This is a genomic window from Streptomyces sp. NPDC050619 (assembly GCF_040654815.1).
Lineage (GTDB): Bacteria > Actinomycetota > Actinomycetes > Streptomycetales > Streptomycetaceae > Streptomyces.
Window position 1 is genome coordinate 55,995 of the sequence record NZ_JBFAIR010000006.1, and the last position, 56,662, is coordinate 112,656.

Sequence of the window (56,662 nt, forward strand, 5' to 3'; positions counted from 1 at the left end):
AGTTGTCGCACGTGGCACACAAGGACGTCGCGGTGATCACCATCGCGTCCTTCCTCGGGGTGATCGCGGGCCTGATCGTGCGGTTCGCCTTCTACAGCCAGTTGTTCGGCGGCGGGCGCAGGGACCAGAACACCGCCGTCGTCTTCGCCGCCGTGATGGGCGTGTCGGCGGCCGTGTACGCGATCAGCTTCCTGCTGATCCGGGCCCTGTCCCGGTACCGGGAGCTGGCGGCGGACCGGGCGGCGGCGCTGCTCACGGGCCGGCCCTCGGCACTGGCGTCCGCGCTCACCAAGGTCTCCGGCGACATCGCCCGGATCCCGACCAAGGACCTGCGTACGGCGCAGGCCTTCAACGCCTTCTACTTCACCCCGGCGCTGGGTTCCGAGCCGGGCATCGCGCGGATCTTCTCGACCCACCCGAGTCTGGACCAGCGGCTGGAGCAGCTGGGGCGGATCTCCGGTGAACTGGGCGAGGCTGCCACCCCGGGGAGGGCCGGCTGAGGATGGGGCTGCTGGACATCCTGCTGGGCCGTACGAAGGCGGTCGTACCCGATCTCGACCAGCTCTTCGCACTGCCGTCGGCCGCGGTGACGCTGGAGGCGGCGGCGTCCTTCACGCCGACCGGGCGGGGCGCGGTGTGCTTCGCCACGGTGGAGGGCGCGGCCTTCGAGCAGACACACCGCGAGGTCCAGGCCCTGCTCGACGCGGACACGGACCGTGACGGACCTCCGGTGGAGCTGCGGCGGGACGGCTACGGGTATTCCTGGCTGGTGTCGCAACGCGCTCCCGACCAACTGCCGCTCCTGGTCAACGACCTGCACGCGGTGAACAGCTCGATGGAGGTCAACGGCTTCGGGCCGCAGCTGCTGTGCTCGCTCGCCGGGTTCCAGGACCCGGAAGGCCGGTCGCTGGCGCTGGTCTACCTCTACAAGCGGGGCACCTTCTACCCCTTCGCGCCGCTGCCCGGCGAGGGACAGCGGCGCGACAACGCGCTGGAACTACGGGTCAAGGCGACCCTCGCGAACGACCTGCGGGTCGAGCAGGACCTGAACCGCTGGTTCCCGGTGTGGGGTGCGCCCGGTCTGTGACCGGCACCCCCAGCACCCCCAGCACACCCAGGCGCTACCACCACAGGTCCCGCTCGCTGTCTCAGTTGCTCTTCTCGCGCGACTGCCGACGCGACTCGATGGGGCGTTCGCGGCGGTAGCGGCGCTCCCACCTGGCCTGCCGGTCACGGCGGGCGCGGTAGGCGCGGTAGCTGCCGGGCACGGATCCCGGGCCTGTCTGGGGGGTGGCTCCTCCGGACGGGCTGCCTCCCGACGAGGACGTCGAGGAGGTGCCGCGCCCGTACTGCACGTACAGGAAGAGCACGGCGACGGCGGCGAGCCACCAGACGTGGTTCCCGAATCCCAGAACGACCAGGACGACGGTCCCGGACAGGACGATTGTGGTCATGACGGGCCTCCCTCCGTGGCGTGGGTGACTGAGCGGTGGTGACTGAGCGGTGGTGACTGAGCGGTGACGAAATCTCCGGACGGGCGCTGGAGTGGGCGTCCGGCCGTCCCGTCGGTGCGTAGCAGAGTAGCCCCGAGTCCGCCGGGTGATACCTGTCCTGCGGCAAGCGGTGGTGGACAGCTCCGTAACGCTTGTCCAGCGTAGGGAAGCGATCACTCCGCGTGCATCTCCTTTTCCGCGGCCTGGGGACTGTGGGACCTGAGTGGCGTGAGTGAATGGAGGGCATGAGCGAGCTCCTTCTTTTCCCGCACGAGTACGACGGTGAGCGACTCAGCTGCGTGTACGGCGACGGCGGTGGTCCAGGAGCGGCCACCGCCGTTGTCCTGCACGGCGCGGGCAACGGCAGCAAGGAGCGGTTGCTGCCGCTGCTCGACGAGTTCATGGCGCACGGCTGCCACGCCCTCGCCCTTGATTTCTCCGGGCACGGGGAAAGTACGGGCGCGCTGCGGGAGTTGAGCCTGCGCCGCCGCTTCGAGCAGGCCGTCGCGGTCATCGATGCCCATGCGCCCGCGGACGGTCCGCTGGTGCTGGTCGGGTTCAGCATGAGCGGGCAGACGGTGGCGGATCTCGCCGGGCATTACGGCAAGCGCGTGGCGGCGCTGGGGCTGTGCGCGCCCGCGGTGTACGCGGCCGAGGCGTGGGAGGTGCCGTTCGGCGCGGGCGACAGCCTCTTCAGCGAGATCATCCGCAGGCCGGACAGCTGGCGGGCGGCGCCCGCGCTCGACGTGCTGCGGGCGTACGAGGGGCGGGCGGTACTCGCGGTACCGGGCACGGACGCGGTCATTCCGCCCGCCGTGACCGAGGCGGTCCAGGCGGCGCTGGCCGTCCGGGCCCGTTGCACCCGCCTCGAACTCCCGGACGCGGACCACATGCTGGGCCTGTGGTTCCGGGACCACGCGGACGACCGGCGGGAGTTCGTGGCGACGGTGCTGAACGGACTCGACGGCCGGGGGCGGACGGCGAGCGGCGCCTGTCTGGTGGAGTGAGGGAGGGGCCGGGGGCAGGCCCTCGGCCGGGCGCGGGCCGGGGGGGAAGGCCCGGTGCCGGCCCAGCACGGGTCGGACGCGGGCCGGGGGCAGGCCTGGTGCGGGCCGGGGCAGGTCAGACGCAGGGCCGGGCACCGGGCCGGGGGCAAGCCGGGCACGGGGCAAGCCGGGCACGGGTCGGACGCGGGTCGGACGCGGGCCGGGCACGGGGCAGGCTCAGAACGGTCGAACGCGGGCCGGGGGCAGGCCTGGTGCGGGCCGGGGCAGGTCAGACGCAGGGCCGGGCACGCGGGCCAGACCCAGGGCCGGGCACACGGGCCGGACGCAGGCCGGGCACGCGGGCCGGACGCAGGCCCGCCACGCAGCCCAGACGCAGGGCCGGGCACGCGGGCCGGGGGCAAGCCGGGCACGCGGGCCGGGCGCGGGCCCGTCAGGTGTCCGGCGTCGCCGTCACTACCCCCGCCGCCACGGCCGCGAGCAGGATCGCGTGGTCGTGGGCGGTCTGGTCGGCGTAGCTCAGCGCGAAGTCCGCTACGGCCCGTTCGAAGGTGTCGGCGCCGCCCAGGTAGCCGGCGATGGCGATGCGGTCGCCGGAGCGGGCGTGTGCGCGGGCCAGGGCGGCGCCGCACAGCCGGGCGTACGCGCCGAGGTCGGCCGGGGTCATGCCGGCGACGTCGGCGGCGACCTTCATGTCGCGCAGTTGCCGCCAGTAGTAGGCGCGCCCCTGCGGCCCGCTCATCCACCCCAGGAAGATGTCACTGGCGGCCTGCATCAGCCGCTGTCCGGCGACGACCCGGTGCCCGGGATGGACGTACGGCCCACTCGGCAGATGCTCCTCCAGTACGGACTTCCCCGCCTCCTTGACCTGGAGGAACAGCGGGTCGTCCGCGTCCCGGCCGGCCAGCAGCACGATGAAGCAGCGCATGCCGACGCTGCCCACGCCGACGACCTTGCGGGCGGCGTCGACGAAGCGGTAGCGGTCCAGGAGCAGGCGGCGCTCCTCGGAAAGGGTGGAGCGGTAGTCGCTGAAGATCTTGCGCAGGGTGGCCGCGTCGGAGGCACCGGCGGGTTCGAGGAACGGCGGGTCGTGGATGATGCGCCGGCGTCCGTCGACGATCTCCGTCAGCTTGCCGAGGGCGTGCAGGCTGGTGCGGCGGCGGGCGCGGGTGAGGCTGGACTCGATGCGGCGGCGCTGACGGGCGGAGCGGACGTAAGGCAGCAGGCTGCCGGCGTCGATGCGCTCATACCAGACGTCGAGTTCGCCGCTCCGGGCGAGGCGGCGCATGGCGACGCGGTAGGCGGCGGTCGCTTCCAGGGCCGCGCGGCGGGTCTTGGCCTCGCTGTGCCCGTTCTCGCGGGCGGCGACGGCGATGCTGGCGGCCAGGCGTTTGACGTCCCATTCGAAGGGGCCGGAAAACGTCTCGTCGAAGTCGCTGAGGTCGAAGAGCAGGGCGCGCTCCGGGGAGGCGTACAGGCCGAAGTTGAGCAGATGGGCGTCGCCGCACAGTTGCACGGTGAGGCCCGTGTGGGGCTGGGCGGCGAGGTCGGCGGCCATCACGGCGGCCGCGCCGCGCAGAAAGGCGAGGGGCGAGGCGGCCATGCGCCCGTACCGGATGGGCAGCAGCTCCGTCAGCCGGTCGCGGCCCTGGCGTTCCAGTACGCCGACGGGATCGGGCCGGTCGACGGACGGGATCCAGCCGGCGTGCCCGGAGCGGGGGACGCGTTTGCGGGCGGCTCGGCCGCGCTCGGCGCGGTCGGCGGACGTCGTCATGGGCTGTGCCTTCGCATGCCAACCTCCTCGGTTCCGCCACCTCCTGATCGCAGTGAAGGCCAGTGCGGGGGCACCCGCACGCCCAATACGGCAATCGGGTGACGTACTCCGTTTGTTCAGCGCGCCCGGTTGTCAGTGGTGTCCGGGAGGATGTCCTCACGGCGGACGTGTCGGATTGCGGGTGGAGGTCGGGATGGGTGACGAGGAGCGGTACATCGGCGTGGCGGAGCGGCGGGCGCGGCTCGCGCTGCGGCACCGGCTGGCCGGGGCGGCGCGGGCGGCGAGCCCCGAGGAGATCGCCGCCTCCCTGGTCGCCCTGCACGGCACGGACCCGGCGACGGTGTACCTGGCCGTGGGTGCCCGGCTCGCGGACCCGGCGAAGACCGTGCCGGAGACCGGCCGGGCGCTGTACGAGGAGCGCGCGCTGGTCCGTATGCACGGCATGCGGCACACGGTCTTCGTGTTCCCGACGGACCTGACGGCGGTCGTGCACGCCTCCACCGGCCTGACGGTCGCGGGCCGGGAGCGGGCCGCCCTGCTGAAGCACATGGCGGCGGCCGGGGCACCGGACGCGGCCTGGCTGAAAGAGGTCGAGGAGTCGGCGCTGGCCGCTCTGGCGCGGCGCGGGCAGGCGACGGCGGCCGAACTCGCCGAGGACGAGCCGCGCCTGCGGGAGCGGTTCGCGTACGCGGCCGGGAAGAGCTACGAGGGCGTCCACACCGTCTCGACCCGGCTGCTGAAGGTGCTGGGCGTCGAGGGCAAGGTCGTCCGCGGCCGGCCGCTCGGTTCCTGGACGTCCAGCCAGTTCCGCTGGGCGGTGGCTCCCGCCCACCCCGAGCTGAACCCGGCCGAGGCCCAGGCGTCACTGCTCGGCCGCTGGCTCGCCGCGTGCGGCCCGGCCACGGAGGCCGACCTGAAGTGGTGGACGGGGTGGCGGGTGACGGAGGTGCGCCGGGCACTGGCGGCGATCGGGGCGCGGTCGGTGTCCCTGGACGAGGGCGTGGGGTACGTCGTCGACGGCGACGTGGGCCCGGTGGCGGGCCCGGCCGAGCCGTGGGCCGCGCTGTTGCCGGGGCTCGATCCGACGGCGATGGGGTGGCAGCAGCGGGACTGGTATCTCGCGCCGGAGCTGCGGCCCGCGTTGTTCGACGGCAGCGGCAATGTGGGGCCGACGGTGTGGTGGAACGGGCGGGTGGTGGGGGGCTGGGCGCAGCGGGCGGACGGGGAGATCGTGTGGCGGGTGCTGGACGGGGACGGGGTGGGGCGGGATGCGGAGGCGGCGATCGCGGGGGAGGCGGAGCGGTTGCGGGGGTGGGTGGGGGCTACGCGGGTGACGCCGCGGTTTCGGACGCCATTGGAGAAGGAGTTGGGGGTGTAGGGGGGTCCGCTTTCCCACCGGTCGAGTCTGGTGGTGGGTGGGCATAGGACGGGGGTCTGGGGGCGGGCCCAGCAGCGCCCGCACCAGCGCCGGGCACCCCGAAACACAGGGCACCCGGCACCATGGCTCACCGCGAGTAACGCATCAGCGCCCGCACCATGTGACACGTCGTGTCCGACGGCGGGTGGACGCCGATCATCTGGGCAGCGCTCCGTATCGTCTCGTTGCGGGCCTGGTTGGGCATGTATACGCCCGAGTCGAGCAGGGCGATCGCGAGGCGCATCGCCTTGAGGCGGCGGTTGTGGCTGACGTACCACTCGCGCGGACGCCCCGGCGGCAACGGCCGCTTCTCCACGGGCTCGTACGGCAGGTCGAGCAGGACGGGGCGCTTCGCGGTGGACTGGGTGGGCAACGGCTTCGGCTTCAGTGCGGCAGCGGGCACAGGCATCCTCCTGTCGCGGTCAGGGCGCCGGCCCGGGGACTTCGGCGACCCCGGCGACACCCTCGAACACTGCTTCTATTCTACTGCCCGGCACTGACAATAGCCCCTGGCCACAAGGGCTTTCGGGGTGTCTGTGACGCAAGTGGAGGACGGGTTTTCGAAGCTGATGCAGCGTCCGATCAGCGCGTAGCGCCCGCGGGTGCGTTGTGGGTCGGGGCCGTGTCGGGGGGTGTCCGTCCTCGGAACGTCGCGGAATCGGTTTCTTGAAGAGGGGCCAGGGTTGACGCGACAACCGCTGCGGGCGGACACCCCCCGACACGGCCCCTTCCCGCCGCGGGCGGCCGCGGGTGCATGGGGGCGGGCCTCGCAACTGCCCAATCCCATCGCATACGAGTCGCCGGAGTCCCGCCTCTTCGGGGCCGCGCAGGATCTTTCTCAGGCGATATTCGTGCCGCGCGGCGGCCTCACAGCGTGAGTCTCGCCACAGCACTGCCAGGTAACACGGGGTTCACACTTGAGCAATGATCGGGAAATCGCATATTGACAGGCTGCCGGGCATCAAGCGCGGCGTTTCAGTGCCGCAGTGCCGCAGCACCCGCAAGTGCGTCTGACCCACCCCCGAAGGAAGTGGCCCGTGACCTTCAAGGCTGAGTACATCTGGATCGACGGCACCCAGCCGACGGCCAAGCTCCGTTCCAAGACGAAGATAATGGCGGATTCAGCCAAGGGTGCCGAGCTGCCGATCTGGGGCTTCGACGGGTCCTCCACGAACCAGGCCGAAGGCCACGCCTCGGACCGTGTCCTCAAGCCGGTCTTCTCGTGCCCCGACCCGATCCGTGGCGGCGACGACATCCTCGTCATGTGCGAGGTCCTGAACATCGACATGACGCCGCACGAGTCCAACACGCGGGCCGCGCTGGTCGAGGTCTCCGAGAAGTTCGCCTCGCAGGAGCCGATCTTCGGCATCGAGCAGGAGTACACGTTCTTCAAGGACGGCTACCCGCTCGGCTTCCCCAAGGGCGGCTTCCCGGCCCCCCAGGGCGGCTACTACTGCGGTGTCGGCGCCGACGAGATCTTCGGCCGTGACATCGTCGAGGCCCACCTGGAGAACTGCCTCAAGGCGGGTCTCGCCATCTCCGGCATCAACGCCGAGGTCATGCCCGGCCAGTGGGAATTCCAGGTCGGCCCGGTCTCCCCGCTGGAGGTCTCCGACCACCTGTGGGTGGCCCGCTGGCTGCTCTACCGCACCGCCGAGGACTTCGACGTCGCCGCGACGCTCGACCCGAAGCCGGTGAAGGGCGACTGGAACGGCGCCGGTGCGCACACCAACTTCTCCACGAAGGCGATGCGCGAGGGCTACGAGGCGATCATCACCGCGTGCGAGTCGCTGGGCGAGGGCTCGAAGCCGCTCGACCACGTCAAGCACTACGGCGCCGGCATCGACGACCGCCTGACCGGTCTGCACGAGACCGCCCCGTGGAACGAGTACTCCTACGGTGTCTCCAACCGTGGTGCCTCGGTCCGTATCCCGTGGCAGGTCGAGAAGGACGGCAAGGGCTACATCGAGGACCGCCGCCCGAACGCCAACGTCGACCCGTACCTGGTGACGCGGCTGATCGTCGACACCTGCTGCACCGCGCTGGACAAGGCCGGCCAGGTCTGATCCCGCCCATCGGCTCCGCGAGGGGGCGTCCACCATTGCGGTGGGCGCCCCCTCGCGTGCTTCAATGGGGCCATGGCCAGCCTCCAGAAGCACACCGCGACGGGTCGCCATGACCTCGAGCCCTTCTGGCCTTCCCGTCAGCACCACGACTTCGACCGGGTGTGTTGCCGCGCGACGAACGCGCCGGCCCTCTAAAGCCGTACACCCCGGCCTTCGGCCAGCGCGCACGACGTACCTTCCCGTCGGACCTCTCGCGCGAAAGAGCTGACCTCTCATGGCGACCACTCGTTCCCTGCCCACCGCCGTTCCCTCCTCCCCCAACGGTTCGCGTCATCGACTGCGGGCCGTCGACCGGGACGAGGTGATCGACGTCGCGGAGTTCCTGCCGCCGGGCGCCACCTGGCTGCCCGCTCCCCCGCACACCCTCCCCACCCTGCCGGGGCAGCCGCCGATGATCGGCTATCTGGTGCTCGTCCCGGCCGACCAGCAGCCGCCGTTCCCGCCCGTGGCGGTGCCCGACGGCCAGACCGACGATGCCGACGGCTCTCTCGTCCGCATCGACACCCTGCGGCGCACCGCCGCGGTGGCCGGGCGCGAACTCGACCTCACCTACCTGGAGTTCGAGCTGCTCGCCCACCTCGTCACGCATCCGCACCGGGTGCACACCCGCGACCAGCTGGTCTCCACGGTGTGGGGCTACGGACATGTGGGCGACGGCCGTACCGTCGACGTCCACATCGCCCGGCTGCGCCGCAAGCTGGGCGCCGAGCACCGCCGGGCGATCCAGACGGTACGGCGGGTCGGCTACAAGTACGCGCCGCCGACGGGGCGTTGATCCCCTGAGTCTTTGCTGACGAGCCTCTGCTGACGGCAGACCGCCGTTCCGTCCGGCCGCCCGGGCGGGCAGAGTCTTCGGTATGAGACTTCTGCTGCTGGGTGGTACCGAGTTCGCGGGACGGGCCGTCGCGGAGGCGGCCCTCGGGCGCGGCTGGGAGGTGACCGTCTTCCACCGCGGACACCACGAGCCCCCGGCCGGGGTGCGGTCGCTGCACGGCGACCGCACCGCGCCCGACGGGCTCGCCGCCCTCGCCGGGGCGGAGGGCGCGTGGGACGCGGTCGTCGACACCTGGTCGGCGGCGCCGTACGCGGTGCGGGACGCGGCGCGGCTGCTGCGGGACCGCGTCCGGCGGTACGTGTATGTGTCGAGCATCTCGGTGTACACCTGGCCCCGGCCCGCCGGATACGCCGAGGACGTGCCTGTGGTGGACGGTGCCTCCGCCGACGCCGGGCAGAGCGACTACGCCCGGGACAAGCGGGGCGGCGAGCTGGCCGCCGTCGAGGCGTTCGGTGCGGACCGTTCCGTGCTGGTGCGGTCCGGGCTGATCCTCGGGCCGTACGAGAACGTCGGGCGGCTGCCGTGGTGGCTGGGCAGGATCGCGCGGGGCGGCCCGGTCCTCGCGCCCGGGCCGCGTGACCTGCCCCTCCAGTACGTCGACGTCCGTGACCTCGCCGAGTGGGTCCTCGGGGCGGTGGAGCGGGAGTCGAGCGGGCCGTACAACCTGATCGGGCCGCAGGGCCACGCCACCATGGGCACCCTGCTCGACGCCTGCGTGCGGGCCACCGGCAACGCGGCCGAGCTGCGGTGGACCGACCCGGAGGTGATCCTCGAAGCGGGCATCGAGCCGTGGGTCCAGCTGCCGGTGTGGGTGCCGCCGGGCAGCGACATGCACGACGCCCTGCACTCCGCGGACGTCTCCCGGGCGCTGGCGACGGGACTGGAGTGCCGGCCGGTCGCCGACACCGTGACCGACACCTGGAGGTGGCTCCAGGACGGACGGAACCGTCCGTTGCGGCCGGACCGGACGGGCCACGGCCTCGACCCCGAGGTGGAGGCAAAGGTGCTCGCGGCGAGCGGGGGCGCGAGCGCCGGCGGAGGCGCGGGCCGAGGCGGGGGCGCGAGCTGAGGCGCGGGCGCGGGCCGAGGCACACGCGCAGGCGCAGGCGCAGGCGCAGGCCGAGGCGCAGGCGCGGGCCGAGGCGCAGGCGCGGGCGCGGGCCGAGGCGCAGGCGCGGGCCGAGGCGCAGGCGCGGGCCGAGGCACACGCGCGGGCGCACGCCGAGGCGCGGCCCGAGGCACACGCGCAGGCACAGGCACAGGCGCGAGCCGAGGCACAGCCGCGGCCCGAGGCACAGGCGCGAGCGCCGACGGAGGCCAAGGCGCGGGCGCCGAGGAGGCCAAGGCGCGGGCGCCCGCGGTGGCCGACGCGCGGGCGTCGGCGGTGGCGAGGGCGCGGGCCGAGGTGTATCTGGCACCACCCCTGACCGGGCACCCAACCCCAGTGACCCCGGCCTCCCCCTCGGCCAGACTGACGTCATGACCATCGAGACGAAGAGCGGCAGCGGCCGTACCGGGGTGCGGGGCGTCGGACTGGCGGCGGTGCGGGGGCTCGGGCTGGCGCTGGTGACGCTGCCGGGGGCGGTGCTGTGTTTCACGCTCACTGTGGTGTCCATCGCGCTGATACCGATCGGCGTCGGCATCGTCACCACGCCGTGGGTGCTCACCGGGGTGCGGGCGTTCGCCGACTGGCGGCGGGTCCTCGCCGCCCAGTGGTGCGGGGTGCGGATCCCGTCGGCGTACCGGCCGATCCCGAAGGACGCCAATCCCTGGGGGCGCACCTTCGGGATGCTGGGCGACCCGGCGACCTGGCGGGATCTGCGGTGGCTGCCGGTGGACATGACGGCCGGCTTCGTCAGCGCGCTGCTGGCGGGCGCGCTGCTGCTCTATCCGCTGGAGGGGTTCGCCATCGCGGCCGGGCTGTGGCGGGTCCTCCCCGACGGATACTGGTACGGCTTCGTGTCGGTGACCGGGCAGGCCTCCGCGCTCGGCGCCGGCGCCCTGGGTCTCGTCCTCCTCTTCTTCGCGCACTTCTTCACCCCGCGGCTGCTGGAGGCCCACTTCCGGCTCACCCGGGTCCTCCTCGCCCCCAGCCAGGGGGAACTGGCCGAGCGGGTGCGGGTGCTGACCGAGACCCGGCGGGACGCCGTCGACACCTCCGCGGCCGAACTGCGGCGCATCGAGCGGGACCTGCACGACGGGGCGCAGGCCCGGCTGGTCGCCATGGGCATGGACCTCGGCACCGTAGAGGTGCTCCTCGAAAAGGACCCCGAGCAGGCCAGGCAGCTGCTCGCGCAGGCCCGCCAGTCCTCCGCGGACGCGCTCGCCGAACTGCGCGACCTCGTCCGCGGCATCCACCCGCCGGTGCTCGCCGAGCGCGGACTGGGCGATGCCGTACGGGCGTTGGCGTTGCGGATGCCCCTCGCCACCGAGGTGGACGTGGACCTGCCCGGGCGGGCGGACGAGCCCGTGGAGTCGGCCGCGTACTTCGCCGTCAGCGAGGTGCTGACCAACGCGGTCAAGCACGGACACGCCGACCGGATCTGGATCGACCTGCACCACCGGGACGGCATGCTGCGGATCTCCGTCACCGACAACGGCAAGGGCGGCGCGGTGATCGGCGCCGGCTCGGGGCTCGCCGGAGTCGAGCGGCGACTGGGTACATTCGACGGCGTCCTGGCCGTCAGCAGTCCCGCGGGCGGCCCCACCATGGTGACCATGGAGATCCCTTGCGTGTTGTCCTAGCCGAAGACCTGTTCCTGCTGCGCGACGGACTCGTCCGGCTCCTTCAGGCCCACGACTTCGAGATCGCCGCGGCCGTCGAGACCGGGCCCGAACTGGCCCGCGCCCTGGCCGAGTTACAGCCGGACGTCGCCGTGGTCGACGTCCGGCTGCCGCCGACGCACACCGACGAGGGCCTTCAGTGCGCGCTCGACGCCCGCCGGGACAGACCCGGACTTCCGGTGCTCGTGCTCTCGCAGCACGTGGAGCAGCTGTACGCGCGTGAGCTGCTCGCCGACGGCAGCGGCGGGGTGGGGTATCTGCTCAAGGACCGGGTGTTCGACGCGGGGCAGTTCGTGGACGCCGTACGGCGGGTGGCGGGGGGTGGTACGGCCATGGATCCGCAGGTGATCCAGCAGTTGCTGGCCCGGCGTGCGGCGGACGACCGACCGCTGGGGCGGCTGACGCCCCGTGAGCTGGAGGTGCTGGAGCTGATGGCGCAGGGCCGGACCAACGCGGCGATCGCGGAGCGGCTCGTCGTCACGGAACGGGCGATCGCCAAACACACCTCCAACATCTTCGCCAAACTGGGCCTGGAGGTGTCGGACGACGACAACCGCCGCGTCCTGGCCGTTCTCGCCTATCTCGACCAGGACCGCTGAAATCGGTCTCCCGATCCTCCCCCGATCCCGCACATGCCGTAAGGGATCAACAACTCGCGGTGTTTCCTGGGCTGTTGGGGCTGAATTGTCTCGCGAACCTCTCACCAATTTCTGCGACGGCTGAACACCCCTGGGGCGGCTTCCGTATTCATGGGAGCCGCTTCACTCCTGTCGGGCGCCTCGAATGCCCCGCAAGGAAGTCAGAGGAGTTCCATGGGACGCAACACAAGAAAACGCCGTATGCCGCTGGCCACCAAGGCCATAGCCGGAACGGCTGCCCTAGCGCTCGGTGGGGGCGGGCTGATCTGGGCCAACTTCTATGCCTCGGCACATGAGGAGAACTCGGCAACAAACCAGACGAAAGCATCGGCCTCTCAGGTCGCGACGATCAAGTGTCCGGACGTCGGCCAACAGCTGACCGACGTGCCGGACGGCGCACGCGCCGGTGTCGACCAGGAGTTGGCGAAGCTCGACCAGCAGGTCACGGAGGCCTACAAGCGCCTCGCGGACACCCGCCAAGCCCAGGCCGGGGACGCCGGCTACGTCGACAACGCCATCCTCGCCCCGCTGAAGTCCAAGCGGACGGCCACCATCGACCGGATCGGCATCAACGTCCAGCGCGCGGGCGGTCAGCCTCCGCAGGGAGCCGACCAGCTCGCCCAGTGCGAGGGTGTGCCGGCCGACCAGCCGGACCCCGCCGCCGGTGAGGGTCAGGACCAGAACAACGACGGTCAGGACCAGGGCGACGGCCAGAACCAGGGCGACGGCCAGGACCAGGGCCAGGACCAAGGTCAGGACCAGGGCCAGGAGCAGGACAACGGCGGCCAGGCCGGCAACGGTCCGGCAGCGGACGACTTCCAGGACATCACCCAGGCCGAGCCGACCGGCGGGCCGCAGGGCGTGGACGGAAACGGGCTCGCCGCGAACGGCGACAGCGGTTCGACGGGCACCTTCACCACGAACTGCGGCACCAACGAGAACGAGAACCGCAACTCGGACAACGTGATCGTCGCCCCCGGAGTCAGCAACGGTGCGCAGCACCAGCACGACTACGTCGGCAACCAGGCCAACAACGCTTTCGCGAGCGACGAGGACCTGGCGAACGGTGACACCACCTGCGAGAACCAGGGCGACAAGTCGTCGTACTTCTGGCCGGTGCTGCGTGTGCAGGACGGTCAGGACGACATCGACGCGGACGCCCCCGGTGGTGGTCAGGACGGCAACGTCGGCACGATCATCCAGGCCAGCGAGGCACAGCTGAAGTTCGTCGGCAACAAGACGAGCGATGTCACCGCGATGCCGGAGGCCCTGCGCATCATCACCGGTGACGCCAAGGCCTTCGTGAACGGCAACGCCAACGCCAACACGAACTGGAGCTGCACCGGCTTCGAGGACACGCAGCTGACGGACAAGTACCCGATCTGCCCCGAGGGCAGCTCGGTGGTTCGGACGACCAACTTCCAGAGCTGCTGGGACGGTCAGAACATCGACAGCGCCAACCACCGTGACCACGTGGACTTCGTGGAGGAGGACGGCACCTGCTCGAACGGTTTCGAGGCCATCCCCCAGCTCCAGGTCCGCCTGGTCTACGACGTTGACGCGCCGCAGATCGAGAACGGGCAGGTCCAGAACGCGTTCGCGGTGGACTCCTTCCCGGACCAGCTGCACAAGCCGATCACCGACCACAACGACTTCATCAACTTCTTCAACGAGGAGACGATGAACCAGGTGGTCGACTGCATCAACAGCGGCCAGGACTGCCAGTAGTCCTGAACCACTAGGAAGCCGGCGGTGGGATCTCCCACCGCCGGCTTTCGCTTGCCCCCGAACCGGTGCGGTCAGCCGTGGTGGCTTCCGCTGTTGCCACTGTTGTGACTGCCACCGGGATTCATGTGCTCGGACCCCTCCTCCATGGTCCCGCCGAGCGCGCCGCGCAGCGCCGTGACCGTCTTCTCGTCGCCGCTGGCGACCCACTTGCGGCCGACGAGGTAGTAGCCGCCGTAGTCCTTCGCCCCGTTCAGCCACTCGCGCTGGCCGCGGTCGGTGGCGAAGGTGGCGAGGACGTACTTCTCGGCGCCCTTCTCGCAGAGGGCCTGGCGAATGGTGTCGGCGTCGGTCTGCATGTTCGGCTTGCACTTCGCCTCGGCGGCCAGGTGCTCGAGACTGCCGGTCGCCGTCTCCGGAACGTCCGCCTCGCCGCCCTTGTCGGATCCGCAGCCCGCCAGGGCGAGTACCGCCGCCGCGCCGGCCAGCGCGAGCCTCGGTTGGGTCAACCTCATCTGTTCCTCCGGTCCCTTCCGGCGACATGCCGTACGGAGCCCCGGCGAGGGGCCCTCCCCCTCGATACGGCTCAGCCACCCGGAGCGCTCAAAATACCGGTGCTGTCCGGGTACGGGTGTGCGACTGTAGGGCGGTGAACCAGGACTGGGAAGATCGCGTGGCCGCTGTCTGGGCCTCCTTCGACGACTACCCCGAGGAGAGGGCGGCCGACTTCCGCGCGGTGATCGACGCGCTGGTCGCCGAGCTCCCCGAGGACAGCCCCCTCCGCCCCTTCGAGCAGGCCTGCGCCTGGGACTCCACGGGCCACTCGGACCGGGCCGTGCCGCGGTACCGGGAGGCGCTCGCCCTCGGCCTGAGCGGCTACCAGGGAAGGCGCGCCAAGATCCAACTGTCCAGCTCGCTCCGGAACACCGGGCAGCCGGAGGAGGGCGTCAAGCTGCTGACGCCCGAACTGGACGGTCCCTCCGACGAGTTGGACGACGCGGTACGGGCCACGCTCGCCCTGTGCCTGTCCAGCCTCGGCCGGGACCGCGAGGGCCTGTCCCTCGTCCTCGGCGCCCTCGCGCCCCATCTGCCGCGCTACCAGCGGTCGATGGCGAATTACGCGCGGGCACTGGTCGAGCCGGCGGGCTGATTCGTCCGGGCGCCTGTGACCAACCGACGATTCGCTCGTTCTGCTGAACGTGCAGTCACAGGATGTCGCCCCGAGCCCCGCACCCTCCTCCGCCCCCTCTTCGTCGCCCGGCCCCGTCGTCGACATCGAGCAGGCCGAGGCCGCACTCGTCGAGCACTATCCGCGGCTCGTCCGGCTCGCCTATCTGGTGCTGCCGCCGGGCCTCGGCCGCAGCCGGCGCGTCCTGGCCGCGCACGCGCTCACCCAGCGCGCGCTGCCCCGGGGCCGGACGCCCGCACCCGTGATCCCGGCCCAGTCGACCGGCCGCGAGGGCGACGCGGGGTACGCCTTCGTCCGCCTCCAGGTGCTGCGTACGGCGCTGGAGGCGGGCCTGCCGCTGCGGCGCGGGGCGTGGCCCAAGCGGTCCCAGCTGCCGCCGCTGCTGCCCCAGGTGTGGGGCCTGAAGCTCTTCCCCCGCTCGGGCGGCGCCGACGAACTCGCCCTGGACCAGCGGCTGTCCGCCCTGTCCGGCCCGTCCCGTGCCGCGTACGCGCTGCGCGGCCTGGAGAAGCTCCCGGACGGCGCCGTACGCAAGGTGCTCACGGCCGCGGGGGTCGACGACGTGGACGCCGCGCTGGGCGAGGCCGACCAGGTCGCCGCGCACTACGCGCTGCTCGACTCCCCCGAGTTCGACCCCTGTTCGCTCCAGGCCCGGCCCACCGACCTGATGCGGCGCCGGCAGCATCTGAAGGCCGCGCTCGCCGCGGCGGCGGCCGTCGCCGTGTGCGGGGCGCTGCTCGGTCTGCCCGGCGACGGCTGGGGCCCCGACGGCGCCGCCGCCCCCTCGTACGCACAGAATCCGGCGGCCCAAGCGGCCCTCGACCCGGGCAGGTTGACCAAGGTCTCCCCCACCGCGTGGCGGTCCTCCGCGCGCACCGACTTCTCCGTGTGGCCCGCGCGCGGCGACCGCACCGGCGACGAGGCGCTGCTGCGCCGCGCCCTCGCCGTCTGGGCCCGCCCCGGCGAGCGCGTCCTGGTCTCCGCCACCCCCGGCACCCCGTCCGGCGGCCCGGCCGGCCCGCCCCAGCTGCTGTACGCCGGGGACGTCGACAACGCGCGCGTGGTGATCCTCTACGACGGTCTGCGCATCGCCCGGTACGCCGAGCCGAAGGGCGACACGAGCGGGGCCGCGCTGGACTTCGCGCGGGTCGACGGCGCGAGCGGGGCCGACGCGAGCGCGGTGGTGCTGGGCCGGTCCGACGGCAACGTCCGTTATCTGACGGCGCCTTGGGTGAAGAAGGCGGCCGAGCGGGACCTGCTGAAGCCGACTCCCGGCGCGATGGACCTCACGCTGACCGACGGCATCACCTCACCGCTGGCCGCCCCCGCCCAGGCCAGTGGCACGTGCACCTCGTGGAACGTGCTGCAACTGACCGACGACTCCGGTACGCGTCTGATGACGGACCTCGGCGAGCTGGTCCCCGCCCGCCTCACCACCGGGCGGCCCGGTTCGACGCACGAGGCCGTCGGCGCTCAGGCGCTGCACGCCTGGGCCCCCTTCGCCTGCTCCCTGTCCGCCGTGCGCTCGCAGGGCGTGCGGTCCGTGAACGCCTGGCAGTTCGCCCAGCAGCCGCTGCCCGACGTGAGCGGTTCGGCGGCGTGGGTGTGCACGCGGGCCGAGACCTGGCGGGGCGGCGGCACCCGCGTGCTGGCGCAGTTCCACACCCCGGGCGGGACGTACGGGGCGGTCGCGGCGCAGGCCGAGAACGTGCCGGCGTGCGGTCCGCGCGACCCGCAGGTGCTGGCCGGGGTGTTGTGGAAGTCGCAGGCGGACTCCTGGTACCTGCTGGCCGCGGGCAGCCGGGACACGGCCTCGATCACGGCGACGGGCGGGACCGGTGGATCCTCGCCGGGCAACCTGCTGACCGTACGGACCGAGCAGGGCGCCCAGGCGGGCCTGAAGGGGACCTTGAAGGACGGGCGGACCATCACCGGTCTGCGCTAGGCCCTGTCGTCAAATTCCCGTCGTCCGCCCGCAGGGCGGGCACCGCGGCGTCAGGTGCGTGCTCTCGGCGTGCCGGGCGCAGGCCCTCGTACTGGTTGTACGTGGGTCTGCGTCCGGTGCGGCGAGAGTGCGTGCATGGCGTTGCGGTGCAGGCGGGAATTTGACGACAGGGCCTAGGCCCCGCTCGGCATGCCGCACAGGTGAACACCGTTGCCCGGTCTGGTCCGTTCGGGGCCGGATCCGATCGGTAAGGTGTTCGCATGACTACCGGGGTACGTCGCAGAATGGGTGTCGAGGAGCGGCGGCAGCAGTTGATCGGCGTCGCGCTGGACCTGTTCAGCCGCCGGTCGCCGGACGAGGTCTCCATCGACGAGATAGCCGCGGCCGCCGGCATCTCCCGGCCGCTGGTCTACCACTACTTCCCCGGCAAACTCAGCCTGTACGAAGCCGCGTTGAAGCGCGCCGCCGAGGATCTGGCGGGCCGGTTCGTGGAGGCGCGGGAAGGGCCGCTGGGGGCGCGGCTGCTGCGCGTGATGCGCCGGTTCTTCGACTTCGTCGACGTTCACGGGCCCGGTTTCGCGGCGTTGATGCGCGGCGGCCCGGCCGTCCCCGCGGGCGGAGCCCGCTTGTTCGACACGGCCTCGGCGACCAACGCGCTCATCGACTCCGTACGGCAGGCCGCGTACGACCAGATCCTTTCGCATCTGGAGGTGGAGGAGCCCCCCGCACGACTGGAACTGGTCATACGGTCCTGGATCTCGCTCGCCGAATCGACCGCGCTGATCTGGCTGGACGGCCGGCGTATCCCGCGCGGGGAGCTGGAGGTGCAGCTCGTGCACGACTTCGCCGCGCTCGCGGCGGTGAGCGCGGCGCACGACGAGGAGATGAGCGGGCTGCTGCGCCGCTTGCTCAAGGACGAGCCGGGCGACGGGCCGTTCGGCGACCTGGTGACCCGGCTCCTCGCGCCGGCCCCCTGAGGTCAGCCCGTCAGCCCGTCGGCCCGTCAGGCGTCGAACTTCCGGTAGGACACGGCGAGATCGCGCACCTCGGCCGAGGCGTGCAGGGCCAGACCCTCGCCGGGCTTCACATACTTGCGCAGCAACTCCAGTACGGCCTCGGTGAGTTGCGCCTTGGTCTCCTCGGTGCGGCCGGCCAGCAGGCCGAGGGTGACGTGGACGACCACGTGACCGCCCTCGTCCCGCCCGACGGTGGTGTCCTCGGTGGCGCGGAACTGCGTCTTGCACGCCTCCTGCTTCGCGGCCGCGATCTCCACCACCGCGTCGTGCAGGGCGAGCGCGAAGCCGCGCCGGTCGAAGCCTTCGGCGAGAGGCGCGGAATAGTCGACGGTGATCTGCGGCATGGGGGGCACTCCTGTTCGGGGTCGGCGTCCTCACACTAGCCGCAGTGCCAGCATCGCGATGTCGTCGTCCGGGGCGTGGCCGAAACAGTCCAGCAAGGTGTCGCACAGGGCGTCCAGGCCCGGCAGGGCGCCGGTGGCGGCCGCGCGGAGGTGCTCCATCGAGATCGCGAGGTCCGTGCCCCGCGTCTCGATCAGGCCGTCGGTGACCATGAGAAGCCGGTCGGTGGGTTCGAGGAACAGTTCGGCGGGCGCCGGGCGGGGCAGGCCCAGGCCGAGCAGCGGTCCGGTGGCCTTGGCGTAGTCGGCGCTCCGGGTGTCCCGGATGATCAGCGGCGGTATGTGGCCCGCGTTGGCGATACGGGTACGCCCGGTGCCGGGGTCGATGAGGACCAGGCAGACGGTGGCGGTGACGTCGGGATGGTAGTGCTGGAGCATCCGGTCGAGGCGCTCGGCGAGCACGGCCGGATCGCTCTCGTCGACACAGTAGGCGCGCAGGGCGTGCCGGATCTCGACCATGACGGTGGCCGCCTCCAGCGAGTGCCCGACGACGTCGCCGACCGCGGTGAGCATGCCGTCGCGGGTGCGCAGCGCGGCGTAGAAGTCGCCGCCGATCTCGGTCTGCCGGGACGCGGGCACATAGCGGACCACGACGTCGATGCCGGGCAGCTCGGGCAGCCGGTGCGGCTGGGGCAGGAAGCTGTGCTGGAGGGTGAGGGCGACATGCCGCTCGACCTGGTACATGAGCAGCGGCTCGGCGGCGAGCGCGGTGGCCTGGGCGAGCCGCGCCACCAGGGCCTCGTCCTCGGGGTTCACCCGGCGCACCCCGCGGGTGGGCAGGGCCAGGCACACCGAGGCCCTGCCGTCCTGGGTGGGGACCAGCGCCAGGCGGGCGTCGTGCTCCACGCCGGGCCGGAAGAACCCGGCGGGCCACACCGGCGCGGGCACCGTGGTGATCTGCACCCCGGCCTGCCCGCGACCGAGCCGCCGCAACAGACCGGCCACGGCCCGGTGGGCGCCCTCGTCCGGCGGTGCGAGCGCGGTGCGGTCCCGGGAGGTGGCGCGGTACAGCTCGTCGTCCGGGCCGAGCACGAAGACGGCGGCGGGAGTGCCGGTGAGCCGTGCGGTGCCGTGGGCGGCGGCGTCGGCGAGCTCCTGCGGGGAGCGCGCCGCCTGGACGGTGGCGATCGTCTCCGACAGCAGCGTCAGCCGCCGGGCCACCGCCTGGTCGTCGGCGCGCAGCCGCGCGGCGCGCACCGCGGCCCGCACCACCGCGTCGATCTCCTCGGGCTCGGCGGGCAGCGCCAGATACGCCTCGCCGCCCGCGTCGAGGCCTCGGCAGCGATCACCCGCGTCCACGGTGCCTGCCGAGAAGTGCACGACGGGCAGGCCGGCCAGGTGCGGCCGGGCCTTGAGCCGGCGGCACAGTTCGAAGCCGCTCATGTCCAGCAGGTCCACGTCGACGAGGGCCACGTCGGGCAGGGTCCCCCTGCTCAGCCGTACGTCGAGTTCGGCGAGCGCCTCGCGCCCGGAGGCGGCCGGGACGACCTGGTGACCGGCGCGGCGCAGCAGGGCGCCCATGGCGTTCCGGCCGCCCGCCCCCTCGTTCACGACCAGCAGGGTCAGGTCGCTCCGCTTGCCATTGACGTCCATCTGTCCGCCCTTGGACACACCGGTGGAGCAGACCGGGGTTGTGGTCTGCCCCACCAAGGTAATGCCCTTGTCCCTTATCAGGAGGTCCGGGAAAAAACCGCCACGGTCCGCCCCGGTACGGCGAAGGTGCCCGATTCCCTGTCGTAAGAGGCGGACTTGACGACCGGGTCCGCCCCGTTGAGCTGCACCGGATGCAGCGCGTACGCCGTCCCGGTCAGGGCCTCGATCCGCTGCTGCCGCGTCTTCGGCGTCGCGTTGAAGACGACGACAAGGTCACCGAGCTTCATGGTGATCACGCCGGGCGTCTCGTCCTTCCCGGAGAGCGGGAAGGAGAGCCTCGCCCGCACCTGGCCGGCCGTGTCGAGGGAGAAGATCTTCTCCGTCGTACGGATCTTCAACAGGTCCCGATAGGCCGCCGACGCGCCCTCGATCTGCTCGCAGCCGACCTTCACCGTGCTCAACAAGGGCTGGGCGTACGGCCACTTGGCGGCGTTGTCGGCCGCCATCGGCAGCCCGCGTCCGAAGCCGTTGCCGTCGGCGCAGTTCCAGTGGACGGCGTTGAACCAGTCGCCGCTGTCGTAGGAGTTGCGGTCCAGGGACTTGGAGCGCAGCAGGTCGGTGCCGGCCTGGGAGAGGGACGGGCCCTGCGAGAGGGTGGCCGTGGCCATGGCGAGGACCTGCATACGAGCACGGTCGCTCGCGCTCGTCGTAGCCGGGAGTTTGTACGTCAGCGCGTCGAACAGCGTCTCGTTGTCGTGTGCGTCGACGTAGGCGAGGGCGTCGCCGGGCGCGTCCGCGTAGCCGGCGGGGGCGCCGTTGTAGTCGACCTCGGCGCCGGTGACCTCCTTGCCGTCGGTGTCCGTGAAGGTGAAGTCCTTGAGGTTGCCGGTCAGGCCCACCTTGATCAGATCCTGGTAGTGCAGCAGGCGGGCCTTCTGCTCGGCCGAAGTTCCGTTGCCGGTGGACGAGTTGGGGTCTGTGTACAGCCCGGACGCGAAGCCCTGGACGCCCGGGTCCGCGTCGAAGGGGCCGCCGCCGCGCACCGCGTCACGGGCCCGGTCGGAGAAGGTCGCGACACCGGTCCCGGCCATGTTCTTCTGCGTGGCCTGCACGAAGCGGGCGTCGTCCGCGACCTCGCCGAAGTTCCAGCCCTCGCCGTACAGGATGATCTTCTTGCCGTCGATGCCGTCCTTTTCGAGAGTCAGCGCGTCCAGGGCCTCGCGTATGGCGAGGATGTTGGCCTTCGGATGGTGGCCCATGAGGTCGAAGCGGAAGCCGTCGACCTTGTACTGCCTGGCCCAGGTGACGATCGAGTCGATGACCAGCTTGCCCATCATGGCGTTCTCGGTGGCGGTGTTGGCACAGCAGGTGCTGCTGGCGACCGAGCCGTCGGCGAGGAGCCGCTGGTAGTAGCCGGGCACGATCCGGTCGAGGACGGACGTGTCCGCCTGCCCGCTCGCGGCGGTGTGGTTGTAGACGACGTCCATGACGACCCTCAGGCCGTCCTCGTTCAGCGCCTTGACCATCTCGCGGAACTCGACGCTGCGGCCGGTGCCGTCGGGGTTCGTCGCGTACGAGCCCTCGGGGACCGTGTAGTGGTACGGGTCGTAGCCCCAGTTGTAGGCGTCCTTCGCGGCGACCGCCGAGACACACGCCTGCTGCCGGTCGGAGTCGGCCGGGTAGGAGGCCAGGTCGCAGTCGACGGCCGCCTGGTCGGACCTCTTCTCGGGGATGGTGGCGATGTCGAAGGCGGGCAGGAGGTGCACGTACGACGTGCCCGACTTCGCCAGCTCACGCAGGTGCTTGGAGCCGTCGCCGCCCTTGTCGGTGAAGGCGAGGTAGGTACCCCGGTCCTGCACGGGCACCGTCTTGTCCGCCACCGAGAAGTCCCGGATGTGCAGCTCCTGGATCTGGGCGTCCTTCAGGGGCACGGCCTTGGGCTTGGCCAGCGAGGACCATCCCTTGGGGGCAAGGGAGTCGTCGTCGAGGTCGACGACCAGGCTGCGCTCGGAGTCGGCGGTGAGAGCGACCGAGTAGGGGTCGGTGACCTTGTCGGTGACGACCTCGCGGACGCTGGGGGCCCAGACCGTCACGACGTACCGATAGGGCTTGTTCTTCCAGGACTTGGGGCCGGTGACGGACCAGACGCCGGTCGTGGCGTTCCGTTTCATGGCGACGGTGGTGCCGTCGAGGTCCAGCTTCACGGATTGCGCTGTGGGTGCCCAGACCGCCAGCGTGGGACGGCCGTTGTGGAAGGTCGGCCCGAGCTCCGCCTTCGTCGCCCCGGGATACAGATCGTCGAGTACGCCGGCGATCTGGACGCCCGTCGCCGCCAGTACAGCACCGTTCACGGCCCGCTGGGAGGCGACGATCTGGCCGGTGAGGGCCTCGCGCACGCGGTCGCGGTCGCGCGGGTCGACGGACCAGGCGGTGTAGTCCTTGAGGTGGGGGAACGTCGCCTTCTGGGCGTCGGTGAGGGCGGTCCTGGAGAGGCGGAGCCACTTGGCTTCCCCGGTCAGCGTGCCCTGGTCGACGGAGATCGAGCCGTCGCGCGAGTACAGCAGCTGGGTGGAGACGGCCGCCTCGGAGCCGTTCCAGGCGACCGTGTTCCGGTCGATCCAGATCGCCTTGGAGGTGGTCAGGTCGAGCGCGGCGGCGGAGCCGGCCGGCTGCGGGAGCAGGTACTTCTCCTGGCCGCTCACCAGCCACACCTCGTGACCGTTCGCCGCCGTGAGGTCGAGCGACTGGTCGGTGGGCAGGTCCTTCTCGTCGCCCTTGTGGATGATGTAGCTGAGGCTGCCCGCACCGTCGGTGAGCGGTACCTCGAAGACCGCGCCATAGGTATCAGTCTTCACCGGCTTCAGCGGGTTCGACCACTCGGTGGGGTTCGCGGCGCCCGTCCAGACGTGCAGGCCCCAGCCGTCGTAGTCGCCGTCGGCGCGGTGGTAGTGGACGACGGCCTTGGTCGTGTCCTGGGCGGGGTAGTCCGGCCGCTGCGTCTGTACGGCTTCCCTGCCCTGCTCGACCCAGACCTCGCCCGTCCGGGTGAGGTCGATCGTGCGGTCGGCGGCGACGTCCTTGTTCCCCTGCTTGTCGACGATGAGGAAGCCGAGGTTCGAGGCGCCGGGCTTCAGCTTGACGTAGGCGAAGGCGCCGTAGGCGTCCCGGCCGATGAACGGGTGGCTGTCGCCCTCGGCGTACAGGCCCCAGTCGGCGTAGTCGCCGTCGGTGCGCTTGTAGTGGACGATCGCGTAGTCGCGGGAGGCGGCGGTCGGGGGCTGCTCGGTGGGCGGGGTGCCGGTGCGGCTCTCGGCGGTGGCGCTCGCGGTGCGCCCGGCCGAGTCGACGACAACCGCCTTGTAGCGCAAGGCGGTTCCGGGCGGTACGGCCTTGTCGATGCTCTGCGTGACCTGGTACGGGGCGTGGTCGGCGGAGCCGAGCGTCCGCCACGTGCCGTTGCCGGTCTGGGCGGCGAAGACGACGCGGTTGAGCTGACCGCCGTCGACGTCGGCGCTCAGTTCTACGGTGCCGGTGGCGCCGGTGGCCGGGGCCTTGAGGGTGATGGCCGGCCTGGTGGCGGGCGGGGCGAGCCGGCCGGCCGCCTTCAGGACGACGGCCGAGCCCGGCGGGACGGTGACGGTGATCTTCTTGTCGGCGTCGGAGGTCGGCTGCGCGGAAGTCCCGTAGATCCCCGTGTACGCCATGCCCGCCGAACCGGTCGCGAAGGACGCCGTCTTCGCCTCGTCCGCGTTGTTGAGGGCGACGACGTACTCGGTCCTGTCACCCCCCGTGCGGCTGAACGCGTAGACGCCGGCGCCGTCGGCCGCGTACCGCTCGCTCTGGACTCCGTCCGTCAGGGGCGGGTGGGCCTTGCGGAGCTTGGCGAGTTCGGAGATCTGCCGGTACAGCGGTGCCCTCGGGTCGTACGCGTCGCTCGCGTGCGTGCGGTCGGTGCCGATCTCGTCGTCGTCGAGATAGTCGGCGGTGCGCGAGGCGAACATCGTCTGGCGGGCGTCCTTGTCACCGCCGGAGCCGGTGAAGCCCTGCTCGTCGCCGTAGTAGACGACGGGGTTGCCGCGGCTGAGGAACATCAGCTCGTTGGCGAGCCGGTCCTTCTTGAGCAGTTCGGCATCCGTCGCCTCCGGGTTGTCCTGGTTCAGGAAGTACCCGATGCGGCCCATGTCGTGGTTGCCGAGGAAGGTGACCTGCTCGTACGCGTTGGCCTTGTCGGTCGTGTACTTGTAGTCGTCACCGAAGACGGACGCGAGCTTCCGCGCGCTGCCGCCCTGGGAGGCGTACTGCCGGGCCGCCTCCTGGAACGGGAAGTCGAGCGTGGCGTCGAGGCGGCCCTGGGTGACGTACGGCGACGTGATCGCCGTGTCCGCGGAGTAGACCTCGCCGAACATGAAGAAGTCGTCGCGTCCCCGCTTGGCCGCGTAGGCGTCCAGCGCCGTGGCCCACTGGGTCCAGAACTCCATGTCGACGTGCTTCACGGTGTCGATCCGGAAGCCGTCGATGTCGAAGTCCCTGACCCAGCGCTGGTAGATCTTCTCCATGCCGTTGACGACCTCGGGACGCTCGGTCCACAGGTCGTCCAGGCCGGAGAAGTCGCCGTACGTGGTCGACTCACCGGCGTAGGTCGAGTCGCCGCGGTTGTGGTACATCGTCGGGTCGTTGAGCCAGGACGGGACCTTGGTGTTCCGTGTGACCTTCGGCGTGCGCGGGAAGGAGTCGGCGTCCACGGCCGGGAACTCGGAAGTCCCCGCGTGATCCGCGTCGTCGAAGGGCTCGCCGTCCTTCGTCAGGTACGGGAAGGCGCCCTTGGAGAGGTAGCCGTAGGACTTCTCCTCGTAGTCGACGACATCGGCGGTGTGGTTGGTGATGACGTCGAAGAAGACCTTCATGCCCTTGGCGTGCGCCTTGGAGATGAGGGTCTCCAGGTCCTTGTTGGTGCCGAAGTGCGGGTCGACCTGGGTGAAGTCGTTGATCCAGTAGCCGTGGTAGCCGGCGGACGCGTTCGCGCCCTCGCCCTGCACGGGCTGGTTCTTGAAGATCGGCGCCATCCAGAGGGCGGTGGTGCCGAGGCCCTTGATGTAGTCGAGCTTCTGCGTCAGGCCCTTGAGGTCGCCGCCCTGGTAGAAGCCCTTGTCGGTGGGGTCGTAGCCGGTGGTGAGGCGGGTGCCGGCGAGGCCGCCCCGGTCATTGGACGAGTCGCCGCCCGCGAAACGGTCCGGCATCACGAAGTAGAACTGCTCGCGGGTGGCGTCGTGCCGGGCGGGCTCGGCGGCGAGCCTGGCATCGGACGGCGGTGGGGGCGGGGTGTCGGCCCGGGCCGCCAGCGGCTGGACGAGCGCTGCGGCCAGCGCGGTCACGGTGACCGCCGCTACCCGTCCGGCGTGGGCGGCATGGGAGGTACGGGCGCTACGGGCGGTACGGGCGGTACGGCGCCCTGAGGGCACCGGCCATCTCGGTATCACTGACGTGGACTCCTTCAGCAGTCGGAGTTGCCGGCGTAGATCGCGAGGGCGGTGTTGGACCCCAGGGCGGCGGTGAACTGGCCGCTCGAGTTCACCGTCACCGTCGTGTTGCTCTGCACGTCGCAGTAGGTCCCCGCGGGCAGTGAGGTCTGGTACGTGCGGCTCAGCGAGCCCGACTCGTGGTTGATGGCCACGAACCCCTTGCTCCCCCGCCCGAACGCGATCGCGTCGCCCCCGTTGTCCCACCAGTTCGTCACCGACTCACCGCGCGTGGTGTTGCGGAAGGCGACCATCGACCTGATCTCCGGCCAGGCGTGCTGGCACTTCCAGCCGTCCTGCCAGCAGGCGCCGACCGAGCCGCCGCCCGGCGGACCCGCGTCCGGGTCGGAGAACTCGTAGCCGGAGTTGATGTCCGGGGCGCCGTACGGGTACGCGAGCATGAAGACGTTGGCCAGCGTGTAGTTCGCGCCGTCCTTGTAGTTCAGGGTGCTGCCATTGCGCTCGGTGTCGTGGTTGTCGACGAAGACACCGGCGACGGAGCTGTTCAGGTAGCCCCAGCCCTCGCCGTGGTTCTTCAGGTAGGCGAGGTTCTCGTTGTTGAAGACCCGCTTGAGGTCGTACGCGTAACGGAACTCCTGGACGTCGCCGTTGCCCGTGTACTCGGTCGGCTGGACGGCCTCGCCCGCGCCGTAGATGACCTCCTGCTTCCAGTACACCGACGAACTGCTCAGCCGCGACTTGATGTCGGCGAGATCGGCCGCCGGGATGTGCTTGGCCGCGTCGATGCGGAAGCCGTCGACGCCGTGGCCGAGGAGGGTGTTCATGTATCCGGCGATCGCCGAGCGGACGTACTCCTCGCCCGTGTCCAGGTCGGCGAGGCCGACGAGTTCGCAGTTCTGGACGTTGGCGCGGTTGGTGTAGTCGGTGATCCTCGACGTGCAGTCGTCGAAGTCGTAGGACGAGTACAGGCCCGGGTAGCCGTACTTCGTGTACGCCGAGCCGCCGGTGCCGGTGCCGCTGCCCGCCGACATGTGGTTGACGACCGTGTCGACGACGACCTTCACGCCCGCCGCGTGGCAGGTGTTCACCATGTTCCGGAAGGCGGTGGCGTCGCCGAGCCGCCCGGCGATCCGGTAGCTGACCGGCTGGTACGACGTCCACCACTGCGCGCCCTGTATGTGCTCGGCGGGCGGGGAGACCTGGACGTAGCCGTACCCGGCGGGGCCGAGGGTGGTGGTGCACTCCTTGGCGACCGAGGCGAAGTTCCACTCGAAGAGGACGGCGGTGACGTCCTTGGTGCCGGGCGGGGAGGCGGAGGCGGTGGTGGCGGGGGCCATGACGGCTGCCGCGGCGGCGAGCGCGAGAGCGCCCGACAGGGATCTGCTACCGGCCATGTGGGGTTCCTTCGTCGTTGAAGGTTCGGATGGCTAAAGTTCGGATGGCTAGGGCCCGCCGCCTGAAGGGCAGCGGGCCCGTGGGACGTTGCTGCAAGGACTTGCAGAGCGGCCGTCAGGCCGTGGTCCACCACACCGTCGTGTCCGCCGGCACCTTCGCCTCGCCGTCCGTCTCGGCCACCTCGCCGCTGGCGAGCAGCAGACGGCCGTACGCCGGCGTCGTCACCGATTCGTCGCCGGTGTTCGCGACGCACACGAACTCGCCGCGCCGGAAGGCGAGGACGCCCTCGGGTGCCTTCAGCCACTCCACCGCGTTGCCCGCGCCCAGGTCGGGCTGTTCGCGGCGGACGGCGAGGGCCGTGCGGTACAGCTCCAGGGTGGAGTCGGGGTCGCCGGTCTGGGCCTCGATGCTCAGCTCACCCCAGCCCTTCGGCTGCGGCAGCCAGCTGCCCGAGCCGCCGAAGCCGTACGAGGATCCCGTGCGCGTCCAGGGGATCGGCACCCGGCAGCCGTCGCGGAAGCCGTCCTGGCCGGCGCCCCGGAAGTAGGCCGGGTCCTGGCGCACCTCGTCCGGCAGGTCGACGACGTCCGGCAGGCCGAGCTCCTCGCCCTGGTAGACGTACGCCGATCCGGGCAGTGCCAGCATGAGGAGGGTGGCGGCGCGGGCGCGGCGCAGGCCCAGCTCACGGTCTCCGGCCAGGCGGATCTGGGTGCCGAGGCCGGGCGGGTTGGCGAAGCGGGTGGCGTGGCGGGTGACGTCGTGGTTCGACAGCACCCAGGTGGCGGGGGCACCCACCGGGCGCATCGCGTCCAGCGTGCGGTCGATGATCTCCCGCAGCTCGTCCGCATCCCAACTCGTGGCCAGGTACTGGAAGTTGAAGGCCTGGTGGAGTTCGTCGGGGCGCACGTAGTTGGCGGTGCGCTCGATGGTCGGGGTCCATGCCTCGGCGACGAAAATTCGCTCGCCGGCGTACTCGTCCAGAACGCGCCGCCACTGGCGGTAGATGGCGTGCACGCCGTCCTGGTCGAAGAACGGCATGACATCGTTGCCCAGCAGCTTGACCTGCTCGTGGGATCCGAGGTCCGGGAGGCCGTCCGCCTTCACCAGGCCGTGTGCCACGTCGATGCGGAAGCCGTCGACGCCCATGTCGAGCCAGAAGCGGAGGATGGAGCGGAACTCGTCGCCGACGGCCGGGTGTTCCCAGTTGAAGTCGGGCTGCTGGGGGGCGAAGAGGTGGAGGTACCACTCGCCGTCCGGCACCCTCGTCCAGGCGGGGCCGCCGAAGATCGACTCCCAGTCGTTGGGCGGGAGTTCGCCGGTCTTCCCCTTGCCGGGGCGGAAGTGGTAGCGCTCGCGCAGCGGGGAGCCGGGGCCCTCCGCGACCGCCCGCTTGAACCACTCGTGCTGGTCGGAGGAGTGGTTCGGGACCAGGTCGACGATGATCCTCAGGCCCAGTTCATGGGCGTCGCGGATGAGCGCGTCGGCGTCCAGGAGGTTGCCGAACATGGGGTCCACGGCCCGGTAGTCGGCGACGTCGTAGCCGGCGTCGGCCTGTGGCGAGGCGTAGAAGGGGCTGAGCCATACGGCGTCCACGCCGAGGTCGCGCAGATACGGCAGTCGGGTACGGATGCCCTCCAGGTCGCCCATGCCGTCGCCGTTGCTGTCGGCGAAGCTGCGCGGATAGACCTGGTAGATCACCGCGTCCCGCCACCAGTCGCGGCGCTTGACGACGGTGGCGACGGCAGTGGTTTCGGCCGGTTCGGCGGAGTGCTGCTGGGTCATGGCGTCCTTGGTGCGTAACAGGTGCGGGTGCGGGTTCGAGTTCGGGATCGGGTTCGGGTCACGGGTTCTGTTGGACGGCAGATCGGGATGCACTACCGAATTGTGGCGCGCGCAGGTTTTCCGCGGTTTACGGAACTCTCGGTGTGTGTCGGGTCACTGCTGTGAGGCCTACCCCTTCGTGCCGCCCGCGGTGAGGCCGGTCACCAGGTTCTTCTGCACGAAGTAGAAGAACGCGGAGACGGGTATCGCGATCAGCACCGCGGTGGCGGCCATCAGGTTGCGCTGCGCATCGTGCTCGCTGACGAAGGTCTGCAGCCCGACGGCGAAGGTGTACTTCGTGTCGGACAGCATGAACGTCGACGCGAACGCGACCTCACCGAAGGCCGTGAGGAAGCTGTAGAAGGCGGCGACCGCCAGGCCCGGCTTGGCGAGCGGCAGGATCAGTCGCGCGAACGTGCCGAAGGGGTTCAGCCCGTCGACGCGTCCCGCCTCGTCGATCTCGAACGGGATGGTGTCGAAGTAACCCTTCATCAGCCAGGCGCAGTACGGGACGACGGTCGTGCAGTACACGAGGATGAGACCGAGATAGGTGTCGATGAGCTGGAGGTCCGACAGGATCTGGTACATCGGCACCATGAGTACGGTTACCGGGAACATCTGGGTGACCAGGAGCACCCACATGAACTTCCGGTATCCCGGGAAGCGCATGCGCGAGACCGCGTAGCCGGTGGTGGCGGCGATGGTCACGCCGATGAGCGCAGTGCCGAGCGTGACGACCATCGAACTGAGCAGCCAGTCGGTGAAGTTCGTCTTCCGCAGGACGTAGGTGTAGTTGTCGAGCGTCATCTTGCCCCAGATGCCTCCGGGGTGCAGGTAGTCGTCCTTGTCCGGGCCGAGGGACAGATAGACCAGCCAGGCGACGGGGAAGAGCGCGATCAGGCTCGCGGCGATCAGGATGCCGTGCGAGACGAGCCGGCCGGCGGGGGTGCTCTCGCCGCGCCTGCGGACCCGGCCCGGCCCGGTGGCCGAGGAGCCCGGCCCGGTCGCCGCGGCGGAGGTCTCGACAGTGGTCGTACTCATGGAGGACTCCTGCCTCAGATCGCGAGCTGCTGGTCGTTGCGGTTGAGCCAGCGGCGGTAGAAGGAGGTGAAGACGATCAGGATGGCCAGCAGCAGGATGCCGTACGCGGCCGACTGCGCGAAGTCACGCGGCTGCTGTCCGAAGCCGAGGTGGTACGCCCAGGTGACAAGGATCTGGGCGTCCGGGGCGGTGTCGCCGAACAGCAGGAAGATGATCGCGAACTGGTTGAAGGTCCAGATGATGCCGAGGAGGACGACGGTGGAGCTGACGGACCTCAGGCCGGGGAGAGTGACGTACCGGAAGCGCTGCCAGGCGGTGGCGCCGTCCATCTCGGCGGCCTCGTACAGCGAGGTGTCGATGGACTGGAGGCCGCCGAGCAGCGACAGCATCATGAAGGGCACGCCGCACCAGGTGTTGACCATGATCGCGGCGAACCGCTGCCAGAAGGTGTCCTCCAGCCACAGCGGCGACGGCAGGTGCAGCGCGTCGAGCGCGGAGTTGATGATGCCGCCGTCCGCGAGCATGAAGCGCCAGCCGAAGACGGTGACGAAGGTCGGCACCGCCCACGGCAGGATCAGGATCAGCCGGTAGAGGGTCCGGCCGCGCAGTTTCTGGTTGAGCAGGAGGGCGAGGCCGAGACCGATCGTGTAGTGCAGGGTGACGCAGAGCGCGGTCCAGACGATCGTCCAGATGAAGTGCGACCAGAAGCGGTCGTAGGCCGTGTCGCCCCACAGGATGTCGGCGTAGTTGTCGAAGCCGATGAACTTGTAGGTGGCGTCGATGTGGTTGACGCCGATGGTGCGGGCGGTGTTGAGGCTGTTGGCGTCGGTGAGCGTGAGGTAGAGGCCGTACGCCAGGGGGTAGAGCACGAGGACCCCGAGGACGACCACCACCGGGGCGATCATCGCGTACGCGTACCAGTACTTGTGGAATCCCCACGTGAGGCGCCGGGCCGGCCCGGGTTTCGGCGCGCGGTCATCGCGGCGCTTGCCGGTCGCGCGGTCGATGGCGACTGTCATTGGTTCGACACCTTCTCCGACGTCTTTCCCGGTTCGCGGGGGATCCGGCGGCCACTCAGGGTCACTTGCTGAAGTCCGGGACCAGCTTGGCGATGTCGGTCTTGGCCTTGCCCAGGCCCTCGTCCAGGGACTCCTTGCCGGCGGCGATCTGCGGCAGCTCGGCGTCCAGCGGGGTCCACAGGGAGCTGTACTCGGGCAGGGCCGGGCGCGGCTGTGCGGCGGGCAGGACGCTCTGGAAGCCGGCGATGCCCGGGTCTGCCTTGACCTCGGCGGTGTAGGCGTCGTCGCGGGTCGGCAGCGTGGAGTTCTTCAGGGCGATGGTCTCCTGGGACTTCGCCGAGGTCATGAAGTCGACGAACTTCAGCGCGGCCTTCTGGTGGGCCGAGTCCGAGCCGGCGTACACCGACAGGTTGTGGCCGCCGGTCGGGGCGCCCGCCTTGCCGGTGGAGCCGGCCGGGACGGTGGCGATGCCGAGGTTGTTCTCGTCCTTGAAGGCCGAGCCCTTGTAGAAGTTCGTGATCTCCCACGGGCCCTGGAGGATCGCGGCGACCTTGCCGCTGACGAAGGCCTCCTGGATGTGGGCGTAGGCGTCGGCGGTGGTGTCGGCCTTGTGCAGGCCCTTGCCGTCGAACAGGCCCAGCCAGGTCTCGTAGCCCTTCTTGGCGGGCGCCGAGTCGACGGTGATCTTCTTGGCCGTGGCGTCGACGGTGTCGGTGCCCTCGCCGTAGAGGAAGGTCTGCGCGTAGTAGCCCGCGGTGGAGCCCCAGTAGCCGTCGACGCCGGTCTTGTCCTTGATCGTGGCGGCGGCCTTCTTCAGGTCGTCCCAGGTCTTCGGGGCCTCGACGCCGGCCTTCGCGAAGAGGTCCTTGTTGTAGACCAGCGCGAGGGTGTCGGTGACCAGCGGCACGCCGTACGTCTTGCCCTCGTACTTGGCCTGCTCGATCAGGCTGGGCTGGAACGCGCTCTCGTCGGTGAGGGCCTCGGTGCCGTCCAGCGGCAGGAAGAAGCCCTTCTTGGCGAAGGCGGGGGTCCAGCCGACCTCCGAGCGCAGGACGTCCGGGGCGCCCTTGGAGCCGGCGGCGGTGTCGAACTTGTTCTGGGCCTGGTCGAAGGGCACGTTGACGTAGTCGACCTTGATGTCCTTGTGGGCGGCCTCGAAGTCCTTGACCAAGGCCTGGTACGTCGGTGCCTCATTGGTGGCGTTGGAGGTGTCCCACCAGGTGATGGTGACCGGACCGTCGGCACTGTCGCCGCTGTCGCTTCCGCCGCAGGCCGTCGCCGCGAGGGCGAGGGACGCCACCAGCGCGGTGGCCGCTATGCCACGCCGCATGAGTTCTCCTTGAGGGTGAAAGCCCGTGTGCTCACAGGCCAGCCGGGCGACGTGAACGTAACAGCGATGTCAGCGTCTCGAAAGTGCTTGCAGCAAAAAAGTGCAAGTGATCTTCGAAGTTATCCGGGCGTGACCCATCGGCGACCGGCGTGAGACGCTTATTTACGGTCGGCGAACGGTTGGGGCGGCATGTGCAAGACTCTGCAAGCTCTTGCCATCACGTTTCACGAGGGAGCGCTCCTGTGACCACACGGCTTGCCGACATCGCCGCTCAGGCGGGGGTGAGCGAAGCGACCGTCAGCCGGGTCCTCAACGGGAAGCCGGGCGTCGCCGCCACCACCCGCCAGACCGTGCTGGCCGCACTCGACGTGCTGGGCTACGAGCGCCCGGTGCGTCTGCGGCAGCGCAGCGCGGGTCTGGTGGGCCTGATCACTCCGGAGCTGGAGAACCCGATATTCCCGGCGCTGGCCCAGGTCATCGGCCAGGCGCTGACCAGGCAGGGCTATACACCCGTCCTCGCCACCCAGACCCCGGGCGGCTCCACGGAGGACGAGCTCACGGAGATGCTCGTCGACCGGGGCGTGGCGGGCATCATCTTCGTCTCCGGTCTGCACGCGGACACCTCCGCCGACATGCAGCGCTACGAGCAACTGCGCGCGCAGGGCGTGCCGTACGTGCTCGTGGACGGCTTCTCGCCGAAGGTGCAGGCGCCGTTCATCTCCCCCGACGACCGAGCCGCCATGACGCTGGCGGTCACGCATCTGGTGTCGCTGGGGCACACGCGGATCGGCCTGGCGCTGGGCCCCAAGCGGTTCGTGCCCGTGCAGCGCAAGATCGAGGGCTTCGTGCGCACCATGCAGGACCTGCTGGGCCTGAGCACGGACACCGTCGAGACCGAATTCGTCCAGCACTCCCTCTACACCCTGGAGGGCGGCCAGGCCGCCGCCGCCGCGCTCATCGAGCGTGGCTGCACGGCGGTGGTGTGCGCCAGCGACATGATGGCGCTGGGCGCGATACGGGCGGCCCGGCAGCGGGGCCTGGAGGTCCCGACGGACATCTCGGTCGTGGGCTTCGACGACTCCCCGCTGATCGCCTTCACCGACCCGCCCCTGACCACGATCCGCAAGCCGGTCCCGGCGATGGGACAGGCAGCGGTCCGCACGCTCCTGGAGGAGATCGGCGGGACGCCCGCGCCGCACAGCGAGTTCGTGTTCATGCCGGAACTCGTGGTGCGCGGTTCGACCGCCTCGGCCCCTGGGGAACGAGCGCGACACTGAGGCGCCGACCTCGTCCTCAGGGCGGAGGACTTTTGGTGACCGCAGTTCGCTGGTAGTAGGTTCGAAGGGTCTTGCGGGCGTAGAACGTGCAGCCCGGACAGGACCGGGGGATGATCGGTGGTCAAGGGCTTTTCTGGCAGACTCTGTGCCTATGGGTGAGACGACCGTGACGACACAGGATGGCCGCACAGCGGCCGTTCCGGAGCCCGTTGCGGCCGAAACGGACCAGGGTTTTCTGCGCCGCTTGCGCGCCCCGCGCCGGCCCCGCCTCTGGTTCGAGATCCTGCTGATTGCCGTGAGTTACTGGACGTACTCGCTGATCCGCAACGCGGTGCCGGAGCAGCGGTCCGAGGCGCTGCGCAACGCCGACTGGATCTGGCGGATGGAGCACCACCTCGGCATCGCCGTCGAGGAGTCGGTCAACCACGGCGTCAACTCGGTGACTTGGCTCATCGTCGGCATGAACTACTACTATGCGACGCTGCACTTCGTGGTGACGCTCGGTGTCCTGGTGTGGCTCTTCCGTAGCCATCCCGGCCGTTACGCCGCGACCCGCCTGGTGCTCTTCGCGACCACCGGGGTCGCCCTGGTCGGCTACTACCTGTATCCGCTTGCCCCGCCCCGCCTGATGAACGGCGGCGACTTCGTCGACACCGTCATGGTCCACCAGACGTGGGGCTCGATGGCCTCCGGCGACCTGAAGAGCATGTCGAACCAGTACGCCGCGATGCCGTCGATGCACATCGGCTGGTCCCTGTGGTGCGGTCTGACGATCTTCGCCCTGGCGTCGGTGCCGTGGGTGCGGGTGCTCGGCCTGCTCTACCCGACGGCCACGCTGGTGGTGATCGTCGCCACGGCCAACCACTTCTGGCTGGACGCGGTCGGCGGCATCATGTGCCTCACCTTCGGCTTCGCGGTGGCATGGGTCTGGTACCGGGTACTGCCGTACGCGCTGCCTCGGCTGGTGCCGGTGAAACCCGGGCGGGAGACGGGCGAGACCTTGCTGCCGGCGAAGGTGTAGGGCGGTCGCTTCCGGTCGCCTCGGAGCTACCCCCCGTAGACCTCGGAGCTACCCCGCGTAGAACAGCTCGTCCACCACACTCCGTGCCCGTCGCCCCGTACGCCGGTAGTCGTCCAGCATGTCGCCGACGTGCCCGGGGCCGTACCCCAGGTACCGGCCCACGGCGCCCAGCTCACGCGCCTCCGACGGGAACGTGTCCCCGGCCCGCCCGCGCACGAGCATCACCGCGTTGCGCACCCGCGTCGCCAGCACCCACGCCTCGTCGAGGGTGGCGACCTCCTCCGGCGGGATGAGCCCGGCCGCGCCGGCGGCGGCGAGGGCGGCCCGGGTGCGGGTCGTGCGCAGGCCCGCCACCTCGGCCCCGTGCCGCATCTGGAGCAACTGCACCGTCCACTCGACGTCGGACAGCCCGCCGGGCCCGAGCTTGGTGTGCAGCTTGGGATCGGCGCCGCGCGGCATCCGCTCGGACTCCATCCGCGCCTTCAGCCGCCGGATGTCGCGTACGGCGTCGTCGCCGAGCCCCGCCGCCGGGTACCGCAGCGGATCGACGAGCTCGACGAACCGGCGCCCCAGCTCCTCGTCCCCGGCGACGGGTTCGGCCCGCAGCAGGGCCTGTGCCTCCCAGACCAGGGACCAACGGCGGTAGTAGGCCTCGTACGAGTTCAGCGTCCGTACCAGCGGCCCGGACTTGCCCTCCGGCCGCAGGCCGGCGTCGATGAGCAGCGGCGGGTCGGAGCTGGAGATCTGGAGCAGGCGGCGCATCTCGGAGACGACCTTGTTGGCCGCCTCGGAGGCCTCGCGTTCGCTCACGCCGTCGCGCGGCTCGTGCACGAACAGGACGTCCGCGTCGGAGCCGTAGCCCAGTTCGTGGCCGCCGAAGCGGCCCATGCCGATGACCGCGAACCGGGTGGGCAGGCTCTCCCCCCAGCCGTCCCGCACCACCGCGCGCAGCGTGCCCGCGAGCGTGGCCGCCGTCAGGTCCGACACCGCCGCGCCGACCCGGTCCACGAGCGCGCCCTGGTCGGCCTCGACCGGCTGCGCCTCGGTGCCGTAGGAGCCGACGATGTCCGCGGCGGCCGTACGGAACAGTTCGCGGCGGCGGACTCCGCGGGCCGCCGTGACCGCCTGCGCCGCGCCGGGCGCGCGGCCGACGGCGGCGAGGATCTCCTGCTCCAGGTGGGGCCGTCCGCGCGGGGTGAGGCCGCCGGCGTCGCCGTCACCGAGCAGCGCCACCGCCTCGGGCGCGCGCATCAGCAGGTCGGGGGCGAGCCGGCCGGCGGACAGCACGCGGGCGAGGTTCTCGGCGGCGGCACCCTCGTCCCGCAGCAGCCGCAGGTACCAGGGTGTCCTGCCGAGCGCGTCCGACACCTTGCGGAAGTTGAGCAGGCCCGCGTCCGGGTCGGCCGAGTCGGCGAACCAGCCGAGCAGCACCGGCAGCAGCGTGCGCTGGATCGCGGCCTTGCGGCTCACCCCGGACGCCAGCGCCTCCAGGTGCCGCAGCGCCGCCGCCGGATCCGCGTACCCGAGCGCGACCAGCCGCTCCCGTGCCGCCTCGGGGCTCAACCGGGTCTCGCCGGAAGCGAGTTGGGCGACCGCGTCGAGCAGCGGGCGGTAGAAGATCTTCTCGTGCAGCCGTCGTACGACGCCGGTGTGCCGTTTCCACTCGCGGGTCAGCTCGGCCACCGGGTCGGCGCGCAGGCCCAGGGAGCGGCCCAGGCGCCGCAGGTCGGCCGCTTCCACGGGGACGAGGTGGGTGCGGCGCAGCCGGAAGAGCTGGATGCGGTGCTCCATGGAACGCAGGAAGCGGTAGGCGTCGTCGAGCTGGACGGCGTCGGCGCGGCCGACATAGCCGCCGGCGACGAGTGCCTGAAGGGCGTCCAGCGTCGTGCCGCTGCGGAGCGAGGCGTCGGCCCGTCCGTGCACCAGCTGAAGCAGTTGTACGGCGAACTCGACGTCCCGCAGTCCGCCCGGGCCGAGCTTCAGTTCGCGGTCGACCTCGGTGACGGGGATGTTCTCGACGACCCGGCGGCGCATCTTCTGCACGTCGGCGACGAAGTTCTCGCGCTCGGCGGCCTTCCAGACGAGGGGTTCCACGGCGGCGACGTACTCCGCGCCGAGTTCGGGGTCGCCGGCCACCGGGCGCGCCTTGAGGAGGGCCTGGAACTCCCAGGTCTTGGCCCAGCGCTGGTAGTAGGCGAGGTGGCTGGCGAGCGTGCGCACCAGCGGACCGTTTCTGCCCTCGGGGCGCAGATTGGCGTCGACGGGCCAGATGGAGCCCTCGACGGTGGTCTCGGAGCAGATGCGCATCAGATGCGAGGCGAGCTTGGTGGCCGACCGCAGCGCCTTGCCCTCGTCGGCGCCGTCGGCGGCCTCGCCGACGAAGATGACGTCGACGTCGGAGACGTAGTTCAGCTCGTGGCCGCCGCACTTGCCCATCGCGATGACCGCGAGCCGGCACAGCGCCGCGTCGCCCGGTGCGGCGGTGCGGGCTATGGCGAGCGCGGCGCGCAGGGTGGCGGTGGCGAGGTCGGCGAGCTCGGCGGCGGTCTCGGCGAGGTCGGTGGTGCCGCACACGTCACGGGCGGCGATGGACAGCAGGCAGCGCCGGTAGGCGACCCGCAGCAGGACCGGGTCGGTCGCCTCGGCGAGGCCGCGCTCGAACTCCTCCACCCCGGGGTGGAGGTCTCGCGGCTCGTACATGACGAGCGCGTGCCAGTCGCCGGGGTGCCGGGCCAGGTGGTCGGCGAGCGCGGCGGAGGCACCGAGCACACCGAGCAGCCGGTCGCGCAGCGGCTTGGCCGCTATCACCGTGTCGAGCAGTTCACGCCGGGCGGTGGGGTCGGGCTGGGCCTCCAGCAGCCGGACGAGACCGTGCAGCGCGAGGTCCGGGTCGGCGGTCGCGCCGAGCGCCTCCAGCAGCACCGGGTCGTCGCGCACGCCGGACAGCTCGGCACCGTCCAGGAGGCGCTCGGCGGCCGACGGATCGGTGAAGCCGTGCCGCAGCAGCCGCGTGAAGGTACTGCTTCTGCGCCCCGGCGCCGTCATACCAGGCCTCCCGTCCGATCAAGGTCGTACCTCGCCCGAGCCTAACCGGAGTGCTGGTGAGAAGCGCCGGGGCGGGCGGCGATGAGTTCCCGGGGCGGGACGGGTCTGTACTGGGGAGGCCGGGTAAGGGCCGGAGTGAGACATGTCTGGAGGCCGCTGATGACAGACAGGGAAATGGACATTGACCGGGAAACGGCCAGGGAAACGGACAAGGAAACGGCCGGGAAAACGGACAACGCGACCGAGAAGGCACCCGAGACCCACCTCGACGCGCGCTACAGCGACGAGTCGGCCACCGCGATCCCCTGGGCGGACGCCGAGGCGCTGCTCGCCGCGGCGGAGCTGTTCTGGATCTCGACGGTACGGCCGGACGGGCGACCGCATGTGACCCCGCTGCCCGCGGTCTGGGCGCACGGCGCGCTGCACTTCTGCACCGGCCCCGAGGAGCGCAAGGCGAAGAACCTCGCGCACAACCCGCACGTCGTACTGACGACCGGCACGAACATCTGGGACAAGGGCTACGACCTCGTGGTCGAGGGCGAGGCGGTGCGGGTGTCCGACGACGCCAGGCTGCGCGAGCTGGCCGCGGCGTGGGAGAGGAAGTACGGCGATTTCTGGCATTTCTCCGTACAGGACGGATATTTCGTGCATGGTCCGGGACATGCCGCTGTCTTCGCGGTGGCGCCGGGCACGGTTTTCGGCTTCGGTAAGGGGGAGCCGTTCAGCCAGACCCGGTGGCGGTTCTGATTCTGACGTCGACGAGGGAGTCACGCCATGAACATGAGCCTCGAAGTGGTCCTGCTGCCGGTATCCGACGTGGACCGGGCCAAGGAGTTCTACCAGGACAAGGTCGGCTTCCACGTGGACCTGGACAGCGAGGTCATGCCGGGGGTGCGGATCGTGCAGCTGACCCCGCCCGGCTCCGGCTGTTCCATCGCCCTGGTGGACGGGCTGGAGGTCCCGACGGGGACACCGCGGCCGGGGACGTACCACGGACTCCAGCTGTGCGTCACGGACGCCAAGGCGGCCTACGACGAGCTGACCGCGCGGGGGGTCGACGTCAGCGAGCCCCAGCAGTTCGCCCCGCAGGACGGCGCGACCTTCATGTACTTCAAGGACCCGGACGGCAACGGCTGGGCGATCCAGGAGTACCGGCGCCGGGCGACGGAGCCGCTGCATCAGGTGCTGGCGGCGCTGGCGGGGCAGGAGTCGTAGAGCGCGGACGGCACGGGAAAGCCGCGGCTCCTTGGTGCCGCGGCTGTCCCGTCCTCGTGTTCGCGTCGGCGATCGGAGGGCAGGTCAGTTGTGTCCTGGCGGGGCGTGGCCCGCGGGGTTCTGGTTCTCGCTCTCCTGGGTGAGCCCGCCGCCCGTGCAACTGGGCTGCTGGCCTCCAGGCTGGTTACCTCCGTTGTTGGTGCACTGGGTGTCGACCGGCTGGATCTTGGCGTCGGCTATACCCGCGCCGCCCAGGCCCAGCGCGAAGACGGCGGCACCGGCGCCGAGCGCCGTCGCGACCCGCCTCACCATCAGCCTGCTGGTCATTCCGCTCAGCCTCCCGTGGTCGTTTCGGCTGTGCGGCAGAGCGTTTCCGGACTGTCGCGTCTCCATTCCCACGCTTCTCGCCCGTATCGCATATGTCAACAACATATGCATTCCTGGCCAAAGTTACCTGAAGGTAGGCGATTGAAAACGAAACGGACCGGCGGCTCACTGCCGCCGGTCCGGACGTCCGCCGCTTACAGCACCGGCAGGTTCTTCCGCAGCTCGAACGCGGTGACCTCCGAGCGGTACTCCTCCCACTCCTGGCGCTTGTTGCGCAGGAAGAAGTCGAAGACGTGCTCGCCGAGTGTCTCGGCGACCAGGTCGCTGCGCTCCATGAGCGTCAAGGCCTCACCCAGGTTCTGGGGCAGCGGCTCGATGCCCATCGCGCGGCGCTCGGCGTCGGAGAGGGCCCAGACGTCGTCCTCGGCGCCCGGCGGAAGCTCGTAGCCCTCCTCGACGCCCTTGAGGCCGGCCGCCAGGAGCATCGCGTACGCCAGGTACGGGTTGGCGCCCGAGTCGATCGAGCGGACCTCGATGCGGGCCGAGCCGGTCTTGCCGGGCTTGTACATCGGGACGCGGACCAGGGCCGAGCGGTTGTTGTGGCCCCAGCAGATGTACGAGGGGGCCTCGCCGCCGGCGCCCGCCGTGCGCTCCGAGCCGCCCCAGATGCGCTTGTACGAGTTCACCCACTGGTTGGTGACCGCCGCGATCTCCGCCGCGTGCTTGAGCAGGCCCGCGATGAAGGAGCGGCCGACCTTGGAGAGCTGGTACTCCGCGCCCGACTCGTAGAAGGCGTTGCGGTCGCCCTCGAAGAGGGACAGGTGCGTGTGCATCCCGCTGCCGGGGTGCTCGGAGAACGGCTTCGGCATGAAGGTCGCCTGGACGCCCTGCTCCAGCGCCACCTGCTTCATGACCAGGCGGAACGTCATGATGTTGTCCGCCGTCGAGAGCGCGTCCGCGTAGCGCAGGTCGATCTCCTGCTGGCCCGGGGCGCCCTCGTGGTGGGAGAACTCGACCGAGATGCCCATCGACTCCAGCATGGTGATCGCCTGGCGGCGGAAGTCCATGCCGATGTTCTGCGGGGTGTGGTCGAAGTAGCCGGAGTTGTCGGCCGGGGTGGGCCGGGAGCCGTCCAGCGGCTTGTCCTTCAGCAGGAAGAACTCGATCTCCGGGTGGGTGTAGAAGGTGAAGCCCAGGTCGGAGGTGCGGGCCAGGGCACGCTTCAGCACATAGCGCGGGTCGGCGAAGGACGGGGAGCCGTCCGGCATGAGGATGTCGCAGAACATGCGGGCGGTGCCGGGGGCCTCCGCGCGCCAGGGCAGGACCTGGAAGGTCGACGGGTCAGGCTTGGCGATCATGTCCGATTCGTATACGCGGGCGAAGCCCTCGATCGCGGAGCCGTCGAAGCCGATGCCCTCGTCGAAGGCCTGCTCGAGCTCGGCCGGGGCCACGGCGACGGACTTGAGGAAGCCCAGCACGTCCGTGAACCACAGCCGTACGAACCGGATGTCACGCTCCTCCAACGTCCGGAGCACGAACTCCTGCTGCTTGTCCATCTTCCGCTTCCCCATCCTTGCTGGTCAGGCCGCCTGTCTCCCGCACCACGGGAGGCGGTCGGGCACCTGAGCATCCCACCACAACACCATTTCATGCGCGTTGCGCACCTTGATCGTCGCGCTGACCTCGGTGTGAACGCCTCAGGTACGGCAGGTGTACCGCTCTGTGCCCATCTTGCCTGCTCGCACCGACATCTGTAATGCCGAGACGCCCAGCCGTCGCGGGACCCCGCTGTTCGGCCATTTCTGGCGCCCTCCCTACAAGAGCACTTTCCCTCCCCATTACCATCAGCGGACCCGACCGGCCCCTTTCCCCAGAAGGACACATCTGATGGGCTCCGCCAAGAAGAGCAGCAGCGCGGCACGCAAGGCGCGAATAGAGGAGATGCGGCGCGCCGAGCAGGCCCGCGAGCGGCGCAACCGGATTCTCACCATCGCGGCCAGCGCGGTGGTCGTCGTCGGTCTCGTCGTCGGTGCCGTCGTCCTGGTCAACACGCAGTCCGACGACGACAGCACCGCGGCCGGCTCGAAGACCTCGGGGCACTTCGTCACCGGCAAGGACGGCGTGAAGACCTGGAGCGAGAAGCTGAGCCAGACCCACGTCACCAAGGACGTGAAGTACCCCATGGAGCCTCCGGTCGGCGGCGACCACAACCAGGTCTGGATGAACTGCAACGGCGACGTCTACCCCAATGAGATCAAGAACGTGAACGCCGTGCACTCGCTGGAGCACGGCGCGGTGTGGGTGACGTACACCAGCAAGGCCCCGAAGGCGGACGTGGACGCGCTGGCGGCGAAGGTGAAGAAGACGCCGTACACGCTGATGAGCCCCGACGACAAGCAGGCCTCTCCGATCATGCTCTCCGCCTGGGGGAGCCAGCGCACGGTGACGGGTGCCGACGACCCGAACGTCGACGCGTTCTTCGAGAAGTTCGTGCAGGGCAAGCAGACGCCGGAGCCGGGCGCCGCGTGCACGGGCGGTCTCTCGAAGTGAGGGCCGCCTCCTTGGCCGTCGCCGTGGCGGGTGTCCTCGTCGCGGCCGGCGCGATCAGCTATGCCGTCGCCGAGGACGGCGGCTCCAGTGACATCCCGGCCGCCGACTCCGCGGACGCCGGCTTCGCGCGCGACATGGCGGTGCACCACCAGCAGGCCGTCGAGATGTCGTACATCGTGCGCGACCGCACCGACGACGTGGAGGTGCGGCGGCTGGCGTACGACATCGCGCAGACGCAGGCCAGTCAGCGCGGCATGCTGCTGGGCTGGCTCGACCTGTGGAGCCTGCCGAAGGTGTCCGCGGATCCGCCGATGACCTGGATGGGCATGGGCGACATGGCCTCCGGCAAGGACGGCGCGCTGATGCCCGGCATGGCGACCAACAGCGAGCTGAAGAAACTGGACACGCTGCGCGGCAAGCAGGCCGAGGTCTTCTATCTCCAGCTGATGACGGACCATCACAAGGGCGGCATCCACATGGCCGAGGCCTGTGCGGACAAGTGCGCGGTCGGCGTGGAGCAGCGGCTCGCGCAGGGCATGGCCGAGGGGCAGCAGGCGGAGATCGACCTGATGGCGGGCATGCTCAAGGAGCGTGGCGCAGCGCCCCGTCCCTAGGACGTACTTCTCAAATAACCCTGTCTGTCCGTTCCTTGAGCTCTTCTTGGTCTGCGCATTCCCCTGGCGTGAACGGTTCGTCGCAAGAGTGACCCCTGTCGAGTGATCCACTCGTGACGAACCGCACAGGGGGTTCTATGAGATCCAACCGCGCCAAGATGCGCGCCGGGATGAGCATGGCAGCGACACTGCCCATGCTCGTCGGCGCGCTCGCGCTCGGCATACCCGCGGCCCACGCCGCGGACAACCCGGGCCGGGCCGCACTCGCGGGCACCAGGCCCTCCTGGGCCACCGCCAAGGCCGACAAGGGCGCCACTTCGGACGGCTCCCAGGTCTCCGCCCGCGTCTACCTCGCCGGGCGGGACGCCGCCGGCCTCGCCGCGTACGCGAAGGCCGTGTCCGACCCGTCTTCGGCCACGTACGGCAAGTACCTGAGCGCCTCGCAGACGCGGGCACGCTTCGGCGCGACCGGGGCGCAGGTCTCCGCGGTGAGGTCCTGGCTGACTTCGGCGGGCCTGAAGGTCACCGGTGTGACGCAGCACTACGTCTCCGTCTCCGGTGACGTGTCGGCCGCCGAGCGGGCCTTCGGTACGCAGCTGCACAACTACGCCAAGGGCTCCAAGATCTACCGCGCGCCGTCGAAGACGGCCTCCGCGCCGGACAGCCTCAACGGCGCCGTCCTGACCGTCACCGGCCTGGACAACGCGCCGCACCAGTCGAGCCACGAGGACCAACTGCCGGGTCCGGACGCCGTGTTCAAGAACGCCGGGCCGTTCTCCTCGTACTACGGCTCGAACACCGCGAGCACGCTGCCGGAGGCGTACGGCGGGAAGATCCCGTACGCCGTCGAGGGCTACACGGGCAAGCAGTTGCGCGCCGCCTACGGGGCGGGCTCGTACACGGGCAAGGGGGTGCGGGTCGCCATCACCGACGCGTACGCCTCTCCGACCATCGCCAACGACGCGGCCACCTACGCGAAGAAGCACGGCGACGCGGCCTACACCAGTGGCCAGCTGCGCCAGGTCCTGCCCAAGAACTACCACCACACCAAGAGCTGCGACGCCGCCGGCTGGTACGGCGAGGAGACCCTCGACGTGGAGGCCGTGCACGCGGTCGCACCCGCCGCGGACATCACCTACGTGGGCAGCGCCTCCTGCCACGACGACGACCTGCTCGACGCGCTCGGCAAGGTCGTCGACAACCACCTGGCCGACATCGTCTCCAACTCGTGGGGCGACATCGAGGCCAACCAGACGCCGGATCTCGCCGCCGCCTACGACCAGGTCTTCCAGATGGGCGCGGTCGAGGGCATCGGCTTCTACTTCTCCTCCGGCGACAACGGCGACGAGGTCGCCAACACCGGTACCAAGCAGGTCGACACCCCGGCCAACTCGGCGTGGGTGACGGCGGTCGGCGGCACCTCGCTGGCCGTCGGCAAGGGCGACACGTACCTGTGGGAGACCGGCTGGGGCACCGAGAAGGCCATGCTGTCGAGCGACGGCACGAGCTGGACGGACTTCCCGGGCCCGTTCACCTCGGGCGCGGGCGGCGGCACCAGCAAGACGGTCGCCGAGCCCTCCTACCAGAAGGGCGTCGTCCCGAACGCGCTGGCGCAGGCCAACAGCACGGCCGGCAACCGCGTCGTCCCGGACATCTCGGCGATCGCCGACCCGAACACCGGCTTCAAGGTCGGCCAGACGCAGACCTTCCCGGACGGGTCCCAGCAGTACAGCGAGTACCGCCTCGGCGGCACCTCGCTGGCCTCGCCGGTGATCGCGGCCGTCCAGGCCCTGGCCCAGCAGGCGCGCGGCGGCAAGGCGATCGGTTTCGCCAACCCGTCGATCTACGCCAAGTACGGCTCGAAGGTGTACCACGACGTCACGGACAACCCCACGGGCTCCGGCCTGGCGGTGGCCCGCGTCGACTACGCGAACAGCTTCGACGCCTCTGAGGGTCTGCTCACCTCCGTCCGCACCCTCGGCGCGGACAGCTCGCTGAAGGCAGTGAAGGGCTACGACGACGTCACCGGCGTGGGTACGCCCGCGGGCGGCTACGTCGAGTCGTACAGCCGTCGCTGACCCGGCAAGTACGGGAAGTAACGGATCGGGGTGGCGTGGGGTGCCCCACACCCCACGCCACCCCATCGCGTCGCTCTGACGATTACACTGGGCCCGTGCCTCAACTACGTCTCGCCCTGAACCAGATCGACTCGCGCGTCGGTGACCTCGTCGAGAACACCGAGACGATCCTCCGCTGGACCCGGCACTCCGCCGAACAGGGAGCGCATCTCGTGGCGTTCCCGGAGATGGTGCTGACCGGGTATCCCGTCGAGGACCTGGCCCTCAGGTCGTCCTTCGTGGCGGCGTCCCGCGCGGCCCTTCGTTCCCTGGCCGCCCGGCTCGCCGAGGAGGGTTTCGGAGAGCTGCCGGTGGTCGTCGGCTACCTCGACCGGTCCGAGACCGCCCAGCCGAAGTTCGGCCAGCCGCCCGGCGCACCGCGGAACGCGGGGGCGGTGCTGCACCGTGGCGAGGTGGCGCTCACCTTCGCCAAGCACCACCTGCCGAACTACGGCGTCTTCGACGAGTTCCGCTACTTCGTGCCCGGCGACACCATGCCGGTGGTGCGGGTGCACGGCATCGACGTGGCCCTCGCCATCTGCGAGGACCTCTGGCAGGACGGCGGCCGGGTCCCGGCGGCGCGCTCCGCGGAGGCGGGCCTGCTGCTCTCCATCAACGCGTCGCCGTACGAGCGCGACAAGGACGACACCCGCCTGGAGCTGGTCCGCAAGCGGGCCCAGGAGGCGGGCTGCACCACCGCCTACCTCGCCATGATCGGCGGGCAGGACGAGCTGGTCTTCGACGGCGACTCGATCGTGGTCGACCGGGACGGCGAGGTGATCGCGCGGGCGCCGCAGTTCTCGGAGGGGTGCGTGGTCCTGGACCTGGACCTGCCGGCGGCGTCGGCGAACGCGCCGACAGGCGTGGTGGACGACGGTCTGCGCATCGACCGCGTGGTGCTGTCCGAGGACCCGCTGCCGGTGTACGAGCCGGAGCTGTCCGGCGGCTACGCCGACCGTCTGGACGACGCCGAGGAGGTCTACTCCGCGCTGGTCGTGGGCCTGCGGGCGTATGTCACCAAGAACGGCTTCACGTCGGTGCTGATCGGCCTGTCGGGCGGTATCGACTCGGCGCTGGTCGCGGCGATCGCGTGCGACGCGGTGGGCGCGGCGAACGTGTACGGCGTGGCGATGCCCTCGAAGTACTCCTCGGAGCACTCGGAGGGGGACGCGGCGGAACTGGCGCGACGTACGGGGCTGAACTTCCGTACGGTGCCGATCGCGCCGATGTTCGACGCGTACATGGGCTCGCTGGGCCTGAGCGGGCTCGCGGAGGAGAACCTTCAGTCCCGTCTGCGGGGCACGATGCTGATGGCGATCTCCAACCAGGAGGGGCACATCGTGCTCGCGCCCGGCAACAAGTCGGAGCTGGCGGTGGGGTATTCGACGCTGTACGGCGACTCGGTGGGCGCGTACGGGCCCATCAAGGACGTGTACAAGACGTGGATCTTCCGGTTGGCCCAGTGGCGCAACCGGGCGGCGGCCGAGCGGGGGCAGACCCCGCCGATCCCGGAGAACTCGATCACCAAGCCGCCGAGCGCGGAGCTGCGGCCGGGGCAGGTCGACACGGACTCGCTGCCCGACTATCCGGTGCTGGACGGGATCCTCGAGCTCTACGTCGACCGGGACAAGGGCGCCGACGAGATCGTCGCGGCGGGGTACGACCGTGAGCTGGTCGTCAAGACGCTGCGGATGGTGGACACGGCGGAGTACAAGCGGCGTCAGTATCCGCCGGGTACGAAGATCTCGGCGAAGGGGTTCGGGAAGGACCGGAGGCTGCCGATCACGAATGGGTGGCGGGAGTCGGTGTAGCGGGTTTTTCGCCCACCCACCCGCCTGTCTCGGTCGGCCGGCAGGTCAGAACACGGTCGAGCGCCGCCCGGCCTGCGGGTCCCCAGGCCGGCTTGCCGCCCGGAAGGCCCCGTTCCCCGTTCTGGCCCATAAGGATGAGGAAAAGGCTCTTCAGAACAGCCAGCCCTCGGGCGCGCCGGATCGTCGCCTCGTCCGCATGCGCGTACCCGTCGAAGAACCGTGAGGCAGCGCCCGAAGGAAGCAGCATCCACGCGGCCGCGAGGTCCCACGCCGGATCGCCGGCGAACATGGAATCGAAATCGATCACACCCGAGAGCGTCCCGTCCGAGACGACGACATTCGCGGGATGGAGGTCACCGTGCAGCCATACCGGCGGGCCCTCCCACTCGGGGGCCGCGACAGCATCGTCCCAGACGGCCCGGACGGCCCGGACGTCGGCGGCAAGGCCGTCGGGGGCAATGGCCTGCAAGAACTTCTCGAAGCCGTCCGTGCACTCCTTGGGGTGACCGCCCCGGTCCGAACTGGCCGGCGCCTCGGCGGGCGCCTCCACATGGAGCGCCCTGAGGAAGCCCGCCAGAGTGTCGGCCGCGTGCTCGCCGCGACTGATCGAGGTGTAGTCCAGTGGCTCGCCGCGAACCCACGTCATAACGCTCCACGGCCTCGGAAAGCGCGCGGACGGTTCGCCGATCCGCACCGGCGTCGGAACCGGGAGCGGAAGACGCGGTGCCAGGACAGGCAGCCACCGGCACTCCTTGCGCAGGAGATCCGAGGCACCTTCCATGCGCGGCATGCGCACGGCCAACTCATCCCCAAGGCGCCACATCTGGTTGCCCCAGCCGCCCGCTACCTCGCGGATGGGCAGCCCCGCGAGGTCCGGATGCTGGTCCTCGAGAAGGTCGTGCACCAGCTCTGCGGTGATCTCGATCTCGGAGTCGGTCATGCGAAGCCACGGTACCTACCCCTTCGGCCCTCTGGTCAGGTCGGGCCAAGCAGTAGTGCGGCGACCGCCTCCGGGGCCTCATGCATGGCGTCGTGGCCCGTCGGGAGGTCGTGGACCTGCCACTCGGGATCGGCTTGGAGTCGGGTGCGGAGTTCGGCGAACGGCGTCCGGTCTTCCCATCCCGAGCATTGAAGTGCTCTCCCTCGTGACGAAGGAGATTCCTACCTACCTTGCGGTGGTGGGCTTGACGCCGCGAGTGCGCCTTGCGACTGCCCTCCCGGCAGCCGGGACGAGCGCGTGGCCCATCCGGTACAGGTGCAAGATGTTTCGGGCTGCGTTCCAGTCGGCGTTCGCCTCGAATCCGCAGTCCGCGTTCTTGCACACGAACGTGGCTTGGTCCTCCCGGCTGCCAGGCGTGGTGAAGCCACAGGCTGAGCAACGCTGAGAGGTTCCGGGCGCGGGGACCTTGATCAGGGTGCCGCCATAGCGGGCGGTCTTGTACGTCAGTATCGTGACCGTCCGACCCCATGCCTCCTGGCTGATGGAGCGGTTCAGCCCGGACTTCTGCGCGACGTTCTTCCCTGGCTGGTCCATGGTGCCTTTGGCGGACTTGACCATGTTCGTGATGTTGAGCTGTTCCACCACGACTGTGCCATACCGCGCGGCGATGGCGATGGTGGTCTTGTGCTGCCAGTCAACGGCTCGGCGCGTGGCTCTTGCGCGGAGCTGCTTGATCTGGTCGTAGGTGGCGCGCAGCCGGTTTGAGTGGCGTTCCTTGGGCTTGCGGAAGCTCTTGCGGTGCGCAGCCCGCTGCTCGATGCGAAGCAGCTTGGCCTTCTCGTCCGGGTTCAGCCACTTGTCCCGGTCGGCCGTACCGTCCGGGAGCCGGGGCGGCCGTCCGTGGTCCTGGTGGTTGCCGTCGGAGAGGGCGAGCGGAAGGTTCACCCCGGCGTCGATACCCACCTCGGGCCCCCGGTGAGGCTCGGGAACGGTTTCGATGGCCTGGACGCGGAAGGCGATGTGCCAGCCAAGCGCATCCTTCACCAACCGGGCTCCGGTGATCCGGTTCTCCTTGTCGGCGCGCTTGCCCACCGGCAGATCCCTGGTCCAGCGGAACCGGACACGCCCGATCTTGGGGATGTTGACCATGCCCCAGCGGCGGTGGACGCGGACGATGTTCAGGTCCCGGCCCTGCGGGATGTCCACGGACATCACTGACCGGATGCGGGACTTGAAGTTCGGTTCGTCAGCACGGCCGTCCCAGCAGTTCTTCCACGCCTGGAAATACGTCTTCAACACCGCTTGCGCAGCCTGCGCGGGGAGCATACCGAGCCATTCGATGTCCTTGCGGGCCTGCCGTATCGCGGCGTCGGCCGCAGCCAGTGAACGCTTCGCCTTGGGGAGCATCGTCCACCAGTCGTGCAAGAGGTTCCACATCGTGCGGGCCGCGTGCGCCTGGTCGTCCAGGAGCCGGATCTGTGCAGGCATCAGCGCCAGTCGGGCACGGTGCCCGAAGTTCCGTTTCTCCCCCACGAGTTGGCTGCTCACGCGATCACTATAGCATTTGGTTTATGTCACCCCGATGGAATCCAAATCCCGAAGTACGCACTGGCCGCCACGTTGTCCACAACCTGCATGTCCACTTGGTGTTCGTCACCAAATACCGGCGCCGCGCTTTCACCGACGCCATGCTGACCAGATGCGAGGAGATCATGCGGGAGGTCTGCACGGACTTCGAGGCCGAGCTGAAGCAGTTCAACGGCGAGGAGGACCACGTTCATCTGCTGGTGCACTACCCGCCCAAGGTCCAGCTCTCGAAGCTGGTCAACTCCCTCAAGGGCGTCTCGGCCCGACTCTTGCGCAAGGAATACGACAGCCACGTCCGCCGGTACCTGTGGGGCGGGCACTTCTGGTCCGGCTCCTACTTCGCAGGGTCCTGCGGCGGGGCTCCGTTGTCGATCGTTAAGCAGTACATCGAGCAGCAGCAACGGCCGGTGTGACCGTTCCGGTCCCGCAGGCGCAGGGAAATCCGGCGGCGAACGCTTCCCGGTAGTGCTCGGTCGTTGACGACCAGCACGACTCTCCATCGCGCGGTACGTAGGCGTCGAGATGCACCAGTCGCGCGATCCGGCCGTCAGCGCGATCGGCGGCGGCGATCACCATCCCGCCGTAGCTGTGGCCGACCAGCGTCGCGCTGGTGACGCGGGCGCGACCTGCATGCTCCAGCAGCGGAACCACCGCCTCGAACGACCAGGAGCCGTGCCAACCGCCAGGCACGAGGACGAACGTCGCCATGCGTCTCCCCTTCAAGCCACGGCGTCGAGGCACGCTGCCCCGACGACATGTGGGTTGGTCGGGCGCTTTGCGCGACTGAAGACCACTCCGCGTGGAGACAGTGTCACCAGATCAAGGTGTGGCTTGCTACCGCCAAGGTGCCAACTGATGCCTGTTCGCCGCCAACCTCGCCTGATCGCCGGTGTGACGTCACATGTGTGGCCGTCCGGCGGGCGCCACCTCTGGCCACCGGGCGGACAAGCGCAGTGCAGTCGCACGCACGGGGAGACCTGGTTTAGGCAGCCAGCGACGTCTTGGCAGTTCACACCGAACGCGGCACGTCGATCGTTCCCGCTAACCGGGGCTACAGCCGCTCCGCGCGCTCTCGCCTCCTTCGAGTCTCGGGAAGACGATCGGAGCCGGCACCCGCACCCTCAGCCGGCTGTTCCGCGACGAACTCGGCATGACCTTCTACGAATGGCGCACGCAACTACGCGTCCACCACGCGCTCGTGCTCCTCGCCGAAGGCCACGACACCACCCGGACCGCCTACGCCTGCGGATGGGCCAACCCCAGCGGCTTCATCGCGGCGTTCACCGACATCATCGGAACGACCCCGGGCCGCTACCGGACCCTCAGGGATCCACGTCCTCGATCGAGCTGGGCCCCATCTGGGACGCGGAGGTGAACTCCGGCAGCGTCGCGGGCTGGTCGAAGAGGAAGAAGCTCTGGTTCATGCCGAGGGTGAACTCCAGGTAGGCACCCGTGGTGGCGTCGAAACCGTAGTAGGTGTTGCAGGTCCCGGCCCCGTCGCTGTAAGTGCCGTCCATTTCCGGGAGCGGGACGTTGACCATGCCGTTGCTGCTCGATTTCGTCTTCGACGGTGGTGTACCCAGCGCACAGTACGAGACGGGGAGGCCCTTCAGAACGAAGTAGCCGTACTCACCCTTGGCGTTCTGAAGGTATACGTAGCTGAGTTTGCCCTTCGAGCTGGCCTTTCCCCAGGTCTTGATCCACCTGTTGATGGTCTCTCGCGTCGTCGAGTACTCGGGGACCTCTATCGGCTGGTTCGCCACCAGTTTGTCGTAGCCCTTCTCCTTCGCCTTCGTCTCGGTCGCCTGTGAGGAGTCGTCTTCGCAGGCGACGGCGCTGAAGCCGACCAGCAGAACGGTGGCGACGGCCAGTGCGGTGCGGGCGATGAGTTTCATGGCCTTTCTCCTCTTCGTCACGGCGCACACGTGGTGTTCATGTCGTTCACGTCCAGCCGCGGCGGCAGGTCCTTGTCCCTGAAGGCGCTCCGGTGCTCCTGTGCGGCTTTCGCGTTGTATTCGTTGACCGCTTCCATCCGCGACGACTTCAGGGCGGTGAGGGAGGTGCTGATCTGAGCCCGCCTGGACTCGGAGGCCGTCTTGTTCTCCTCTTCCAGAGTCCGGATGGTCCCTTCTTTGGACTGCACCGTGGAGCAGAGTCCGAAGAACTCCTCGTACGTGGCGATCCGGAACGCACCGGAACCTTCGGTGCGGTCGCGCTTGTCGACTTCACCGCGGAATGGGGCGGTCAGCCAGCTGACGCCACCGATCGCGAGAGTGAGGGTCAGGCCGACCGTGACCAGGGCGGCGACAGCGCCGATGACCCAGATTCCGGCCTTGAAATCTTCCCGGGTCGTGCTCATGGTTCTTCCCCCTCAACCAGGCCGATGGCCCGCCTTTCACGCCGAAGACGGGCAGAACTGGATGGTGAACAGCTCACTCACGCACGCTACGGAGCCGCCCCCGGGACCCCTCCCGAAAGCTGGTGGGTGGGCATGGGCCGGGGGTCTGGGGGCGGGCGCAGCCCCCAGACCCCCGCATCGGCGCCGGGTGGCTACGAGCGCACCCGCTCCGAGACTTGTGGCATGTGCGTCGCGACCAACCGCTCGCGCCCGGCCCCCGGAACAGTCCGGCGGCGATCAACCGCGTACGCGGCCCCGGCCACCGCCAGCCCCAGCACGGCCAGCACCGCACCGGCCGGCGCGGGAGACGTCACCCCGAACCCCGCGCCCAGGGCGAGACCCCCGATCCACGCACCCCCCGCGTTCGCCAGGTTGAAGGCCGCCTGGTTGGCGGAGGACGCCAGAGAGGGAGCCGAGGACGCCTTCTCCATGACCATCAGCAGGAGCGGGGAGCTGGTGACGAACGCCGCTGTGCCGAGCAGCACCACGGCCAGGGCCGCGCTCCACGCCGTCTCCATCAGGACCGGGAAGAGGGCCAGGACCGCCGCCAGCGAGATCAGCCCGCCGAACAGGGTGCGCCGCGTCGAGCGGTCGGCCAGACGGCCACCGAGCAGATTGCCCACCGTCGCACCCACGCCGAACAGCGCCAGCAGCAGCGTCACGCTGGAGTCGGCGTACCCGGCGGAGTCCGTCAGCATCGGCGTGATGTAGCTGTAGGCCGAGAACAGGGCGCCGAAGCCCGCGACCGTCGTACCGAGGGCCAGCCAGACCGGGAGCGACCTGAGGGCCGCGAGCTCGCCGCGCAGACCGGCGGCGGGGGCGTGCGTGCGGTCGCGGGGCAGCACCAGCGCCAGGGACACGATGGCCACCAGACCGATCACGCTGACGCCCAGGAACGTCGAGCGCCAGCCCAGGCGCTGTCCCATGAGCGTGGCGACGGGCACGCCCGCGATGTTGGCGACCGTCAGGCCGAGGAACATCAGGGACACCGCGCGGGCCTTGCGCTCCGGCGCCGCCATCGTCGTAGCGACGACGGCACCTACGCCGAAGAAGGCGCCGTGCGGCAGGCCGCTCAGGAAGCGGGCCGCCAGCAGCCAGTGGTAGTCGGGGGCGAAGGCGGAGAGCGTGTTGCCGGCCACGAAGAGGGCCATCAGGCCGATGAGGACCTTGCGGCGGGACATGCGCGCGGTGGCCGCGGCGAGGAGCGGTGCGCCGATCACCACGCCCAGCGCGTACGCCGAGACCAGGTGTCCGGCGGTGGGGATCGAGAGGTGCAGGTCGCCGGCGACGTCGGGCAGCAGCCCCATCATGACGAACTCGGTGGTGCCGATTCCAAAAGCGCCGACGGCCAGGGCGAGCAGGGCCAGGGGCATGACGGGGCCGTGCCTTTCAACGGGAGATTTCAAAGGGAGACTTCAAGGGGAGCTGAGTCCAGTACAGCTTAAGTTCAGTTACGGAACAAACTCTCCCGGCCCGGGTATTCCAACGGCTCAGGACGACGTGTCGAGCTTCACACGCGCGGCCACCGGGAGGTGGTCGCTCCCGGTCTGAGGCAGCGTCCAGGAGCTCTCCGGCTCGACGCCGTCCACCATGATCTGGTCGATCCGCGCCATCGGGAACGAGGCCGGCCAGCTGAATCCCCAGCCGCTGCCCGCCGCGCCCTGAGTGGAGCGCATCTGGGCGGTGACGGCGTTGAGCGAGCGGTCGTTCATCGTGCCGTTCAGGTCGCCGAGCAGGATCTTCCTGGGGAGCTTCTCGTCGTCGATGGCCTCGCCCAGCGCGTCGGCGCTCTTGTCGCGCTGCCGGGCCGTGAACCCGGCCTCCAGCTTCACCCGCACCGACGGGAGGTGGGCGACGTACACCGCGACCTGCCCGGCGGGCGTGGTCACCGTGGCCCGCATGGCGCGGGTCCAGCCGAGCTTGATGTCCACGGCCCTGACCCCGGTCATGGGGTACTTGCTCCACAGCCCGACCGTGCCCTGCACCGAGTGGTACTTGTACGTCGACGTCAGCGCCTTCTCGTACACCGGCACCTCCGACGCGGTCAGTTCCTCCAGGGCCACCACGTCCGCGCCGGACGCGGCCACGTCCCGGGCGGTGCCGGACGGGTCCGGGTTGTCGGCGTTGACGTTGTGCGTGGCCACGGTGAGGTCGCCGCCGCTGCCCGCCTTGTCGCTGAGCAGCCCGCCGAAGAGGTTGAGCCATACGGCCGAGGGCAGGATGACGGCGATCAGCGCGGTCGCGGACTTGCGCAGCAGCCCGATCAGCAGCAGGACCGGGATCAACAGGCCCAGCCAGGGCAGGAAGGTCTCGATGAGGCTGCCGAGGTTGCCGACGGCGTTCGGGATCTGCGCGTGCAGCAGCATGATCAGGGCGAGCAGTAACGCGATCGCGGTGACGAAGAGGCCCCGGCGCCAGATCCGCGGGTCCCCGCGCCAGCCGGCGAACAGGCGGTTCGCCAGCCGGCTCATCAGGCGCCGAAGCCGGGCTCCCCGGTGCTCGGGCCCCGAGCCGCCGTTGTCCGTCTCCGTCATGTACGCCTGCGCCATACCGTTGCCTCACTACCTGCCGTGCACACCGTTATCTCCCCGTGTCCTAAGACCCTAGGGGATGATCGGCTCCGTCCCCGCCGTCTTTCGACGGCCGTACTGGCACGAGGACGTAAGTGTCCGCGCCGCCAGTTCCGGTCGTGGACACAGTAAGCGCGCTCTGTGACGAAACGCGCACACTGGGGCTGATGTCTGTGAGCGGCGGTCAACTGACCGGCGGTGAACTGACGGGCGGTGAGCTGAGGGGCGGTGAGCTGACAGGGCGTAGGCCTTCGAGCACCGTGTCGACGATCCGCGAGGCGAGGTCGTCGGGGAGATCGGCGTCCGGGCGCATGACCGTACGGAAGAGCATGGGGGCGGCGAACATGTCGTTCATCAGCTCGACGTCGACGTCTTCGCGGAGTTCGCCGCTCTGCTGCCCGCGGCGCAGGACCTCGATCTGGAGCCGGCGGCGTGGCTCGATGACGGTCGCGTGGTACGCGCTCCATATCTTCGGGCTGCTCTTCATCTGGGCGAAGACGTTGTGCAGGAGCGCGGAGGACCGGGTCATCAGTCCGCGCCGGCGCAGCTGTTCCAGCAGGACCACGAGGTCGTCACGCATGGACGTGCCGGGGAGTTCGGGCTCCGGCGGCTCGGCCGTGCGCACGACGTCGACGAAGAGCTCTTCCTTGCCGCTCCAGCGGCGGTAGATGGTCGCCTTGCCCACGCCCGCGGTGCGGGCGATGCGCTCGATGGAGAGCTCCGCGAGCGGCACGCCCTCCTCCAGGAGCTTCATCACCCCTTCGAGGACGGCACGTTCCACGGCCTCGCTGCGGGGGCGGCCCCGTGCGGGGCCCTCCTGCCCGGGTCGGCTGTCGGCGAGGCTGTTCACGTCGCTGGGTCCCTTCTCTTCTGTGGCCTTGAGTGATTCCCCCTGGTACGACGTGTGCGGCGTCACCGGCACGGACGTTACTCCGCCGCCGCCACCAACTCCTGTTCCCCCTTGCCCTGCTGAGGCGCCGACGCCTTCCCCGGCAGGTACAGGGCGACCACGACCGCGCCGATCAGCGCGACGCCCGCGCCGCACAGGGCGGTGACGTGCATGGCGTGCAGGAAGGCGTCGTTGGCGGGGGTGACCAGGGCCTTGCCCTGGGGGCCGAGCCTGGCGGCGACGCCGAGGGTGGCCTCGATGGACTCGCCCGCGGTGTGGCGCAGGCCGGCCGGGACCTGGGAGAGCTTGTCCTCGATGCCGCCGCGGTAGGCCGCGGAGAGCACGGAGCCGAGGACCGCGATGCCGAGGGCGCCGCCGACCTGGCGGAAGGTGTTGCTGAGCGCGGACGCGGAGCCCGCCTTCTCGCGCGGCAGGGCCTGCATGATGACCACGCTGGTCGGGGTCGCGATGTGCGCCATGCCGGCGCCCATGAGGAAGAAGATCACCTCAAGGATCCAGATCGGCGTGTCCGCCTCCAGCGTGGCGAACGCGGCCAGCATCGCGGCGATGACCAGCAGCCCCGCCGTACAGGTGACCTTGTTGCCGAACCGGTCGACGACGAGCCGGGCGCGCGGCGCGAAGACGAGCTGGGCCGCGGCGAGCGGCAGCATCAGCAGGCCGGTCTGCAGCGGCGAGTAGCCCCGCACGCTCTGCGTGTAGAAGACGGAGAAGAAGGTCACACCCATCAGCGCGAAGAAGACGAGCGCGACGGCGGACATGGCGGCCGAGAAGACCTTGTTCTTGAAGTACGTGACGTCGATGGACGGGTGGTCGCTGCGCTTCTCGAACAGCACGAAGCCGACGAGTACGGCGACACCGGCGGCGATGGTCGCGAGGACCACCGGATCGGTGAAGTCGGCGAGCTGGCCGCCCTTGATGATGCCGTAGACGAGCAGGACGAGCCCGACGACCGAGAGGACGACGCCGATCGGGTCGAGGCGGCCGGGGTTCGGGTCACGGGAGTCGGGCACCAGCCAGATCATCAGCGCGAGCGCGAGCAGCACGATCGGCACGTTGATCAGGAAGACCGAGCCCCACCAGAAGTGGGCGAGCAGGACGCCGCCGGTGATCGGGCCGATCGCGATGGCGAGGCCGACACCGCCGGCCCAGATGCCGATCGCCTTGGGCTGCTCGTCGCGCTCGAAGACGTTCATCAGGACGGCCAGCGTCGCGGGCATCACGAAGGCGGCCCCGAAGCCCATCAGGGCGCGGAAGACGATGAGCTGGACCGGCGAGCCGGACTCCGCGGCCAGCGCCGAGCCGATACCGAACACGGCGAGACCGCCGAGCAGGATCTTCTTGCGGCCGAGCCGGTCGCCGAGGAGGCCGGCGGTGAACAGCAGTCCGGCGAAGACGAGCGTGTAGGCGTTGATCGCCCACTCCAGCTCGCCCTGGGTGGCGCCCAGGCCGGTCGGGGCGGGGGTCGAGATCGTCTTGATGGCGACGTTGAGGATCGAGTTGTCCAGCACCACGATCAGCAGGCTCAGCATCAGGACACCGAGGATCGCCCAGCGGCGCCGGTGCACCGCTTCGGGTATGCGAGGGCCGCGGAGGGCACGCTCGGCAGGAGTAGTCATGACATCGAGCCTAACTATTTACGATACGAGACCGTGCCGTATCGTAACTCTTTTACCGAGCGCTTACCTGTCCGCCCGCCCTGCCTGACGGACCTGCCTGACGGACCTGCCTGATCGATCACAGCGACCTCCCCTAGCCCTGTCTGACACGAGGTGCCACCATGGAGGTGATCCGGGGACGCCGTAAGGGCGCCTCGAGATGACTGAAGGAGCCGTTGCAATGACGCAGCTCTCGGCTGCCCAGACTGTGCAGAACAGGCCCTCCGACGGCAGCGGCAAGACGCTGTACGGGGGCAAGGGCACGCGCCGTATCACCGTTCGCGACATCGCCGCCGCCAAGGAGCGCGGCGAGAAGTGGCCCATGCTCACCGCCTACGACGCGATGACCGCGTCCGTCTTCGACGAGGCCGGGATCCCGGTCATGCTCGTCGGGGACTCGGCGGGCAACTGCCACCTCGGGTACGAGACCACCGTGCCCGTCACCCTCGACGAGATGACCATGCTGTCGGCCGCGGTCGTACGGGGCACACAGCGCGCGCTGATCGTCGGCGACCTGCCCTTCGGCTCCTACCAGGAGGGTCCGGTGCAGGCGCTGCGCTCGGCGACCCGGCTGGTGAAGGAGGCCGGGGTCGGCGCCGTCA

General features: G+C 70.2%; 48 protein-coding genes (2 of these 48 only partly in view). 24 read left to right on the forward strand and 24 right to left on the reverse strand.

Annotated features, from left to right (window positions below; translation table 11 throughout):
- Both htpX and AB0I77_RS12605 read left to right on the forward strand, forming a co-directional pair.
- Positions 1 to 500, forward strand: the 3' portion of a protein-coding gene (htpX, locus tag AB0I77_RS12600; RefSeq protein WP_363282468.1) for a zinc metalloprotease HtpX. It extends 421 nt beyond the left edge of the window; 500 of the gene's 921 nt are visible here — the last part of the coding sequence; its start codon lies off the left edge, out of view; it ends in the stop codon at positions 498 to 500.
- A 2-nt stretch (positions 501 to 502) separates the two neighbouring features.
- Complete coding sequence (locus AB0I77_RS12605) at positions 503 to 1,087, forward strand: hypothetical protein (RefSeq protein ID WP_363282469.1); 585 nt, start codon at positions 503 to 505, stop codon at positions 1,085 to 1,087.
- Between the two features lie 61 nt (positions 1,088 to 1,148).
- On the opposite strand, the gene AB0I77_RS12610 is transcribed toward AB0I77_RS12605, so the two are convergent.
- Complete coding sequence (locus tag AB0I77_RS12610; protein WP_363282470.1) at positions 1,149 to 1,454, reverse strand: hypothetical protein; 306 nt, start codon at positions 1,452 to 1,454, stop codon at positions 1,149 to 1,151.
- A gap of 284 nt (positions 1,455 to 1,738) precedes the next feature.
- Here AB0I77_RS12610 and AB0I77_RS12615 point away from each other — a divergent pair, with 284 nt between their 5' ends.
- Positions 1,739 to 2,500 carry an alpha/beta fold hydrolase gene (locus AB0I77_RS12615; protein ID WP_363282471.1) on the forward strand — a complete coding sequence of 254 codons (762 nt, stop codon included), beginning with the start codon at positions 1,739 to 1,741 and terminating at the stop codon, positions 2,498 to 2,500.
- 430 nt (positions 2,501 to 2,930) lie between these two features.
- On the opposite strand, the gene AB0I77_RS12620 is transcribed toward AB0I77_RS12615, so the two are convergent.
- Positions 2,931 to 4,271 (reverse strand): DUF2252 domain-containing protein, encoded by a 1,341-nt coding sequence (locus tag AB0I77_RS12620; protein ID WP_363282472.1) that lies wholly within the window; start codon positions 4,269 to 4,271, stop codon positions 2,931 to 2,933.
- Positions 4,272 to 4,464: 193 nt separating this feature from the next.
- Between AB0I77_RS12620 and AB0I77_RS12625 the strand changes: the two genes are divergently transcribed.
- Positions 4,465 to 5,649: a winged helix DNA-binding domain-containing protein gene (locus AB0I77_RS12625; RefSeq protein WP_363282473.1), complete on the forward strand. Its 1,185-nt coding sequence runs from the start codon at positions 4,465 to 4,467 to the stop codon at positions 5,647 to 5,649.
- Between the two features lie 127 nt (positions 5,650 to 5,776).
- Here AB0I77_RS12625 and AB0I77_RS12630 read toward each other — a convergent pair whose 3' ends face one another.
- Positions 5,777 to 6,091 (reverse strand): hypothetical protein, encoded by a 315-nt coding sequence (locus AB0I77_RS12630; protein ID WP_363282474.1) that lies wholly within the window; start codon positions 6,089 to 6,091, stop codon positions 5,777 to 5,779.
- A 634-nt stretch (positions 6,092 to 6,725) separates the two neighbouring features.
- On the opposite strand from AB0I77_RS12630, the gene glnII reads away from it, so the two are divergent.
- The 6 genes from glnII (at position 6,726) to AB0I77_RS12660 (ending at position 13,799) form a co-directional block, all read left to right on the forward strand.
- Positions 6,726 to 7,754: a glutamine synthetase gene (gene glnII / locus AB0I77_RS12635; RefSeq protein WP_363282475.1), complete on the forward strand. Its 1,029-nt coding sequence runs from the start codon at positions 6,726 to 6,728 to the stop codon at positions 7,752 to 7,754.
- 274 nt (positions 7,755 to 8,028) lie between these two features.
- Complete coding sequence (locus AB0I77_RS12640) at positions 8,029 to 8,589, forward strand: winged helix-turn-helix domain-containing protein (protein ID WP_363282476.1); 561 nt, start codon at positions 8,029 to 8,031, stop codon at positions 8,587 to 8,589.
- Between the two features lie 82 nt (positions 8,590 to 8,671).
- Positions 8,672 to 9,718 carry an NAD-dependent epimerase/dehydratase family protein gene (locus AB0I77_RS12645; protein ID WP_363282477.1) on the forward strand — a complete coding sequence of 349 codons (1,047 nt, stop codon included), beginning with the start codon at positions 8,672 to 8,674 and terminating at the stop codon, positions 9,716 to 9,718.
- Positions 9,719 to 10,128: 410 nt separating this feature from the next.
- Entirely contained in the window at positions 10,129 to 11,394 is a 1,266-nt protein-coding gene (locus AB0I77_RS12650) for a sensor histidine kinase (RefSeq protein WP_363282478.1), read from the forward strand.
- On the forward strand, positions 11,379 to 12,032 hold the full coding sequence (locus AB0I77_RS12655) for a response regulator transcription factor (protein ID WP_363282479.1): 654 nt from the start codon (positions 11,379 to 11,381) through the stop codon (positions 12,030 to 12,032). Before AB0I77_RS12650 ends, AB0I77_RS12655 begins: the two co-directional genes overlap by 16 nt.
- 213 nt (positions 12,033 to 12,245) lie before the next feature.
- On the forward strand, positions 12,246 to 13,799 hold the full coding sequence (locus AB0I77_RS12660) for a DUF1996 domain-containing protein (protein WP_363282480.1): 1,554 nt from the start codon (positions 12,246 to 12,248) through the stop codon (positions 13,797 to 13,799).
- A gap of 71 nt (positions 13,800 to 13,870) precedes the next feature.
- On the opposite strand, the gene AB0I77_RS12665 is transcribed toward AB0I77_RS12660, so the two are convergent.
- The gene (locus tag AB0I77_RS12665) at positions 13,871 to 14,311 is read right to left on the reverse strand and encodes a hypothetical protein (RefSeq protein ID WP_363282481.1); all 441 of its coding nucleotides are present in this window, start codon (positions 14,309 to 14,311) and stop codon (positions 13,871 to 13,873) included.
- A gap of 116 nt (positions 14,312 to 14,427) precedes the next feature.
- Between AB0I77_RS12665 and AB0I77_RS12670 the strand changes: the two genes are divergently transcribed.
- The 3 genes from AB0I77_RS12670 to AB0I77_RS12680 all read left to right on the forward strand — a co-directional run bounded on the left by AB0I77_RS12670 (position 14,428) and on the right by AB0I77_RS12680 (position 17,907).
- Positions 14,428 to 14,946 carry a tetratricopeptide repeat protein gene (locus AB0I77_RS12670; protein WP_363282482.1) on the forward strand — a complete coding sequence of 173 codons (519 nt, stop codon included), beginning with the start codon at positions 14,428 to 14,430 and terminating at the stop codon, positions 14,944 to 14,946.
- Between the two features lie 49 nt (positions 14,947 to 14,995).
- Entirely contained in the window at positions 14,996 to 16,930 is a 1,935-nt protein-coding gene (locus AB0I77_RS12675) for a hypothetical protein (RefSeq protein ID WP_363282483.1), read from the forward strand.
- Positions 16,931 to 17,190: 260 nt separating this feature from the next.
- Complete coding sequence (locus tag AB0I77_RS12680; protein WP_363282484.1) at positions 17,191 to 17,907, forward strand: TetR/AcrR family transcriptional regulator; 717 nt, start codon at positions 17,191 to 17,193, stop codon at positions 17,905 to 17,907.
- 26 nt (positions 17,908 to 17,933) lie between these two features.
- Here AB0I77_RS12680 and AB0I77_RS12685 read toward each other — a convergent pair whose 3' ends face one another.
- The 8 genes from AB0I77_RS12685 to AB0I77_RS12720 all read right to left on the reverse strand — a co-directional run bounded on the left by AB0I77_RS12685 (position 17,934) and on the right by AB0I77_RS12720 (position 32,023).
- On the reverse strand, positions 17,934 to 18,290 hold the full coding sequence (locus AB0I77_RS12685) for an isomerase (RefSeq protein WP_363282485.1): 357 nt from the start codon (positions 18,288 to 18,290) through the stop codon (positions 17,934 to 17,936).
- A gap of 30 nt (positions 18,291 to 18,320) precedes the next feature.
- Positions 18,321 to 19,940, reverse strand: coding sequence for a fused response regulator/phosphatase (locus tag AB0I77_RS12690; RefSeq protein WP_363282724.1), 1,620 nt, complete (start codon positions 19,938 to 19,940; stop codon positions 18,321 to 18,323).
- A gap of 77 nt (positions 19,941 to 20,017) precedes the next feature.
- Entirely contained in the window at positions 20,018 to 25,417 is a 5,400-nt protein-coding gene (gene pulA / locus AB0I77_RS12695) for a pullulanase-type alpha-1,6-glucosidase (protein WP_363282486.1), read from the reverse strand.
- 14 nt (positions 25,418 to 25,431) lie between these two features.
- Positions 25,432 to 26,811, reverse strand: a complete 1,380-nt coding sequence (locus AB0I77_RS12700; RefSeq protein WP_363282487.1) for an alpha-amylase family protein — start codon at positions 26,809 to 26,811, stop codon at positions 25,432 to 25,434.
- 115 nt (positions 26,812 to 26,926) lie between these two features.
- Positions 26,927 to 28,594 (reverse strand): glycoside hydrolase family 13 protein, encoded by a 1,668-nt coding sequence (locus tag AB0I77_RS12705; protein WP_363282488.1) that lies wholly within the window; start codon positions 28,592 to 28,594, stop codon positions 26,927 to 26,929.
- Between the two features lie 168 nt (positions 28,595 to 28,762).
- Entirely contained in the window at positions 28,763 to 29,674 is a 912-nt protein-coding gene (locus AB0I77_RS12710; RefSeq protein WP_363282489.1) for an ABC transporter permease subunit, read from the reverse strand.
- 14 nt (positions 29,675 to 29,688) lie between these two features.
- Positions 29,689 to 30,693 carry a sugar ABC transporter permease gene (locus AB0I77_RS12715; RefSeq protein ID WP_363282490.1) on the reverse strand — a complete coding sequence of 335 codons (1,005 nt, stop codon included), beginning with the start codon at positions 30,691 to 30,693 and terminating at the stop codon, positions 29,689 to 29,691.
- Positions 30,694 to 30,754: 61 nt separating this feature from the next.
- Entirely contained in the window at positions 30,755 to 32,023 is a 1,269-nt protein-coding gene (locus tag AB0I77_RS12720; RefSeq protein WP_363282491.1) for an extracellular solute-binding protein, read from the reverse strand.
- Positions 32,024 to 32,265: 242 nt separating this feature from the next.
- Between AB0I77_RS12720 and AB0I77_RS12725 the strand changes: the two genes are divergently transcribed.
- Positions 32,266 to 33,300: a LacI family DNA-binding transcriptional regulator gene (locus AB0I77_RS12725; protein WP_363282492.1), complete on the forward strand. Its 1,035-nt coding sequence runs from the start codon at positions 32,266 to 32,268 to the stop codon at positions 33,298 to 33,300.
- 151 nt (positions 33,301 to 33,451) lie between these two features.
- On the forward strand, positions 33,452 to 34,321 hold the full coding sequence (locus AB0I77_RS12730; RefSeq protein ID WP_363282494.1) for a phosphatase PAP2 family protein: 870 nt from the start codon (positions 33,452 to 33,454) through the stop codon (positions 34,319 to 34,321).
- Between the two features lie 48 nt (positions 34,322 to 34,369).
- On the opposite strand, the gene AB0I77_RS12735 is transcribed toward AB0I77_RS12730, so the two are convergent.
- A complete protein-coding gene (locus AB0I77_RS12735; RefSeq protein ID WP_363282495.1) occupies positions 34,370 to 37,366 on the reverse strand; it encodes a bifunctional [glutamine synthetase] adenylyltransferase/[glutamine synthetase]-adenylyl-L-tyrosine phosphorylase in 2,997 nt (998 codons plus the stop codon).
- 159 nt (positions 37,367 to 37,525) lie between these two features.
- Here AB0I77_RS12735 and AB0I77_RS12740 point away from each other — a divergent pair, with 159 nt between their 5' ends.
- Together AB0I77_RS12740 and AB0I77_RS12745 are read left to right on the forward strand one after the other, a co-directional pair.
- The gene (locus AB0I77_RS12740; protein ID WP_363282496.1) at positions 37,526 to 38,113 is read left to right on the forward strand and encodes a pyridoxamine 5'-phosphate oxidase family protein; all 588 of its coding nucleotides are present in this window, start codon (positions 37,526 to 37,528) and stop codon (positions 38,111 to 38,113) included.
- Positions 38,114 to 38,140: 27 nt separating this feature from the next.
- Positions 38,141 to 38,581: a VOC family protein gene (locus AB0I77_RS12745; protein WP_363282497.1), complete on the forward strand. Its 441-nt coding sequence runs from the start codon at positions 38,141 to 38,143 to the stop codon at positions 38,579 to 38,581.
- 84 nt (positions 38,582 to 38,665) lie between these two features.
- On the opposite strand, the gene AB0I77_RS12750 is transcribed toward AB0I77_RS12745, so the two are convergent.
- Together AB0I77_RS12750 and AB0I77_RS12755 are read right to left on the reverse strand one after the other, a co-directional pair.
- Positions 38,666 to 38,908, reverse strand: a complete 243-nt coding sequence (locus tag AB0I77_RS12750; protein WP_363282498.1) for a hypothetical protein — start codon at positions 38,906 to 38,908, stop codon at positions 38,666 to 38,668.
- A gap of 194 nt (positions 38,909 to 39,102) precedes the next feature.
- The gene (locus tag AB0I77_RS12755; RefSeq protein ID WP_030039217.1) at positions 39,103 to 40,464 is read right to left on the reverse strand and encodes a glutamine synthetase family protein; all 1,362 of its coding nucleotides are present in this window, start codon (positions 40,462 to 40,464) and stop codon (positions 39,103 to 39,105) included.
- A gap of 331 nt (positions 40,465 to 40,795) precedes the next feature.
- Between AB0I77_RS12755 and AB0I77_RS12760 the strand changes: the two genes are divergently transcribed.
- The 4 genes from AB0I77_RS12760 to AB0I77_RS12775 all read left to right on the forward strand — a co-directional run bounded on the left by AB0I77_RS12760 (position 40,796) and on the right by AB0I77_RS12775 (position 46,000).
- Entirely contained in the window at positions 40,796 to 41,458 is a 663-nt protein-coding gene (locus AB0I77_RS12760; RefSeq protein WP_363282499.1) for a DUF3105 domain-containing protein, read from the forward strand.
- A gap of 11 nt (positions 41,459 to 41,469) precedes the next feature.
- Positions 41,470 to 42,072: a DUF305 domain-containing protein gene (locus AB0I77_RS12765; protein WP_363282500.1), complete on the forward strand. Its 603-nt coding sequence runs from the start codon at positions 41,470 to 41,472 to the stop codon at positions 42,070 to 42,072.
- Positions 42,073 to 42,209: 137 nt separating this feature from the next.
- A complete protein-coding gene (locus tag AB0I77_RS12770; RefSeq protein WP_363282501.1) occupies positions 42,210 to 44,150 on the forward strand; it encodes a S53 family peptidase in 1,941 nt (646 codons plus the stop codon).
- 95 nt (positions 44,151 to 44,245) lie between these two features.
- Complete coding sequence (locus tag AB0I77_RS12775; RefSeq protein WP_363282502.1) at positions 44,246 to 46,000, forward strand: NAD+ synthase; 1,755 nt, start codon at positions 44,246 to 44,248, stop codon at positions 45,998 to 46,000.
- Here the strand turns inward: AB0I77_RS12775 and AB0I77_RS12780 are convergent.
- On the reverse strand, positions 45,972 to 46,940 hold the full coding sequence (locus AB0I77_RS12780) for an aminoglycoside phosphotransferase family protein (RefSeq protein WP_363282503.1): 969 nt from the start codon (positions 46,938 to 46,940) through the stop codon (positions 45,972 to 45,974). The genes AB0I77_RS12775 and AB0I77_RS12780 overlap by 29 nt on opposite strands.
- Before the next feature lie 225 nt (positions 46,941 to 47,165).
- The gene (locus tag AB0I77_RS12785; protein ID WP_363282725.1) at positions 47,166 to 48,428 is read right to left on the reverse strand and encodes a transposase; all 1,263 of its coding nucleotides are present in this window, start codon (positions 48,426 to 48,428) and stop codon (positions 47,166 to 47,168) included.
- Between the two features lie 83 nt (positions 48,429 to 48,511).
- On the opposite strand from AB0I77_RS12785, the gene tnpA reads away from it, so the two are divergent.
- Positions 48,512 to 48,940: an IS200/IS605 family transposase gene (gene tnpA / locus AB0I77_RS12790; protein WP_363282504.1), complete on the forward strand. Its 429-nt coding sequence runs from the start codon at positions 48,512 to 48,514 to the stop codon at positions 48,938 to 48,940.
- Here tnpA and AB0I77_RS12795 read toward each other — a convergent pair.
- Positions 48,903 to 49,235 carry a hypothetical protein gene (locus AB0I77_RS12795; protein ID WP_363282505.1) on the reverse strand — a complete coding sequence of 111 codons (333 nt, stop codon included), beginning with the start codon at positions 49,233 to 49,235 and terminating at the stop codon, positions 48,903 to 48,905. The genes tnpA and AB0I77_RS12795 overlap by 38 nt on opposite strands.
- Before the next feature lie 442 nt (positions 49,236 to 49,677).
- Between AB0I77_RS12795 and AB0I77_RS12800 the strand changes: the two genes are divergently transcribed.
- Positions 49,678 to 49,902, forward strand: coding sequence for a helix-turn-helix domain-containing protein (locus tag AB0I77_RS12800; protein WP_363282506.1), 225 nt, complete (start codon positions 49,678 to 49,680; stop codon positions 49,900 to 49,902).
- Here AB0I77_RS12800 and AB0I77_RS12805 read toward each other — a convergent pair.
- The 6 genes from AB0I77_RS12805 to AB0I77_RS12830 all read right to left on the reverse strand — a co-directional run bounded on the left by AB0I77_RS12805 (position 49,850) and on the right by AB0I77_RS12830 (position 56,021).
- Positions 49,850 to 50,422, reverse strand: a complete 573-nt coding sequence (locus AB0I77_RS12805; RefSeq protein WP_363282507.1) for a hypothetical protein — start codon at positions 50,420 to 50,422, stop codon at positions 49,850 to 49,852. The genes AB0I77_RS12800 and AB0I77_RS12805 overlap by 53 nt on opposite strands.
- Positions 50,423 to 50,439: 17 nt before the next feature.
- Positions 50,440 to 50,886, reverse strand: a complete 447-nt coding sequence (locus AB0I77_RS12810) for a hypothetical protein (RefSeq protein ID WP_363282508.1) — start codon at positions 50,884 to 50,886, stop codon at positions 50,440 to 50,442.
- Positions 50,887 to 51,077: 191 nt separating this feature from the next.
- Positions 51,078 to 52,298 carry an MFS transporter gene (locus AB0I77_RS12815; protein WP_363282509.1) on the reverse strand — a complete coding sequence of 407 codons (1,221 nt, stop codon included), beginning with the start codon at positions 52,296 to 52,298 and terminating at the stop codon, positions 51,078 to 51,080.
- A 117-nt stretch (positions 52,299 to 52,415) separates the two neighbouring features.
- The gene (locus AB0I77_RS12820) at positions 52,416 to 53,474 is read right to left on the reverse strand and encodes an endonuclease/exonuclease/phosphatase family protein (protein WP_363282510.1); all 1,059 of its coding nucleotides are present in this window, start codon (positions 53,472 to 53,474) and stop codon (positions 52,416 to 52,418) included.
- A 205-nt stretch (positions 53,475 to 53,679) separates the two neighbouring features.
- Positions 53,680 to 54,345, reverse strand: coding sequence for a TetR/AcrR family transcriptional regulator (locus tag AB0I77_RS12825; protein WP_363282511.1), 666 nt, complete (start codon positions 54,343 to 54,345; stop codon positions 53,680 to 53,682).
- Positions 54,346 to 54,422: 77 nt separating this feature from the next.
- A complete protein-coding gene (locus tag AB0I77_RS12830; protein WP_363282512.1) occupies positions 54,423 to 56,021 on the reverse strand; it encodes an MFS transporter in 1,599 nt (532 codons plus the stop codon).
- 220 nt (positions 56,022 to 56,241) lie between these two features.
- Here AB0I77_RS12830 and panB point away from each other — a divergent pair, with 220 nt between their 5' ends.
- Positions 56,242 to 56,662, forward strand: the beginning of a protein-coding gene (gene panB / locus AB0I77_RS12835; RefSeq protein WP_363282513.1) for a 3-methyl-2-oxobutanoate hydroxymethyltransferase. Its footprint extends 458 nt past the window's final position; only the first 421 of its 879 coding nucleotides appear in the window; the start codon lies at positions 56,242 to 56,244; the stop codon falls past the right edge of the window.

What these genes read in the sequence shown, in the direction of transcription:
- AB0I77_RS12605 (WP_363282469.1), top strand. Translation starts at nt 503, where the DNA reads ATGGGGCTGCTGGACATCCTGCTGGGCCGTACGAAGGCGGTCGTACCC.
- AB0I77_RS12610 (WP_363282470.1), bottom strand. Translation starts at nt 1,454, where the DNA reads ATGACCACAATCGTCCTGTCCGGGACCGTCGTCCTGGTCGTTCTGGGA.
- AB0I77_RS12615 (WP_363282471.1), top strand. Translation starts at nt 1,739, where the DNA reads ATGAGCGAGCTCCTTCTTTTCCCGCACGAGTACGACGGTGAGCGACTC.
- AB0I77_RS12620 (WP_363282472.1), bottom strand. Translation starts at nt 4,271, where the DNA reads ATGACGACGTCCGCCGACCGCGCCGAGCGCGGCCGAGCCGCCCGCAAA.
- AB0I77_RS12625 (WP_363282473.1), top strand. Translation starts at nt 4,465, where the DNA reads ATGGGTGACGAGGAGCGGTACATCGGCGTGGCGGAGCGGCGGGCGCGG.
- AB0I77_RS12640 (WP_363282476.1), top strand. Translation starts at nt 8,029, where the DNA reads ATGGCGACCACTCGTTCCCTGCCCACCGCCGTTCCCTCCTCCCCCAAC.
- AB0I77_RS12645 (WP_363282477.1), top strand. Translation starts at nt 8,672, where the DNA reads ATGAGACTTCTGCTGCTGGGTGGTACCGAGTTCGCGGGACGGGCCGTC.
- AB0I77_RS12650 (WP_363282478.1), top strand. Translation starts at nt 10,129, where the DNA reads ATGACCATCGAGACGAAGAGCGGCAGCGGCCGTACCGGGGTGCGGGGC.
- AB0I77_RS12660 (WP_363282480.1), top strand. Translation starts at nt 12,246, where the DNA reads ATGGGACGCAACACAAGAAAACGCCGTATGCCGCTGGCCACCAAGGCC.
- AB0I77_RS12665 (WP_363282481.1), bottom strand. Translation starts at nt 14,311, where the DNA reads ATGAGGTTGACCCAACCGAGGCTCGCGCTGGCCGGCGCGGCGGCGGTA.
- AB0I77_RS12680 (WP_363282484.1), top strand. Translation starts at nt 17,191, where the DNA reads ATGACTACCGGGGTACGTCGCAGAATGGGTGTCGAGGAGCGGCGGCAG.
- AB0I77_RS12685 (WP_363282485.1), bottom strand. Translation starts at nt 18,290, where the DNA reads ATGCCGCAGATCACCGTCGACTATTCCGCGCCTCTCGCCGAAGGCTTC.
- AB0I77_RS12690 (WP_363282724.1), bottom strand. Translation starts at nt 19,940, where the DNA reads ATGGACGTCAATGGCAAGCGGAGCGACCTGACCCTGCTGGTCGTGAAC.
- AB0I77_RS12700 (WP_363282487.1), bottom strand. Translation starts at nt 26,811, where the DNA reads ATGGCCGGTAGCAGATCCCTGTCGGGCGCTCTCGCGCTCGCCGCCGCG.
- AB0I77_RS12705 (WP_363282488.1), bottom strand. Translation starts at nt 28,594, where the DNA reads ATGACCCAGCAGCACTCCGCCGAACCGGCCGAAACCACTGCCGTCGCC.
- AB0I77_RS12710 (WP_363282489.1), bottom strand. Translation starts at nt 29,674, where the DNA reads ATGAGTACGACCACTGTCGAGACCTCCGCCGCGGCGACCGGGCCGGGC.
- AB0I77_RS12715 (WP_363282490.1), bottom strand. Translation starts at nt 30,693, where the DNA reads ATGACAGTCGCCATCGACCGCGCGACCGGCAAGCGCCGCGATGACCGC.
- AB0I77_RS12720 (WP_363282491.1), bottom strand. Translation starts at nt 32,023, where the DNA reads ATGCGGCGTGGCATAGCGGCCACCGCGCTGGTGGCGTCCCTCGCCCTC.
- AB0I77_RS12730 (WP_363282494.1), top strand. Translation starts at nt 33,452, where the DNA reads ATGGGTGAGACGACCGTGACGACACAGGATGGCCGCACAGCGGCCGTT.
- AB0I77_RS12735 (WP_363282495.1), bottom strand. Translation starts at nt 37,366, where the DNA reads ATGACGGCGCCGGGGCGCAGAAGCAGTACCTTCACGCGGCTGCTGCGG.
- AB0I77_RS12740 (WP_363282496.1), top strand. Translation starts at nt 37,526, where the DNA reads ATGACAGACAGGGAAATGGACATTGACCGGGAAACGGCCAGGGAAACG.
- AB0I77_RS12745 (WP_363282497.1), top strand. Translation starts at nt 38,141, where the DNA reads ATGAACATGAGCCTCGAAGTGGTCCTGCTGCCGGTATCCGACGTGGAC.
- AB0I77_RS12750 (WP_363282498.1), bottom strand. Translation starts at nt 38,908, where the DNA reads ATGACCAGCAGGCTGATGGTGAGGCGGGTCGCGACGGCGCTCGGCGCC.
- AB0I77_RS12755 (WP_030039217.1), bottom strand. Translation starts at nt 40,464, where the DNA reads ATGGACAAGCAGCAGGAGTTCGTGCTCCGGACGTTGGAGGAGCGTGAC.
- AB0I77_RS12760 (WP_363282499.1), top strand. Translation starts at nt 40,796, where the DNA reads ATGGGCTCCGCCAAGAAGAGCAGCAGCGCGGCACGCAAGGCGCGAATA.
- AB0I77_RS12770 (WP_363282501.1), top strand. Translation starts at nt 42,210, where the DNA reads ATGAGATCCAACCGCGCCAAGATGCGCGCCGGGATGAGCATGGCAGCG.
- AB0I77_RS12780 (WP_363282503.1), bottom strand. Translation starts at nt 46,940, where the DNA reads ATGACCGACTCCGAGATCGAGATCACCGCAGAGCTGGTGCACGACCTT.
- AB0I77_RS12785 (WP_363282725.1), bottom strand. Translation starts at nt 48,428, where the DNA reads ATGCCTGCACAGATCCGGCTCCTGGACGACCAGGCGCACGCGGCCCGC.
- tnpA (WP_363282504.1), top strand. Translation starts at nt 48,512, where the DNA reads ATGTCACCCCGATGGAATCCAAATCCCGAAGTACGCACTGGCCGCCAC.
- AB0I77_RS12795 (WP_363282505.1), bottom strand. Translation starts at nt 49,235, where the DNA reads ATGGCGACGTTCGTCCTCGTGCCTGGCGGTTGGCACGGCTCCTGGTCG.
- AB0I77_RS12800 (WP_363282506.1), top strand. Translation starts at nt 49,678, where the DNA reads ATGACCTTCTACGAATGGCGCACGCAACTACGCGTCCACCACGCGCTC.
- AB0I77_RS12805 (WP_363282507.1), bottom strand. Translation starts at nt 50,422, where the DNA reads ATGAAACTCATCGCCCGCACCGCACTGGCCGTCGCCACCGTTCTGCTG.
- AB0I77_RS12810 (WP_363282508.1), bottom strand. Translation starts at nt 50,886, where the DNA reads ATGAGCACGACCCGGGAAGATTTCAAGGCCGGAATCTGGGTCATCGGC.
- AB0I77_RS12815 (WP_363282509.1), bottom strand. Translation starts at nt 52,298, where the DNA reads ATGCCCCTGGCCCTGCTCGCCCTGGCCGTCGGCGCTTTTGGAATCGGC.
- AB0I77_RS12820 (WP_363282510.1), bottom strand. Translation starts at nt 53,474, where the DNA reads ATGGCGCAGGCGTACATGACGGAGACGGACAACGGCGGCTCGGGGCCC.
- AB0I77_RS12830 (WP_363282512.1), bottom strand. Translation starts at nt 56,021, where the DNA reads ATGACTACTCCTGCCGAGCGTGCCCTCCGCGGCCCTCGCATACCCGAA.